This is a genomic window from Trabulsiella odontotermitis (genome assembly GCF_001188485.1).
Classification (GTDB): domain Bacteria; phylum Pseudomonadota; class Gammaproteobacteria; order Enterobacterales; family Enterobacteriaceae; genus Trabulsiella; species Trabulsiella odontotermitis_A.
On record NZ_JNGH01000054.1, the window covers coordinates 1 to 57,671 of the forward strand.

General features: G+C 55.2%; 46 protein-coding genes and 8 pseudogenes (1 of these 54 running past the window's edge). 38 read left to right on the forward strand and 16 right to left on the reverse strand.

Annotation, left to right across the window (positions count from 1 at the left end):
- Positions 1-190: 190 nt before the first annotated feature.
- The 4 genes from metA to aceK all read left to right on the forward strand — a co-directional run bounded on the left by metA (position 191) and on the right by aceK (position 6,130).
- On the forward strand, positions 191-1,120 hold the full coding sequence (metA, locus tag GM30_RS03855; RefSeq protein WP_049847556.1) for a homoserine O-acetyltransferase MetA: 930 nt from the start codon (positions 191-193) through the stop codon (positions 1,118-1,120).
- Positions 1,121-1,390: 270 nt separating this feature from the next.
- Complete coding sequence (gene aceB / locus GM30_RS03860; protein ID WP_049847557.1) at positions 1,391-2,992, forward strand: malate synthase A; 1,602 nt, start codon at positions 1,391-1,393, stop codon at positions 2,990-2,992.
- Between the two features lie 31 nt (positions 2,993-3,023).
- On the forward strand, positions 3,024-4,331 hold the full coding sequence (aceA, locus tag GM30_RS03865) for an isocitrate lyase (protein ID WP_049847558.1): 1,308 nt from the start codon (positions 3,024-3,026) through the stop codon (positions 4,329-4,331).
- Positions 4,332-4,378: 47 nt separating this feature from the next.
- Positions 4,379-6,130 (forward strand): bifunctional isocitrate dehydrogenase kinase/phosphatase, encoded by a 1,752-nt coding sequence (gene aceK, locus GM30_RS03870; RefSeq protein WP_049847559.1) that lies wholly within the window; start codon positions 4,379-4,381, stop codon positions 6,128-6,130.
- Here the strand turns inward: aceK and GM30_RS03875 are convergent.
- The 4 genes and pseudogenes from GM30_RS03875 to iclR all read right to left on the reverse strand — a co-directional run.
- Entirely contained in the window at positions 6,121-7,053 is a 933-nt protein-coding gene (locus GM30_RS03875; RefSeq protein ID WP_049847560.1) for a phosphatidate cytidylyltransferase, read from the reverse strand. The two genes, aceK and GM30_RS03875, sit on opposite strands and share 10 nt — an antisense overlap.
- The gene (locus GM30_RS03880) at positions 7,046-7,687 is read right to left on the reverse strand and encodes a lysophospholipid acyltransferase family protein (protein WP_049847561.1); all 642 of its coding nucleotides are present in this window, start codon (positions 7,685-7,687) and stop codon (positions 7,046-7,048) included. Before GM30_RS03880 ends, GM30_RS03875 begins: the two co-directional genes overlap by 8 nt.
- A complete protein-coding gene (locus GM30_RS03885) occupies positions 7,684-8,346 on the reverse strand; it encodes a CDP-alcohol phosphatidyltransferase family protein (protein WP_049847562.1) in 663 nt (220 codons plus the stop codon). The genes GM30_RS03880 and GM30_RS03885 overlap by 4 nt, the downstream gene beginning before the upstream one ends.
- 63 nt (positions 8,347-8,409) lie before the next feature.
- A pseudogene (gene iclR / locus GM30_RS03890) lies at positions 8,410-9,165 on the reverse strand (glyoxylate bypass operon transcriptional repressor IclR); the annotation flags it as partial.
- Between the two features lie 202 nt (positions 9,166-9,367).
- Between iclR and metH the strand changes: the two are divergent.
- The 4 genes and pseudogenes from metH to rluF all read left to right on the forward strand — a co-directional run bounded on the left by metH (position 9,368) and on the right by rluF (position 16,111).
- On the forward strand, positions 9,368-13,051 hold the full coding sequence (gene metH / locus GM30_RS03895; protein ID WP_049847564.1) for a methionine synthase: 3,684 nt from the start codon (positions 9,368-9,370) through the stop codon (positions 13,049-13,051).
- Positions 13,052-13,186: 135 nt separating this feature from the next.
- Positions 13,187-14,708: pseudogene (locus GM30_RS03900) on the forward strand (Na/Pi cotransporter family protein).
- A gap of 143 nt (positions 14,709-14,851) precedes the next feature.
- Complete coding sequence (locus GM30_RS03905; RefSeq protein ID WP_049847565.1) at positions 14,852-15,190, forward strand: helix-turn-helix domain-containing protein; 339 nt, start codon at positions 14,852-14,854, stop codon at positions 15,188-15,190.
- Positions 15,191-15,241: 51 nt separating this feature from the next.
- Complete coding sequence (gene rluF / locus GM30_RS03910; RefSeq protein ID WP_049847566.1) at positions 15,242-16,111, forward strand: 23S rRNA pseudouridine(2604) synthase RluF; 870 nt, start codon at positions 15,242-15,244, stop codon at positions 16,109-16,111.
- On the opposite strand, the gene GM30_RS03915 is transcribed toward rluF, so the two are convergent.
- Positions 16,112-16,384, reverse strand: a complete 273-nt coding sequence (locus GM30_RS03915; protein ID WP_049847567.1) for a YjbD family protein — start codon at positions 16,382-16,384, stop codon at positions 16,112-16,114.
- A gap of 296 nt (positions 16,385-16,680) precedes the next feature.
- Here GM30_RS03915 and GM30_RS03920 point away from each other — a divergent pair, with 296 nt between their 5' ends.
- The 7 genes from GM30_RS03920 (at position 16,681) to GM30_RS03950 (ending at position 22,312) form a co-directional block, all read left to right on the forward strand.
- Entirely contained in the window at positions 16,681-17,427 is a 747-nt protein-coding gene (locus tag GM30_RS03920) for a GntR family transcriptional regulator (RefSeq protein ID WP_049847568.1), read from the forward strand.
- A gap of 13 nt (positions 17,428-17,440) precedes the next feature.
- On the forward strand, positions 17,441-17,914 hold the full coding sequence (locus GM30_RS03925) for a PTS sugar transporter subunit IIA (RefSeq protein WP_049847569.1): 474 nt from the start codon (positions 17,441-17,443) through the stop codon (positions 17,912-17,914).
- On the forward strand, positions 17,911-18,198 hold the full coding sequence (locus GM30_RS03930; RefSeq protein ID WP_049847570.1) for a PTS sugar transporter subunit IIB: 288 nt from the start codon (positions 17,911-17,913) through the stop codon (positions 18,196-18,198). Before GM30_RS03925 ends, GM30_RS03930 begins: the two co-directional genes overlap by 4 nt.
- A 75-nt stretch (positions 18,199-18,273) precedes the next feature.
- Positions 18,274-19,632 carry a PTS galactitol transporter subunit IIC gene (locus tag GM30_RS03935; protein WP_049847571.1) on the forward strand — a complete coding sequence of 453 codons (1,359 nt, stop codon included), beginning with the start codon at positions 18,274-18,276 and terminating at the stop codon, positions 19,630-19,632.
- Positions 19,625-21,109, forward strand: a complete 1,485-nt coding sequence (locus GM30_RS03940) for an FGGY-family carbohydrate kinase (protein ID WP_049847572.1) — start codon at positions 19,625-19,627, stop codon at positions 21,107-21,109. Before GM30_RS03935 ends, GM30_RS03940 begins: the two co-directional genes overlap by 8 nt.
- A 63-nt stretch (positions 21,110-21,172) precedes the next feature.
- Positions 21,173-22,033, forward strand: coding sequence for a class II aldolase (locus GM30_RS03945; RefSeq protein WP_049847573.1), 861 nt, complete (start codon positions 21,173-21,175; stop codon positions 22,031-22,033).
- 9 nt (positions 22,034-22,042) lie between these two features.
- On the forward strand, positions 22,043-22,312 hold the full coding sequence (locus GM30_RS03950) for an HPr family phosphocarrier protein (RefSeq protein WP_049847574.1): 270 nt from the start codon (positions 22,043-22,045) through the stop codon (positions 22,310-22,312).
- A 90-nt stretch (positions 22,313-22,402) separates the two neighbouring features.
- Here GM30_RS03950 and panS read toward each other — a convergent pair whose 3' ends face one another.
- Both panS and lysC read right to left on the reverse strand, forming a co-directional pair.
- Positions 22,403-23,353 carry a ketopantoate/pantoate/pantothenate transporter PanS gene (panS, locus tag GM30_RS03955; RefSeq protein WP_049847575.1) on the reverse strand — a complete coding sequence of 317 codons (951 nt, stop codon included), beginning with the start codon at positions 23,351-23,353 and terminating at the stop codon, positions 22,403-22,405.
- A 92-nt stretch (positions 23,354-23,445) separates the two neighbouring features.
- A complete protein-coding gene (gene lysC, locus GM30_RS03960) occupies positions 23,446-24,795 on the reverse strand; it encodes a lysine-sensitive aspartokinase 3 (protein WP_049847576.1) in 1,350 nt (449 codons plus the stop codon).
- 293 nt (positions 24,796-25,088) lie between these two features.
- Between lysC and pgi the strand changes: the two are divergent.
- The 6 genes and pseudogenes from pgi to psiE all read left to right on the forward strand — a co-directional run bounded on the left by pgi (position 25,089) and on the right by psiE (position 31,122).
- Positions 25,089-26,697: pseudogene (gene pgi, locus GM30_RS03965) on the forward strand (glucose-6-phosphate isomerase).
- Positions 26,698-27,063: 366 nt separating this feature from the next.
- On the forward strand, positions 27,064-27,306 hold the full coding sequence (yjbE, locus tag GM30_RS03970; RefSeq protein ID WP_038158418.1) for an exopolysaccharide production protein YjbE: 243 nt from the start codon (positions 27,064-27,066) through the stop codon (positions 27,304-27,306).
- A gap of 63 nt (positions 27,307-27,369) precedes the next feature.
- Entirely contained in the window at positions 27,370-28,008 is a 639-nt protein-coding gene (locus GM30_RS03975) for a YjbF family lipoprotein (RefSeq protein ID WP_049847577.1), read from the forward strand.
- On the forward strand, positions 28,005-28,745 hold the full coding sequence (locus GM30_RS03980) for a capsule biosynthesis GfcC family protein (protein ID WP_049847578.1): 741 nt from the start codon (positions 28,005-28,007) through the stop codon (positions 28,743-28,745). Before GM30_RS03975 ends, GM30_RS03980 begins: the two co-directional genes overlap by 4 nt.
- Positions 28,745-30,595, forward strand: coding sequence for a YjbH domain-containing protein (locus tag GM30_RS03985; RefSeq protein WP_049847579.1), 1,851 nt, complete (start codon positions 28,745-28,747; stop codon positions 30,593-30,595). Before GM30_RS03980 ends, GM30_RS03985 begins: the two co-directional genes overlap by 1 nt.
- A gap of 116 nt (positions 30,596-30,711) precedes the next feature.
- Positions 30,712-31,122, forward strand: a complete 411-nt coding sequence (psiE, locus tag GM30_RS03990) for a phosphate-starvation-inducible protein PsiE (RefSeq protein ID WP_049847580.1) — start codon at positions 30,712-30,714, stop codon at positions 31,120-31,122.
- Positions 31,123-31,209: 87 nt separating this feature from the next.
- On the opposite strand, the pseudogene GM30_RS03995 reads toward psiE, so the two are convergent.
- From GM30_RS03995 to malE, 3 genes and pseudogenes are all read right to left on the reverse strand, one after another.
- Positions 31,210-31,834 (reverse strand): annotated as a pseudogene (locus tag GM30_RS03995) (ABC transporter permease).
- A gap of 13 nt (positions 31,835-31,847) precedes the next feature.
- Entirely contained in the window at positions 31,848-33,392 is a 1,545-nt protein-coding gene (gene malF, locus GM30_RS04000; protein ID WP_049847581.1) for a maltose ABC transporter permease MalF, read from the reverse strand.
- 59 nt (positions 33,393-33,451) lie between these two features.
- The gene (gene malE, locus GM30_RS04005; protein ID WP_049847582.1) at positions 33,452-34,648 is read right to left on the reverse strand and encodes a maltose/maltodextrin ABC transporter substrate-binding protein MalE; all 1,197 of its coding nucleotides are present in this window, start codon (positions 34,646-34,648) and stop codon (positions 33,452-33,454) included.
- Between the two features lie 370 nt (positions 34,649-35,018).
- Between malE and ugpC the strand changes: the two are divergent.
- The 5 genes and pseudogenes from ugpC (at position 35,019) to ubiA (ending at position 40,005) form a co-directional block, all read left to right on the forward strand.
- Positions 35,019-36,069, forward strand: a pseudogene (ugpC, locus tag GM30_RS04010) (sn-glycerol-3-phosphate ABC transporter ATP-binding protein UgpC).
- A gap of 44 nt (positions 36,070-36,113) precedes the next feature.
- Entirely contained in the window at positions 36,114-37,451 is a 1,338-nt protein-coding gene (locus tag GM30_RS04015) for a maltoporin (protein ID WP_155483916.1), read from the forward strand.
- Positions 37,452-37,560: 109 nt separating this feature from the next.
- Positions 37,561-38,493, forward strand: a complete 933-nt coding sequence (gene malM / locus GM30_RS04020) for a maltose operon protein MalM (RefSeq protein WP_049847583.1) — start codon at positions 37,561-37,563, stop codon at positions 38,491-38,493.
- A 186-nt stretch (positions 38,494-38,679) separates the two neighbouring features.
- Positions 38,680-39,157: pseudogene (gene ubiC, locus GM30_RS04025) on the forward strand (chorismate lyase).
- 12 nt (positions 39,158-39,169) lie between these two features.
- Positions 39,170-40,005 (forward strand): annotated as a pseudogene (gene ubiA, locus GM30_RS25970) (4-hydroxybenzoate octaprenyltransferase).
- 39 nt (positions 40,006-40,044) lie between these two features.
- Here the strand turns inward: ubiA and plsB are convergent.
- A pseudogene (gene plsB, locus GM30_RS04035) lies at positions 40,045-42,440 on the reverse strand (glycerol-3-phosphate 1-O-acyltransferase PlsB).
- Positions 42,441-42,617: 177 nt separating this feature from the next.
- Here plsB and GM30_RS04040 point away from each other — a divergent pair.
- The 4 genes from GM30_RS04040 to GM30_RS27005 all read left to right on the forward strand — a co-directional run bounded on the left by GM30_RS04040 (position 42,618) and on the right by GM30_RS27005 (position 45,466).
- A complete protein-coding gene (locus tag GM30_RS04040; protein ID WP_049847584.1) occupies positions 42,618-42,986 on the forward strand; it encodes a diacylglycerol kinase in 369 nt (122 codons plus the stop codon).
- Positions 42,987-43,095: 109 nt separating this feature from the next.
- Positions 43,096-43,704, forward strand: a complete 609-nt coding sequence (lexA, locus tag GM30_RS04045; protein WP_049847585.1) for a transcriptional repressor LexA — start codon at positions 43,096-43,098, stop codon at positions 43,702-43,704.
- A gap of 69 nt (positions 43,705-43,773) precedes the next feature.
- On the forward strand, positions 43,774-45,093 hold the full coding sequence (dinF, locus tag GM30_RS04050; protein ID WP_049847586.1) for an MATE family efflux transporter DinF: 1,320 nt from the start codon (positions 43,774-43,776) through the stop codon (positions 45,091-45,093).
- A 121-nt stretch (positions 45,094-45,214) separates the two neighbouring features.
- Positions 45,215-45,466, forward strand: a complete 252-nt coding sequence (locus GM30_RS27005; protein ID WP_049847587.1) for a CsbD family protein — start codon at positions 45,215-45,217, stop codon at positions 45,464-45,466.
- Here the strand turns inward: GM30_RS27005 and zur are convergent.
- Positions 45,463-45,978 carry a zinc uptake transcriptional repressor Zur gene (zur, locus tag GM30_RS04060; protein WP_049847588.1) on the reverse strand — a complete coding sequence of 172 codons (516 nt, stop codon included), beginning with the start codon at positions 45,976-45,978 and terminating at the stop codon, positions 45,463-45,465. The genes GM30_RS27005 and zur overlap by 4 nt on opposite strands.
- 315 nt (positions 45,979-46,293) lie before the next feature.
- On the opposite strand from zur, the gene GM30_RS04065 reads away from it, so the two are divergent.
- The 3 genes from GM30_RS04065 (at position 46,294) to pspG (ending at position 49,006) form a co-directional block, all read left to right on the forward strand.
- Entirely contained in the window at positions 46,294-47,541 is a 1,248-nt protein-coding gene (locus tag GM30_RS04065) for a conjugal transfer protein TraF (RefSeq protein ID WP_049847589.1), read from the forward strand.
- A gap of 81 nt (positions 47,542-47,622) precedes the next feature.
- The gene (dusA, locus tag GM30_RS04070; RefSeq protein WP_049847590.1) at positions 47,623-48,621 is read left to right on the forward strand and encodes a tRNA dihydrouridine(20/20a) synthase DusA; all 999 of its coding nucleotides are present in this window, start codon (positions 47,623-47,625) and stop codon (positions 48,619-48,621) included.
- 142 nt (positions 48,622-48,763) lie between these two features.
- The gene (gene pspG / locus GM30_RS04075) at positions 48,764-49,006 is read left to right on the forward strand and encodes an envelope stress response protein PspG (protein WP_049847601.1); all 243 of its coding nucleotides are present in this window, start codon (positions 48,764-48,766) and stop codon (positions 49,004-49,006) included.
- 164 nt (positions 49,007-49,170) lie between these two features.
- On the opposite strand, the gene GM30_RS04080 is transcribed toward pspG, so the two are convergent.
- The gene (locus tag GM30_RS04080; protein WP_049847591.1) at positions 49,171-50,154 is read right to left on the reverse strand and encodes a quinone oxidoreductase; all 984 of its coding nucleotides are present in this window, start codon (positions 50,152-50,154) and stop codon (positions 49,171-49,173) included.
- A gap of 63 nt (positions 50,155-50,217) precedes the next feature.
- Between GM30_RS04080 and dnaB the strand changes: the two genes are divergently transcribed.
- The 5 genes from dnaB (at position 50,218) to GM30_RS04105 (ending at position 55,291) form a co-directional block, all read left to right on the forward strand.
- Positions 50,218-51,633 carry a replicative DNA helicase gene (gene dnaB, locus GM30_RS04085; RefSeq protein ID WP_049847592.1) on the forward strand — a complete coding sequence of 472 codons (1,416 nt, stop codon included), beginning with the start codon at positions 50,218-50,220 and terminating at the stop codon, positions 51,631-51,633.
- A 16-nt stretch (positions 51,634-51,649) separates the two neighbouring features.
- On the forward strand, positions 51,650-52,561 hold the full coding sequence (alr, locus tag GM30_RS04090) for an alanine racemase (protein WP_049847593.1): 912 nt from the start codon (positions 51,650-51,652) through the stop codon (positions 52,559-52,561).
- A gap of 134 nt (positions 52,562-52,695) precedes the next feature.
- Positions 52,696-53,889 carry an aromatic amino acid transaminase gene (gene tyrB / locus GM30_RS04095; protein ID WP_049847594.1) on the forward strand — a complete coding sequence of 398 codons (1,194 nt, stop codon included), beginning with the start codon at positions 52,696-52,698 and terminating at the stop codon, positions 53,887-53,889.
- A gap of 163 nt (positions 53,890-54,052) precedes the next feature.
- A complete protein-coding gene (aphA, locus tag GM30_RS04100; RefSeq protein WP_049847595.1) occupies positions 54,053-54,766 on the forward strand; it encodes an acid phosphatase AphA in 714 nt (237 codons plus the stop codon).
- Between the two features lie 168 nt (positions 54,767-54,934).
- Positions 54,935-55,291 (forward strand): MmcQ/YjbR family DNA-binding protein, encoded by a 357-nt coding sequence (locus GM30_RS04105; protein ID WP_038158366.1) that lies wholly within the window; start codon positions 54,935-54,937, stop codon positions 55,289-55,291.
- 14 nt (positions 55,292-55,305) lie between these two features.
- Here GM30_RS04105 and GM30_RS04110 read toward each other — a convergent pair whose 3' ends face one another.
- The 3 genes from GM30_RS04110 to uvrA form a co-directional block, all read right to left on the reverse strand.
- The gene (locus GM30_RS04110) at positions 55,306-55,644 is read right to left on the reverse strand and encodes a hypothetical protein (protein ID WP_049847596.1); all 339 of its coding nucleotides are present in this window, start codon (positions 55,642-55,644) and stop codon (positions 55,306-55,308) included.
- Between the two features lie 9 nt (positions 55,645-55,653).
- A complete protein-coding gene (locus tag GM30_RS04115; protein ID WP_238582602.1) occupies positions 55,654-56,010 on the reverse strand; it encodes a hypothetical protein in 357 nt (118 codons plus the stop codon).
- A gap of 185 nt (positions 56,011-56,195) precedes the next feature.
- A protein-coding gene (gene uvrA / locus GM30_RS04120; protein WP_049847598.1) for an excinuclease ABC subunit UvrA crosses the window boundary here: on the reverse strand, positions 56,196-57,671 show its 3' portion. Its footprint extends 1,350 nt past the window's final position; only the last 1,476 of its 2,826 coding nucleotides appear in the window; the start codon falls outside the window, past its right edge; the stop codon is at positions 56,196-56,198.

The following is a 57,671-nucleotide window of genomic DNA, read 5'->3' on the forward strand; positions in this document are numbered from 1 at the left end:
GCCAGGCATTAATTACGTGAAGAGGCCATCCGGAAGGATGGCCTTTTTGCGTTTTTGTGCATCTCAAATTCCCTCGAAATTGAAACTTTCTCACCTTTCGCTTCCAGACTCGACATTCGGGTAAATTCTGGTTATCTTCAGCTATCTGGATGTCTAAACGTTTATACGTATGCTGTGAGGTAACAAGGTTATGCCGATTCGGGTGCAGGACGAGCTACCAGCCGTCAAATTCTTGCGTGATGAAAACGTCTTTGTGATGACAGCATCGCGCGCTACAGGTCAGGAAATTCGCCCGCTGAAGGTGCTGATCCTTAACCTGATGCCAAAGAAGATCGAAACGGAAAACCAGTTCCTACGTTTGCTCTCGAACTCGCCGCTGCAGGTCGACATTCAGCTACTGCGCATCGATGCTCGCGAATCCCGCAATACACCGGCCGAGCATCTGAACAACTTCTACTGCAATTTTGACGACATCTGTCACGAAAACTTTGATGGACTGATCGTCACCGGCGCGCCGCTGGGGCTGGTTGAATTCAATGACGTTGCCTACTGGCCGCAAATCAGACAGGTACTTGAGTGGGCAAAAGATCATGTGACCTCAACGTTGTTTGTCTGTTGGGCCGTACAGGCGGCACTCAATATCCTCTACGGCATTCCCAAGCAAACCCGCACAGAAAAACTTTCCGGCGTTTATGAACATCATATTCTCCATCCTCATGCTTTGCTGACCCGCGGCTTTGATGATGCGTTCCTGGCGCCTCATTCACGCTACGCTGATTTCCCGGCGGCGCTTATTCGTGATTACACCGATCTCGAAATCCTGGCGGAAACGGACGACGGTGATGCCTACCTGTTTGCCAGCAAAGATAAACGCATCGCCTTCGTCACGGGTCACCCCGAATATGATGCTGATACTCTGGCGGGTGAATATTTTCGTGATGTTGAAGCGGGTCTGAATCCGGAAGTGCCCTATAACTATTTCCCGAAAAACGATCCGCAGAATCGTCCTCGCGCCAGCTGGCGAAGCCACGGCAACTTGCTGTTTACCAACTGGCTCAACTATTACGTCTACCAGATCACACCGTACGATCTGCGCCATATGAATCCAACGCTGGATTAATCTCCTGACATTCAGGATCCTAAAGCGTTTCAGCATTCCACCACAGGCACCTACGGGTGCCTTTTTCATTTCTGAAATCCACTTCATTCAGTAAATCAATTTTAAATTCTTTGTTATCAATACGTTGTGATGTTTTTATTTTAAAAATGGAAATTGTTTTTGATTTTGAAATTTAAATGAGTAGTCTTAAATGTGCTGAACGAAAACTGCACAACGATCGTTCGTTCACGTTGGGGGAATTTTAAAGGATCGACAACGAGGAGCTGCGACATGAATCAACAGGCAACAACCATCGATGAACTGGCGTTTAGTCAGCGACGTGGCGAGCAGGAAGAGCAAATCCTGACGCCGGAAGCCGTAGAGTTTCTGACCGAACTGGTGACGCGTTTCACGGCTAAACGCAATGCATTGCTGGCAGCCCGCGTCAAACAACAGCAGGAGATCGATGCCGGCGTGCTGCCTGATTTTATTTCGGAAACCAATTCCATTCGAGAAAGCGAGTGGACGATTCGCGGCATCCCGGATGATTTACTGGATCGTCGCGTCGAAATCACCGGCCCGGTCGAGCGCAAAATGGTCATTAACGCACTGAATGCAAATGTAAAAGTGTTCATGGCTGATTTTGAGGATTCGCTGGCGCCGAACTGGGAGAAAGTGATCGACGGGCAAATCAATCTGCGCGATGCGGTTAACGGCACCATCAGTTACACCAATGAAAACGGCAAAATTTATCAGCTGAAGCCCGACCCGGCAGTGCTGATCTGTCGCGTGCGCGGCCTGCATTTGCCCGAAAAACACGTTACCTGGCGCGGTGAAGCCATTCCGGGAAGCCTGTTTGATTTCGCGCTCTACTTCTTTCACAACTACAAAGCGCTGTTAGCCAAAGGCAGTGGTCCCTATTTTTACCTGCCGAAGACTCAGGCCTGGCAGGAAGCGGCCTGGTGGAGCGAGGTGTTCTGCTACACGGAAGATCGTTTCGATCTGCCACGCGGCACGATCAAAGCAACGCTGTTGATCGAAACGCTGCCCGCCGTGTTCCAGATGGACGAGATCCTGCACGCGCTGCGCGACCATATCGTTGGTCTGAACTGTGGCCGCTGGGATTACATCTTTAGTTATATCAAAACATTGAAGAATCACCCGGATCGCGTTCTGCCGGATCGTCAGGTTGTCACCATGGACAAACCGTTCCTGAGCGCCTACTCGCGTCTGCTGATCAAAACCTGTCACCGTCGCGGCGCATTTGCGATGGGCGGGATGGCGGCGTTCATTCCCAGCAAAGATGAAGAGCGCAACGCGCAGGTGCTGAAGAAAGTCAGAGCGGACAAAGAGCTGGAAGCGAAAAATGGCCACGATGGCACATGGGTTGCTCACCCGGGTCTGGCCGATACCGTCATGGACGTTTTCGACAGCATGCTGGGCGACAACCCGAACCAGCTCTTCGTGACGCGGGAAACGGATGCGCCGATTACCGCAGAACAGCTGCTGGCGCCCTGCGACGGTGAGCGCACGGAAGAGGGGATGCGCACCAATATTCGCGTCGCCGTACAGTACATCGAAGCCTGGATTTCCGGCAACGGCTGCGTGCCGATCTACGGCCTGATGGAAGACGCCGCCACCGCCGAGATCTCCCGTACGTCCATCTGGCAGTGGATCCACCACGAGAAGACGCTCAGTAACGGCAAACCCGTCACAAAATCCCTGTTCCGTCAGATGCTGCAAGAAGAGATGCGTGTCATTCAGGAAGAACTGGGCGAGGAGCGCTACAGCGGCGGCCGCTTTGAGGACGCTGCGCGCCTGATGGAAGAGATCACCACCTCTGACGAACTTATCGATTTCCTTACGCTGCCGGGCTACCGCCTGTTGCCATAACTCACCACATAACGACATGGAGCATTTGCATATGAAAACTCGTACCCAACAGATCGAAGAGTTACAAAAAGAATGGACACAACAAGCGCGCTGGGAAGGCATTCGTCGCCCTTACAGCGCGGACGAAGTGGTGAAATTACGCGGCTCAGTCAACCCGGAATGCACGCTGGCGCAACTGGGCGCAGCAAAAATGTGGCGTCTGCTGCATGGTGATGCGAAAAAAGGCTACATCAACAGCCTCGGCGCGCTGACCGGTGGCCAGGCGCTGCAGCAGGCTAAAGCGGGTATCGAAGCGATTTATCTGTCTGGCTGGCAGGTCGCGGCGGATGCGAACCTCGCGTCCAGCATGTACCCGGATCAGTCGCTATACCCGGCGAACTCGGTTCCTGCCGTGGTTGAGCGCATCAATAATACTTTCCGCCGCGCGGATCAGATCCAGTGGGCCGCCGGTATCGAACCAAACGATCCGCGTTTTATTGACTATTTCCTGCCGATCGTGGCCGACGCGGAAGCGGGTTTCGGCGGCGTGCTGAATGCCTTTGAACTGATGAAATCGATGATCGAAGCCGGTGCGGCGGCGGTTCACTTTGAAGATCAGCTGGCATCGGTGAAAAAATGCGGACACATGGGCGGCAAAGTGCTGGTCCCGACGCAGGAAGCGATCCAGAAACTGGTAGCCGCGCGTCTGGCTGCCGACGTCATGGGGGTTCCGACGCTGCTGGTTGCCCGCACCGATGCTGATGCTGCGGATCTGATCACCTCTGACTGCGATCCATATGACAGCAAATTCATCACTGGCGAGCGCACCAGCGAAGGCTTCTTCCGCACCCATGCTGGCATTGAACAGGCGATCAGTCGCGGCCTGGCGTATGCCCCGTATGCGGATCTGGTATGGTGCGAAACCTCCAAACCGGACCTCGATCAGGCGCGTCGTTTTGCGGAAGCCATCCACGCGAAATATCCGGGCAAACTGCTGGCCTACAACTGTTCACCGTCGTTTAACTGGAAGAAAAACCTCGACGATAACACCATCGCCAGCTTCCAGCAGCAACTGTCGGATATGGGTTACAAATTCCAGTTCATTACCCTCGCGGGTATTCACAGCATGTGGTACAGCATGTTCGATCTGGCGCACGCCTACGCACAGGGCGAGGGCATGAAGCACTATGTCGAAAAAGTCCAGCAGCCGGAATTCGCGGCGGGCAGCGAAGGCTATACCTTCGTGTCTCACCAGCAGGAAGTCGGCACCGGCTATTTCGACAAGGTCACCACCATCATTCAGGGCGGCGCATCGTCAGTCACCGCGCTGACGGGCTCCACCGAAGAAGATCAGTTCTGATAATCTTTCCCCTCTCCTACGGAGAGGGGCTACCGTGAGGGAAAACGATGCAGCGTGGCCTGGAATTATTGATTGCTCAAACCATACTTCAGGGCTTCGATGCGCAGTATGGCCGCTTTCTGGAAGTCACTTCCGGCGCGCAGCAGCGTTTCGAGCAGGCCGACTGGCACGCCGTGCAACAGGCCATGAAGCAGCGCATCCATCTTTACGATCATCATGTCGGTCTGGTGGTGGAACAACTGCGCTGCATCACCGGTGGCAGGAGTACGGACGCGGACTTCTTACTGGCAGTAAAAGAGCATTATACGCGTCTGTTGCCTGATTACCCCCGCTTCGAGATTGCCGAGAGTTTCTTTAATTCGGTCTATTGTCGTTTGTTTGATCACCGCTCGCTGACTCCGGATCGGCTCTTTATTTTCAGCTCCCAGCCCGAACGCCGTTTTCGCACGATCCCACGTCCGCTGGCGAAGGATTTCTATCCCGATCGCGGTTGGGGAACCTTGCTTACCAACGTTCTGTCCGATTTACCGCTGCGGCTGCCGTGGCAAAACAAATCGCGGGATGTGGAGTACATCATCGCGCATCTGACCGAAACGTTCGGGGCGCAGACGCTGCAACAGAGCTATCTGCAGGTGGCGAATGAGCTGTTTTATCGCAACAAAGCGGCCTGGTTGGTCGGAAAACTCTACACCCCGACGGCAACGTTGCCGCTGTTGCTGCCCATTCACCGCAGTGATGACGGCGAGCTGTTTGTCGATACCTGCCTGACGACCAGCGCCGAGGCCAGCATCGTGTTCGGTTTCGCCCGCTCCTATTTCATGGTTTACGCGCCGCTGCCTGCTGCACTGGTGGAATGGTTACGCGAGATCCTGCCCGGGAAAACCACGGCGGAGTTGTATATGGCGATTGGCTGCCAGAAACATGCGAAAACCGAAAGCTACCGTGAATATCTCAACTACATTCACGCCGCGGCGGATGAAAAATTCACCGAAGCGCCGGGCATTCGCGGCATGGTGATGCTGGTGTTTACGCTGCCGGGGTTTGACCGTGTCTTCAAGGTCATTAAAGACCGTTTTGCCCCGCAGAAAGAGGTGACGGCGGCGCACGTCCGCGCCTGCTATCAGCTGGTCAAAGAGCATGATCGCGTCGGGCGCATGGCCGACACCCAGGAGTTCGAAAACTTCGTACTGGAAAAGCAGCAAATTGACCCGGCGCTGATGTCGCTGCTGCTGACGGAAGCGCCGGAAAAAATCACCGATCTCGGCGACCGCATCAGCATCAGCCATCTTTATATCGAACGGCGAATGGTGCCGCTGAATATCTGGCTCGAACAGGTGGAAGGCCAGCCGTTGCGCGATGTCATTGAAGAATACGGCAACGCCATCCGTCAGCTTGCCGCCGCCAATATTTTCCCCGGCGATATGCTGTTCAAAAACTTTGGTGTCACGCGCCACGGGCGTGTGGTGTTCTACGATTACGACGAAATTTGCTACATGACGGAAGTGAATTTCCGCGATATTCCGCCGCCGCGCTATCCCGAAGATGAGCTTTCCGGCGAGCCGTGGTACAGCGTCTCACCGGGCGATGTGTTCCCGGAAGAGTTTCGCCACTGGCTGTGCGCCGACCCGCGCATCGGGCCGTTGTTTGAAGAGATGCACGCCGATCTGTTCCGTGCCGACTACTGGCGTGGCCTGCAAACGCGCATCAAAAACGGCCACGTTGAGGACGTCTATGCTTACCGCAGGCGGCAGCGTTTCAGCGTCCGCTACGGTAAGCAACCGCAGATCAATCAGGCGTAAAAATAACGCACCACATGAAAGAACACCGGCGCGGCAAAGCACAGGGAATCGATGCGATCCATCATCCCGCCGTGCCCTTCCAGCATCGCGCCGAAATCTTTCACGCCACGGTCACGTTTAATCGCAGACATACACAGGCCCCCGGCAAAACCGAGCAGGGTGATCAGCAGCGAGATAAAAAACGCTTCCACGACGTTGAAAGGCGTCACCCAGAACAGGGCTGCGCCAACGAGGCTGGCGCTCAGGATGCCGCCCACGAACCCTTCCACGGTTTTATTCGGACTGAGTTTCGGTACGATGGCGCGCTTACCCCACAGTTTGCCGAAGACGTACTGCAGCACGTCGGAAATCTGCACGACAATCATCATGAACAGCACCAGCTTGATATTTTCTCCTTCAAAGCCGGGAATGGAGAGCATCAGCAGCGCAGGCGCATGGCTGACGCAATAGACGGCAATCATCAGGCTCCACTGAATTTTGGCGCTACGCTCGAGAAACTGCCGGGTGTCGCTGGCGAGGGCAATGCGGGCTGGAATGAAGAGAAAGGCATAAACCGGAATAAACACGACAAATAAGTTGTACCACTGGATCCCGACCAGCAGATATTGCAGCGGCAGAATGACGAAAAAGCACCAGAACAGCGCTTCGTGATCCCCGCGGCGGGTGGGCGTCAGCGTGACGCATTCACGCAGGGCGAAGAACGACATCAGGGCAAACAGGACGACGGAACCGAGGGGGCCAATCAGTAGCGCAATGACCGAAATAGTACACATCACCCACCAGGCCCGGATGCGGGCGTTGAGATTGGTAATCGTGGCATTTTGCTTTTTTCTCGCCAGCAGATAGCCAATCAGGCTCGCGATCACCAGCAGGGTGAATAACCCCGTCAGCAGGAGCATCAATTCATGATCGGTCTTAATCATGGGAAAGCGCCTCCAGCGCGACTTTAGCACGGTCCAGGAATTCCGCCTTAGTTTCATCCTCTGCAGGGCCGCAGAGCGGGGAGCCAAACGTCGCGCTGCAAATAATGGGAACAACCAGCTTCGAGCCTTTCGGCAGCACGCGATTGAGGTTCTCCAGCCAGACCGGCACTAACTGCGCGTCCGGATAGCGCTGCATCAAATGATAAAGTCCGCTTTTGAATTCACCCAACGCCTCACCGTTGCCGCGCGTGCCTTCGGGAAAGAAAATCAGCGACTCCCGTTTTTCCAGCACCTCGATTAACGGTTCCAGCGGGTTTTCGCCGGACGCCGGTTTGCTGCTCTTGCCGTTACGCGCGATCAGCACCGCTCCGAAGATGCGCGAAGAGAGATAACGACGCAGGCGGCTTTTCTGCCAGTAATCGGCGGCGGCTACCGGGTGAACCTTATCCCGCATCGTGGCGGGCATACTGGCCCAGATCACCAGTCCGTCAAGATGGCTGCTGTGGTTGGCGAAATAGATTGTCGGCTGTTCGGCTTGCGGAACGGATTGCCAGCGGGCCTTAATGCCTGTCAGCAAACGGCACAGGCTGACCAGAAAAGCGCGCACCAGCGTTTTATCAGGAGTGAAACTCATGATGGCTCTCCTGTATTCAAGTCGCGAATAATTTTCCGCGTACGGTCGATGCAGGTGATGATTGTCCCCACCAGAATGACGATCAGCACGGCGAATCCGATCTGCTGCCCCCACTGCGGAACCACCGCAGCGACCAGCGCGCCTGCGGTTAGCAGCGCCATGCGATGCTGTTTCGCCATCGGGCCGCTGAAGCGCTGTGTCAGCCCACAGGTGCCGCCCAGCAGACGGACATAGGCCGTGGCGATGGCGAACAGCGCACAGGCCCAGCCCAGCACGACACCGGAAGAGAAGTGAATAAGTCCGTAGCCCATGCCGAGCAATAGCAGGGTGTCGGAGACCCTGTCGGGAAGTTCGTTATAGACCGCGCCCGCCGGGCTGCGTAAACCGCCTTCTACGGCCACCATGCCATCCAGCAGGTTACAGATTAATCTTCCCTGAATGCCTGCGGCAGCGACAACGAGCAACACGCGCTGCAGAAGCGTGTTATCGCTGCGCCAGACCAGCAAAAAGCACAGCGCGGCGATGGCAGCGAAAAGAATACTGAAGAGGGAGATGCCGTTGGGCGTACAGCCTTTACGGCGAAGATAGCGGGCGGCGGATGCGGCCCAGCGCGTCTCGCGCGCCCGGATGGGGCGGCGATCCTGGATGTCCTTTTCCATAGAGTGCTCATTTTCGGGTGTTGTTGAGCACAGAGTATACCGCTACGGCGGGGGGTTAANNGTCACCCGATCGTCGGTCATACGGGAAATTGGTCCGGAAATGGAGATGGCGGCAAACGGTTCGCGGTGTTCATCAAAAATGCAGGCCGCAATGCAGCGCAGACCCAGCGCGTGCTCTTCGTCATCGAATGAGTAGCCGCGCTTACGCGTTTGTGCCAGGTCTTCCTTCAGATGCACCGGCGACACCAGCGTGGCATGGGTATAGGCATGCAGCCCTTTGCGGTGCAGCAATGCGCTGACCTGTTCCTCGCTCAGCTGTGATAAAAAGGCTTTCCCGGCACCCGAGGCGTGCATCGGCAACTTACCGCCAATCGGCGCGGACATGCGCATCAACTGAGTACACTGGACCTGGTCGATGATAATGGCCTGATGATCGCTTTGATCGAGCACCGCGAGGTTCACCGTTTCGCCGGACGTTTCCATCAGCGAGCGCAACATCGGATGCACAATGGCCAGCAGGTTGCGGCTTTGCAAAAAACTGCTGCCGACGATAAACGCGTGAGCGCCTACCGTCCAGTGGCCGAGATCGCCAACCTGGCGAACGAAGCCCAGTTGCTGCATGGTAGTCAGCAGGCGGTGGGTGGTGGAATTAGGCAGTCCGGCCTGTTGCGCCAGCTCGGTCAGCGCCACGCTACCGTGGGATTCCGCAATCCACTCCAGCAATTTCAGACCGCGGGTCAGCGACTGGACTTGTCCAGCAGGCTGAGCGGCGGCAGGGGCGGCTTTTCTGCCGCGTTTGGCGGGAACGGTGGCAACCATAGCGGACTCCTTTTTCTGTATCGTGGAAATCATTTTCGTTTTATTCAGTAATAATGCAACCAATATCCTTACTCATCGGATGAGTTCTGTGAGGTAAATGAACTTGTCTCATGTTAAGGCCATGTGACTTTTCCGCACTGACGGTTTATGCCAGTATGGACTGCTGGCCTGTCGGCCTGGTTGATCGTTGTCGGGAGCACGTGTGAGCAACAAAGTTGAACAGCTGCATCAGCAGTTAAAAGAACGCATTCTGGTTCTGGACGGGGGCATGGGCACCATGATCCAGAGCTATCGTCTCGAAGAGCAGGATTTCCGCGGTGAACGTTTTGCCGACTGGCCCTGCGATCTGAAAGGTAACAATGACCTGCTGGCGATCACCCAACCGGAAACGATCGCCGCTATCCACTACGCGTACTTCGAAGCGGGTGCGGATATCATTGAAACCAATACGTTTAACTCGACGACTATCGCGATGGCGGATTACCAGATGGAATCCCTGTCGGCGGAAATCAACCTCGAAGCGGCAAAGCTGGCGCGCGCCTGCGCCGATGAATGGACCGCGCGCACGCCGGAAAAACCGCGCTACGTGGCGGGCGTGCTCGGCCCGACCAACCGCACGGCCTCTATTTCTCCAGACGTCAACGACCCGGCTTTCCGTAATATCACGTTTGATCAGCTGGTGGCGGCCTACCGTGAATCCACCCGCGCGCTGGTGGAAGGCGGCGCAGACCTGATTCTGATCGAAACTATCTTCGATACGCTCAACGCCAAAGCCGCAGTCTATGCGGTAAAAGAAGAGTTCGAGGCGCTGGGCGTTGATCTGCCGATCATGATTTCCGGCACCATCACCGATGCCTCAGGGCGTACGCTTTCCGGCCAGACGACCGAAGCGTTCTACAACTCCCTGCGCCATGCCGATGCGCTGACCTTTGGTTTGAACTGCGCATTAGGCCCGGACGAGCTGCGTCAGTACGTGCAGGAGTTGTCGCGCATTGCTGAATGCTACGTCACCGCGCACCCGAACGCCGGGCTGCCAAACGCCTTTGGTGAGTACGATCTTGACGCTGACACCATGGCAACGCAGATCCGCGAATGGGCAGAAGCTGGGTTCCTCAACATCGTCGGCGGCTGTTGCGGCACCACGCCGGAACACATCGCCGCCATGAGCCGCGCGGTGGAAGGTTTACCGCCGCGCCAGTTGCCGGAACTGCCGGTGGCCTGCCGTCTGTCCGGTCTCGAACCGCTGAATATTGGCGACGACAGCCTGTTTGTGAACGTCGGCGAGCGTACCAACGTCACCGGCTCGGCGAAATTTAAGCGCCTGATTAAAGAAGAGAAATACAGCGAAGCGCTGGACGTGGCGCGTCAGCAGGTAGACAGCGGCGCGCAGATCATCGACATCAACATGGATGAAGGGATGCTCGACGCCGAAGCGGCGATGGTGCGTTTCCTCAACCTGATTGCCGGTGAGCCGGATATCGCCCGCGTGCCGATCATGATCGACTCCTCTAAATGGGAGGTGATCGAAAAAGGGCTGAAATGTATTCAGGGTAAAGGCATCGTCAACTCCATCTCGATGAAAGAGGGCGTTGAGGCGTTTATCCATCATGCGAAAAAAGTGCGCCGCTACGGTGCGGCCGTGGTGGTCATGGCGTTTGATGAAGTCGGCCAGGCCGATACCCGCGAACGTAAAATTGAGATCTGTCGTCGTGCCTACAAAATCCTGACCGAAGAGGTGGGTTTCCCGCCAGAAGACATCATTTTCGACCCCAATATCTTCGCGGTCGCCACTGGCATTGAAGAGCACAACAACTACGCGCAGGACTTTATCGGCGCCTGCGAAGACATCAAACGCGAGCTGCCGCATGCGCTGATCTCTGGCGGCGTCTCCAACGTCTCTTTCTCGTTTCGCGGCAACGACCCGGTGCGCGAAGCCATTCACGCGGTGTTCCTCTATTACGCCATTCGCAACGGTATGGACATGGGCATCGTCAATGCAGGACAGCTGGCGATTTATGACGATCTGCCTGCCGAGTTGCGCGATGCCGTCGAGGACGTGATCCTCAACCGTCGCGACGACAGCACCGAGCGCATGCTGGAACTGGCGGAAAAATATCGCGGCAGCAAAGCCGACGATGGCGCGAACGGCCAGCAGGCGGAATGGCGTTCGTGGGACGTGAAAAAACGTCTCGAATATTCGCTGGTGAAAGGCATCACCGAGTTTATCGAACAGGACACCGAAGAGGCGCGCCAGCAGGCGGACCGCCCGATAGAAGTGATTGAAGGCCCATTGATGGACGGCATGAACGTCGTCGGGGATCTGTTCGGCGAGGGCAAAATGTTCCTGCCGCAGGTGGTGAAATCCGCCCGCGTGATGAAACAGGCGGTGGCGTACCTTGAGCCGTTTATCGAAGCCAGCAAAGAGAAGGGCTCGAGTAACGGCAAAATGGTCATTGCTACCGTGAAGGGCGACGTGCATGACATCGGCAAAAACATCGTCGGCGTGGTGTTGCAGTGCAACAACTATGAAATCGTCGATCTCGGCGTGATGGTGCCAGCGGATAAAATCCTCAAAACCGCCCGCGAGGTGAACGCCGATCTGATCGGGCTTTCCGGCCTTATCACTCCGTCGCTGGACGAAATGGTCAACGTGGCGAAGGAGATGGAGCGTCAGGGCTTCACCATTCCGCTGCTGATTGGCGGTGCGACGACCTCCAAAGCGCACACGGCGGTGAAGATCGAACAGAACTACAGCGGCCCGACGGTATACGTGCAGAACGCCTCGCGCACCGTTGGCGTGGTGTCGTCGTTACTCTCCGCCACCCAGCATGATGATTTTGTTGCCCGCACCCGCAAAGAGTATGAAACGGTGCGCATCCAGCACGCGCGCAAGAAACCACGCACGCCGCCGGTGACGCTGGACGCGGCGCGGGAAAACGATCTGGCGTTTGACTGGCGCAACTATACGCCGCCGGTGGCGCATCGCCTCGGCGTGCAGGCGGTTTCTGCCAGCATTGAAACCCTGCGTAATTACATCGACTGGACGCCGTTCTTTATGACCTGGTCGCTGGCGGGCAAATACCCGCGCATTCTGGAAGACGAGGTGGTGGGCGAAGAGGCCAAACGTCTGTTTAAAGACGCTAACGACATGCTCGACCAGCTTAGCGAGCAAAAAACGCTGAACCCGCGCGGAGTGGTGGGGTTGTTCCCGGCCAACCGCGTTGGTGATGACATCGAAATCTATCGTGATGAAACCCGGACGCATGTGCTGACGGTAAGCCATCACCTGCGCCAGCAGACGGAAAAAACCGGTTTTGCCAACTACTGCCTGGCGGATTTCGTCGCGCCGAAACTGTCCGGCAAAGCCGACTACATCGGCGCGTTCGCCGTGACCGGCGGGCTGGAAGAAGATGCACTGGCGGAGGCGTATGCAGCGCAGCATGATGATTACAATAAGATCATGGTGAAAGCGATCGCTGACCGTCTGGCGGAGGCGTTCGCAGAATACCTTCACGAACGGGTGCGCAAAGTCTACTGGGGCTACGCGGCGAATGAGAACCTCAGCAACGACGATCTGATCCGCGAAAACTACCAGGGCATTCGCCCGGCGCCTGGCTACCCGGCCTGCCCGGAGCACACCGAAAAAGGCACCATCTGGCAGTTGCTGGACGTCGAAACGCATACTGGCATGAAGCTCACCGAATCGTTCGCCATGTGGCCGGGCGCGTCGGTGTCGGGCTGGTACTTCAGCCATCCTGACAGCAAATACTTTGCCGTGGCGCAGATCCAGCGCGATCAGGTGGAGGATTATGCCCGTCGTAAAGGGATGAGCCTGGCAGAGGCTGAGCGCTGGTTAGCGCCGCACCTCGGTTACGACGCCGACTGATTCACAAAACTGTCATTTTTCTTTACAACAAACAGGGCGCTCTTCAGGCGCCTTGTCTCTTTATTGGTGGTAAAACCTTATACTAGAGAAAGGCCAGCCGCCTCAGGATAATAAAGATAAGGAGAAACTGCATCCGTGTTGACGTTGTTACACCTGCTTTCCGCTGTTTCCTTGCTGGTGTGGGGCACTCATATTGTTCGCACCGGCGTGATGCGTGTTTTTGGCGCGCGCTTGCGCACGGTGCTGAGCAATAGCGTAGAAAAGAAACCGCTCGCTTTCTGCGCGGGGATCGGTGTCACCGCGCTGGTGCAGAGCAGTAACGCCACCACGATGCTGGTTACGTCATTCGTGGCGCAGGATCTGGTGGCACTCACCCCTGCGCTGGTGATTGTGCTGGGCGCGGATGTGGGGACCGCGCTGATGGCGCGCGTGCTGACCTTCGATCTCTCCTGGCTGTCGCCGCTGCTGATTTTCATCGGCGTCATTTTCTTCCTCGGGCGTAAACAGACCCGCGCCGGGCAACTGGGACGCGTGGGGATTGGTCTCGGCCTGATCCTGCTGGCGCTGGAGCTTATCGTTCAGGCGGTACATCCGATCACCGAAGCGAGTGGCGTACAGGTGATTTTTGCCTCGCTGACCGGCGACATCATGCTGGATGCGCTGATTGGCGCGGTGTTCGCGCTGGTGAGTTACTCCAGCCTCGCCGCCGTGTTGTTGACCGCCACGCTCTCTGCTGCTGGGATCATCGCCTTCCCGGTGGCGCTCTGCCTGGTGATTGGTGCTAACCTCGGCTCCGGTCTGCTGGCGATGCTCAACAACAGCGCCGCCAATGCCGCCGCCCGCCGTGTGGCGCTGGGCAGTTTGCTCTTCAAGCTGGTGGGTAGCCTGATTATCCTGCCGTTTGTTCACCCGCTCGCCACAATGCTGCAAGAGCTACCGCTGGCCGAATCCGAGCTGGTGANCGCGTCTGAAACCGAAACACCTCGACACCACCGCGCTGGATACGCCTGCGCTGGCACTGGCCAATGCCGCGCGCGAAACCCTGCGTATGGGCGATGCCATGGAGCTGATGCTGGGGGGCCTGCACAACGTCATGCACGGCGAACCGCGTGAAGAGAAAGCGCTGCGCAAGTTGGCGGATGACATCAACGTGCTGTACACCGCCATCAAACTCTACCTGGCGCGGATGCCGAAAGAGGAACTGGCGGAAGAGGAATCCCGCCGCTGGGCAGAAATCATTGAGATGTCGCTGAACCTGGAGCAGGCCTCGGACATCGTCGAGCGCATGGGCAGCGAGATTGCCGACAAGTCGTTGGCCGCCCGCCGCGCCTTCTCGATTGAAGGGTTGAAAGAACTGGATGCGCTGTACGAGCAGTTACTCAGCAACCTACAACTGGCGATGTCGGTATTCTTCTCCGGCGACGTGCCCAGCGCCCGCCGTCTGCGCCGTAACAAACACCGTTTCCGTATTCTGAACCGCCGCTACTCACATGCTCACGTTGATCGGTTGCATCAGCAAAACGTGCAAAGCATCGAAACCAGTTCCCTGCACCTGGGTTTGCTTGGCGATATGAAGCGTCTGAACTCGCTGTTCTGTTCAGTGGCTTACAGCGTGATGGAGCAACCGGACGAAGACGACGAGCGGGATGATTATTAAACATCGGTGTTTCCCCATGCCCTGTGCTTTTATTACAGCCACGAAAGCCGATCAGCACTGATTTGCCGGATTTCACTTAATCACTGAAAGCACATCGCAAAGGCTCGTTTTCAGGCCGTACTTGATGCGCGAAGGAGTCAAAAATGAAAAAAAACGTTGATTGCAACATTCGCCATGTGACCACAGCGGAGACCAATATCTTCGCCGAGCTGGGTTTTGAAGAGAGTGAAGCGAAACGGCTGCAAGAAAGCGCCGAAAAAGAGGTGGAGTTACTGCTTGCTATCAAACGGCAACTGATGCAGGAAATTTCCACCTGGATTGCTGAAAATAAACTACGTCAGGCTGAGGTCGCGGTAAAACTCAATGTCACTCGTCCACGTGTCTCTGATGTGGTTAATCTCAAAACCAGTAAATTTACGCTCGACACGCTGGTGATGATGCTGAGCAAACTTGGCAAACCCGTCTCTGTAACCGTCGGCTAATCTTTTTACCGGTGCCAAGGTAAGGTATATTTCGCCTTTACAGGAGAAACTATGCTGCCAACCCAATCAACCCGATTAAACAAATACATTAGCGAAAGTGGAATTTGCTCACGTCGCGAGGCTGACCGCTATATCGAACAGGGGAACGTGTTTATCAACGGTAAACGCGCCACCATTGGCGATCAGGTCGTGGCGGGCGATGTGGTGAAAGTGAATGGTCAACTCATCGAACCGAGAAACGAAGAAGACCTGGTGTTTATCGCGTTGAACAAACCGGTTGGCATTGTGAGTACCACGGAAGACGGCGAACGGGATAACATCGTCGATTTCGTCAACCACAGCAGCCGTATTTTCCCGATTGGTCGCCTGGATAAAGACTCTCAAGGGCTGATCTTTCTGACCAACCACGGCGATCTGGTCAATAAAATTCTGCGTGCCGGTAACGACCACGAAAAAGAGTATCTGGTGACGGTGAACAAGCCGGTCACCGACGAGTTTATTCGCGGCATGGGCGCGGGCGTGCCGCCAAAGAAGTGCAAGGTTAAAAAGGAAGCGCCGTTTGTTTTTCGCATCACCCTCGTTCAGGGGCTGAACCGGCAAATCCGCCGCATGTGCGAATATTTTGGTTTTGAAGTGACGAAACTCGAACGTACGCGGATCATGAACGTCAGCCTTACCGGCATTCCGCAGGGCGAGTGGCGCGACCTGACCGACGATGAGCTGATCGAACTGTTTAAGCTCATCGAAGATTCGTCGTCAGAAGCGAAGCCGAAAACAAAGGCTAAAGCCAAACCGAAAACGCCGGCAGGGATGGCGAAAAAACCGGTGAGTAGTGGCGGGAAAACGATGGCTAAAACGCCTGCCGACATGGCCAACCGTAAGCGCTTTACCTCTCCAGGGCGGAAAAAGAAAGGGCGCTAATTAGCGCCTTCCACGGGTAGAGGTATTTGCCGACCAGGAAAAAGTCGCGTTCTCATCCGGTTTATACGCCTGCTTTTTCTTCAACTGGCGGGCTTTTTTAGCGTTGGCTTCACGCTGCGCCATCAGTTTGTCGATGTACTCTTTCTTAAGATGGTTGGTTTCAGCGTTGGTCAGCAGGCGACCATGCGCAATTCGCGCACGATCGAGCAGCGTTTTCAGCTCGCGCTGCTCGCTTTCCGTCATCTCTTTTTGAGTAATGCGGGGGAGTGCCATACCGATGCCCTCAGTCAGCCAGATAATTTAGTGTACGGCAATCCATGGTGGACTCATAGCGATGTCATCAACATATTGCGTGATGTCAGTCGGTAATGCCCTGATTAATCTATTCAGAAATGTTCCTGCCTTGCCTGCGGGAGGAGACATTGTGAGACAGATCACAGAAAAATGATCCTGTTTTGAACCCCAAAAATGTGACTCCCTCCCATCCCTCTTTTCCTGTGTTTCCTTATTATAAACTCGAAGTTGTACATGATTGTCTATAGACAACTCTAAATGTTCAGGTGCGCACCATGAAAACATTGAGGAAAAGTTCGCAAACTCCGCTTTATCAGCAGGTGGTGGAGTGGATAAGGGAAAGTATTTATAGCGGTGAACTCGTCGATGATGATCGGATCCCATCCGAATTTCAGATAATGGATATGCTTGAGGTCAGTCGCGGCACAGTTAAAAAAGCGGTAGACCAGCTGGTCAGGGAAGGTGTTCTGGTACAGGTACAGGGCAAAGGCACTTTCGTGAAGAAGGAAAACGTTGCCTACCCATTAGGTGAAGGATTGCTGTCTTTTGCTGAAGCACTAGCCAGCCAGAAAATAAACTTCACCACCAGTGTCATTACTTCCCGGCTGGAACCTGCCAACCGCCATGTGGCAGAGAAGCTGGGCATCAAACCAGGACAGGATGTGTTATTCCTTGAGCGTCTGCGTTCTATTGGTGATGAAAAAGTCATGTTGATTGAAAACCGTATCAATATTGACCTTTGCCCGGGCATTATGGATATAGATTTTACAAAGGAAAACTTATTCCCAACGATAGAAAGACTGTCTAATAAAAAAATAAGTTTTTCTGAGAGCCGTTACGCAGCTCGATTAATTGGTAATGAGCGAGGACATTATCTTGATATTGGTGAAGATGCGCCGGTTTTGCATCTTGAACAACTGGTCTTTTTCTCCAGAGGATTAGCGGTTGAGTTTGGTAATGTCTGGTTAAAAGGTAATAAATATTATCTTGGCACCATTTTGCAGCGCCGGGATGCTAACTAGCAAAGAGGAAATTATGCAGGACATTAATTTTCGACGTCATTATGTCAGACATCTTCCCAGGGGTGTCAGTCAGAATGAAATTATCAGGTCACTTGCCAGTCCGTTAATCAACGATGGCATGGTCGAACCTGATTTTGCGGACCACGTCATTGCCCGTGAAGAGAATTTTCCAACGGGTTTACCGGTGGAACCTATTGGGGTCGCTATCCCACATACTGATCATAAACATGTCAGGAAGAATGCGATCTGCGTGGGGATTTTGGCTGAGCCGGTTAGCTTTGAAGAAATGGGCGGTGAACCTGAACCTGTGCCCGTCCGGGTGGTTTTCATGCTTGCCCTCGGTGAGAGTAATAAACAGCTCAATGTGTTGGGTTGGGTCATGGATGTCATTCAGGATGGTGAGTTTATGCAGCGAATGCTCGTCATGAATGATGATGAAATTTATCAGTCTATTTACACACGCTTATCTGAAAGAGGTGAACTATGAGTCAAATGATATTATTTGTCTGTGCTACAGGCATTGCAACCTCCACGGCAGTGACAGAAAAAGTTATGGAGTATTGCAAAGAGCATGGACTCAACGTTAATTATTCTCAGACTAACGTGGCGTCACTACCTAACAATACTGATGGTGCAGCGCTGGTTGTTTCCACTACCAAAGTCCCCTATGAACTTGATATCCCAGTAGTCAATGGATTGCCAATTATTACAGGTGTAGGTGAAGAAAAAGTACTCGAGAGGATAGTTTCTATTCTTAAAGGTCAATCCTAATTTTATAAATATAAACTCAAAAACGTGTCCAGGCGCTAACGCGAGGTCTGGTTACGTCTGAAAAAGAGGTCTGATATGAATGATATAGCGCATTCCCTCTATACCGTTGTGCAGTATATCCTGGGCTTTGGTCCAACGGTTTTATTGCCACTGGTTCTTTTTTTCCTGGCATTGTTTTTTAAAGTTAAACCCGCAAAAGCACTTCGTTCATCATTAATTGTAGGTATTGGCTTTGTCGGTATTTATGCCATTTTTGACATCCTTACCAGTAATGTCGGCCCGGCCGCGCAGGCGATGGTTGAAAGAACCGGCATCAGTCTGCCTGTTGTGGATTTGGGGTGGCCGCCGCTGGCGGCGATTACATGGGGTTCTCCGGTCGCACCTTTTGTCATTCCGTTAACGATACTGATTAACGTCGCCATGCTGGCGCTGAACAGAACCCGGACTGTGGACGTGGACATGTGGAACTACTGGCACTTTGCGCTGGCAGGTACCCTGGTTTACTACAGCACCGGTAGCTTTGTCCTGGGACTCTCCGCTGCCGCACTGGCCGCTATCGTGGTCCTCAAACTGGCGGACTGGTCGGCTCCTTTGGTGGCGAAATACTTTGGTCTGGAAGGTATTTCACTTCCTACCTTGTCATCTGTGGTTTTCTTTCCGATCGGACTGCTGTTTGACAGAACCATTGACAAGATCCCGGGCCTGAACCGTATCCACATTGATCCGGAAAATGTGCAAAGAAAGCTGGGCATCTTTGGCGAACCGATGATGGTCGGAACTATTCTTGGTGTTCTGCTGGGTATTATTGCAGGTTACGACTTTAAACATATTCTGCTTCTTGGGATCAGCATCGGTGGTGTGATGTTCATTCTGCCCCGCATGGTGCGGATCCTGATGGAAGGCTTGCTGCCCTTGTCTGAAGCTATCAAAAAATACCTGAATACCAAATACCCTGATCGTGATGATCTTTATATCGGGCTGGATATTGCGGTGGCGGTAGGTAACCCGGCAATTATCTCCACAGCCCTTATTCTGACACCGGTCTCTGTTTTTATTGCATTTCTTCTTCCGGGCAATAAGGTTCTCCCGCTGGGTGACCTCGCGAACCTGGCAGTAATGGCATCAATGATTGTTCTGGCATGTCGTGGCAACATTTTCCGGGCTGTGATTACTGCAATTCCGGTGATTGTCGCCGACTTATGGATTGCGACGAAAATCGCGCCATTTATTACCAGTATGGCGAAAGACGTCAACTTCAAAATGGCTGAAGGATCCAGTGGTCAGGTATCAAGTTTCCTCGATGGGGGTAACCCTTTCCGTTTCTGGCTTCTTGAGATATTCAACGGAAATATCATCGCGATCGGCCTGATCCCGATTATTGCCCTGGTCATTTACGGCGTCTTTCGTCTGACAAAAGGAACGGTCTATGCCTGATTACCACGCAGCGCTTGTCATCGATATTGGTACCACCAACTGCAAAGTCAGCTGTTATTCCTGTCATGACGCGTCAGTTCTGGAAGTACGTAAATTTCCGACGCCAAAAAAGGAATCGGAGAACGGGGATGTTGATTTTGATATCGATACGCTGTGGCAGGCATTGCGGCGAGTGCTGGCTGAACTGATTTCTTTTTCCCCGTTTCCGGTGACAGATATCAGTATCACAAGTTTTGGTGAGTCTGGCGTGTTCGTGGATGAGAAAGGGACCATTCTCACCCCAATGCTGGCCTGGTATGACCGGCGTGGCGAATCTTATCTCACATCGCTAAGCGAGACAGAGAATGAGGAATTGTACGCAATTACAGGGTTACCGGTTCACAGTAATTACTCGGCATTCAAAATGCGCTGGTTGCTTGATAACTATGCGTTGCACGACCAAAAAAATATCTGTTGGTTACACGCACCAGAAGTACTGTTGTGGCGGTTGACAGGCGAGAAGCGGACAGATATTTCGCTGGCAAGCAGAACGCTGTGCCTGGACGTTTCCCAGCGGACATGGTCCCGCAGAGCGACGGCGATACTCGGCATTCCTTTCGAGGTACTGGCACCGCTGACTCGTCCGGGTGAAGTGGCCGGATGGGTAACGCCTGAACTCAGAAATGAACTGGGATTGACTCATAAGGTTAACGTCACCCTGGCTGGTCACGATCACATGGTAGGTGCCCGTGCGTTGCAAATGCGACCGGGCGATGTGCTTAACTCTACAGGAACGACAGAAGGTATTTTGCTTCTGAATACTCAACCGACTCTGAATGCGCAGGCCAGGCGGGATAAGCTGGCAAACGGATGCTATTCCGACGGTGAGTTTTTCACGCTCTTTGCCTCCTTACCTGTCGGAGGTTATGCGCTCGAATGGGTGCAGAAAACGTTTCGTTTAAACGCGGAAGACATCAGTGTCGGCCTGGAAAAAGTCATGGAGAACTATCTGCAATCATCCTGGTCAGCAGACCATGTGCCGATATTTATCCCTCACTTACGGGGGGCGGGTTCGCCAAACAAAAATCGTCATTCTCGTGGTCTGTTATTCGGTCTGACTGATGCTCTGGATACGGAGACGCTGCTTGAAAGTGTATTTATCGGCCTGGTTATGGAATTCGCTCACTGTTACGACTGCTTTACTATTCCGGCCGACAGCATATTGAAAGTCATTGGTCCTGCAGTAAAAAACCCGTTCTGGTTGCAATTGAAGGCTGACATTCTTCAATGCCCGGTAGAAGCAATTACTTTCGATGAAACAGTCTCCGTTGGAGCACTTTTGATGGCCTGTCCGGATGTCGTATTACCCTCACCCCCTGTTGTTGAATGGTATCTGCCTGACACAGGACGGTCGGTGAAATTAAAAGAATATCAACAAAAATGGCAGGCGTTTTATCGCTTTAAATTATTGCAGGAGGGAATTATTAAAGACGAATAGCAGTTGAGAATTCATTAATTCGACAATTTATTTATCTTCATCGCCAAGATATGAGGAGTTAATATGCCTTTAGTTAACGGTAGGATCTTGCTCGACTGTATTCGGGAAAAACGTGTGCTGGCAGGCGCATTTAATACCACTAACCTGGAAACCACTATTTCTATTCTGAACGCAATAGAACGTTCCGGATTACCTAATTTCATTCAGATTGCGCCCACTAACGCGCAGCTTTCTGGTTATGATTACATTTATGAAATAGTGAAGCGCTATGCCAATAAAATGGATGTTCCGGTCAGTCTGCATCTGGATCACGGAAAAACATTAGATGATGTCAAACAGGCTGTCAGAGCCGGATTTACTTCGGTAATGATTGATGGAGCGGCATTACCCTTCGAAGAAAACATCGCTTTTACCCGTGAAGCCGTGGATTTCTGTAAATCATTTGGGGTTCCTGTCGAAGCTGAACTGGGCGCAATTCTTGGTAAGGAAGATGACCATGTCAGCGAAGCTGACTGCAAAACCGAGCCTGAGAAAGTTCAGCGTTTCGTTGAAGAAACAGGCTGTGACATGCTGGCCGTATCGATCGGTAATGTGCACGGTCTGGAGGATGTTCCGCGCATTGATATCCCGTTGTTGCAACGTATTGCCTCTGTCAGCTCAGTCCCTTTGGTTATTCATGGGGGTTCAGGCATTGACGCGGATATTCTGCGAAGCTTTGTTAATTACAAAGTCGCCAAAGTTAATATTGCCAGCGATTTACGCAAGGCTTTTATTACAACAGTCGGAAAAGCATGGGTAAATAATAACAACGAGGCTAATCTCGCTCGCGTCATGGCGAATGCGAAACAGGCGGTTGAAGATGATGTTTATTCTAAAATTCTGATGATGAATAAAACACATCCCGCATTGCGTAAAGCATCTTAAGGAGGCGACATGATCCGGCAAAAAGTACGTGTTGTTAACAGCACGGGTTTGCATGCCCGCCCGGCGGCAACGCTGGCTAAGATTGTCAAAAAATACCAGTCATCACTGACGCTGGTTAATAATGACAAAGAAATACCCATCAAGGGAATGATGAGTATCCTTGGCGCAGGCGTAAAGGGAAATACGATGGTTGATTTAATCTGTGACGGGCAGGACGAACTGGCCTTTATGACCGAATTAAAAAGTGCCTTTGCGAATGGTTTTGGTGAGCCGTCGTAGATAAATAAAAAGAGGCGATACAGAGGGTCATAGAAGCTTTCTGTATCGCTTATTTTTAACGGAGGTAAAAACCATTAAAGATGCAGCACCTTAATGTTCAGCACCGGTGTTAGCCGTCTTAACGGGCTTTTCATCAACCGGCTTACCGGACCAGTACCCCGCCAGCAGGGAACCTGACAGGTTATGCCAGACGGAGAACAGCGCGCCGGGAAGGGCGGCGAGTGGGCCGAAGTAGATTTTGCCGAGCGCGGCGGCAAGCCCGGAGTTCTGCATGCCGACTTCAATCGCCAGCGTACGGCAGGTGGATTCATCAAAGCCAAACAGACGTCCACCCCAGTAACCGCCCAGCAGACCGATGCTGTTATGCAGGATAACGGCAACGATCACCACCAGGCCTACCGACGCGATATGCGATGCGGAACCCGCGACCACGGCGCTGATAATCGCCAGAATACACACCATTGAAAAGGCTGGCAGATACGGCTCCACCGCTTTTACCACGCGCGGCAGCAGATGATGCACCACCAGCCCCAGCGCGATCGGAATCACCACGATTTGCAGAATGCTGAGCAGCATCCCCATCACGTCCACCTGGATGTGGGCGTCAACGTACAGGCGCGTCAACAGCGGGGTGGCGACCACCCCCACCAGCGTTGATACCGACGAAATCGTCACCGACAGCGCTACGTCGCCTTTCGCCAGATAGATCATGACGTTTGACGCGGTGCCACTGGCCACGCTACCCACAAGCACCATGCCTGCGGACAACTCCGGCGGCATACGGAACACCAGCGCCAGCAACCAAGCGGCGAGCGGCATGACCAGGTAGTGCAGGAAAATCCCCGCGGCGACCGGTGCCGGGCGCGACAGCACGCGTTTAAAATCATCGACTTTCAGGTGTACGCCCATACCAAACATAATCAGCATCAGCAGCGTAGTGACCCAGGGGCCAATCGGGGTAAAGGTAGAGGGCGTGTAATACGCAATAACAGAAAGCAGCAGCGCCCATAACGGGAACAGCCTGGTGATAAAACCTAACATAATGTATTCCTTGCGATAGTGTTGTGTTGTGCTTTTATAAAAAAGCCGGGTTCGAGCCCGGCCATAGTTATTGTTTATCGCGTGGTGGAATTTTATTCAAACAAATTATGGTGAAGTTTCTGCACCACCTTTTCCGATTCGCCACCAGGCACCAGGAAGCACAGGTTGTAGCTGGAAGCACCGTAGCAAATCATGCGGATGTTGAACGGCTCCAGCACGCCAAACACCTCTTTGCCGACGCCGCAGGCGCGGGAAAGGTGGTTGCCAATCAGCGCCACCAGCGCCAGCCCTTCTTCGACTTCAACGCGGCACAAGGAGGAGAGTTCCGTCAGCAGCGCCTGGGTCAGCAGCGTATCGCCGGTCGAGGTTGAGCCGGTGGTGTCCAGCGTCAGCGCGATACTCACCTCTGAGGTGGTGATGAGATCGACCGAAATATTGTGACGCGCCAGAATGCCGAACACCTCCGCCAGGAAGCCGCGGGAGTGCAGCATATTCAGGCTGTGCAGCGTCACCAGCGTCTGGTTACGGCGCAGCGCCAGCGCGCGGAACAGCGGCGGATTCTCGGTTTTATTGCATACCATCGTGCCGCCCGCTTTTGGATCTTTGCTTGAACCGACGAATACCGGAATTTCGCTGCGCACGGCGGGCAGTAGCGTCGCCGGATGCAGCACTTTTGCGCCAAAGGTGGCCATTTCGGCGGCTTCCTCAAAGGCGATTTCATCAATGCGTCTTGCGTCCGGCACGATGCGCGGGTCGGTGGTGTAAATGCCCGGCACGTCGGTCCAGATATCCACACGTTTTGCGTTCAACGCTTCCGCCAGCAGCGCGGCGGTGTAGTCGCTGCCGCCGCGACCCAGCGTGGTGGTGCGGCCTTTGGCTTCGCTGCCGATAAAGCCCTGAGTGATGACCATATCTTCTTCCAGACGTGGTGCGAGCTGCAGGGTGCAAAGCTCTGACAGCGCAGCGATATCCGGCTCAGCACGACCAAAGCGATCGTTGGTGCGCATCACTTTACGCACGTCAAACCACTGCGCCTGAACCCCGCGCTCACGCAGAATCTCTACAAACAGCAAGGTGGACATCAGTTCGCCGTGGCTGACCAGTTCATCGGTCAGCGCATTGGACGTCGCCAGCGATGCGGCTTCCGCCAGCGTCGTGATATTTTCCAGCAGGCGCTCAATTTCTTCGCGGATCACATTTGGATTCTGCAGGCGATCGAGAATAGCGAACTGGATTTGACGAATGGCATCGAGTCTGGCGAAACGCTCAGTGGCTTCCAGGCCTTCTGCCAGTGCCACCAGCAGGTTGGTAATGCCCGCCGAGGCGGAGAGTACCACCAGCCGGGTAGTTGGATCGGTGAGTACGACGTCCGCGCTGCGATTCATCGCGTCGAAGTCAGCCACGCTGGTACCGCCAAATTTGGCGACGACTAAATCTGTCATAACAACCTCGTGTCAGGGAATGAAAAGAGTGACCTTGGCACAAGAGCAGAACATTAATCGAACCAGGCGCAGGTACCGTATTCATAAATAAAATGTGAGGCCGGGCGCTGTCAACGCTTAGGTTATGCGGATTTTTTATACTGCGCCGGAATCAAGAAATCTCGCTTATAAAAGTGTGATTACGCATCGTTTTTTAGCCGCTTTTGCCCTCTTCCTGAAAAACCATCACAATTTTTATCCGCAGGCGCTACAATCGACCCAGGTCACAATTTTCAAATCAGACGAGTATTGCTATGAAAAATATCAATCCCACGCAGACTTCAGCCTGGCAGGCACTACAGAAACACTACGAGGAGATGAAGGACGTCACTATCGCGGAATTATTCGCGAAAGACAGCGATCGTTTCTCGGCATTTTCCGCGACCTTTGACGATTTGATGCTGGTGGACTTCTCCAAAAACCGCATCACGGCTGAGACCCTGGCAAAACTGCAGGATCTGGCGAAAGAGACCGATCTGGCAGGCGCCATCAAGTCCATGTTCTCGGGCGAAAAAATCAACCGTACCGAAGACCGTGCCGTGCTGCACGTTGCGCTGCGCAACCGTAGCAATACCCCGATTGTGGTGGATGGCAAGGACGTAATGCCGGAAGTGAACGCGGTGCTGGAAAAGATGAAAAGCTTCTCGGAAGCCATCATCTCCGGTAGCTGGAAAGGCTACACCGGCAAGCCGATCACCGACGTGGTGNACCGAAGCGCTGCGCCCGTACAAAAATCATCTCAACATGCACTTCGTCTCTAACGTCGATGGCACCCACATCGCCGAAGTGCTGAAAAAAGTGAACCCGGAAACCACGCTGTTCCTGGTCGCCTCTAAAACCTTCACCACCCAGGAAACGATGACCAACGCCCACAGCGCACGCGACTGGTTCCTGAACACTGCTGGCGATCAAAAACACGTGGCGAAACACTTTGCTGCGCTGTCCACCAACGCCAACGCCGTCGGTGAGTTCGGCATTGATACCGCTAATATGTTCGAGTTCTGGGACTGGGTCGGCGGTCGTTATTCCCTGTGGTCGGCGATTGGTCTGTCGATCATCCTGTCCGTGGGCTTCGATAATTTTGTGGAACTGCTCTCCGGCGCACACGCGATGGACAAGCACTTCTCCACCACGGCACCAGAGAAAAACCTGCCGGTGCTGCTGGCGCTGATCGGTATCTGGTACAACAACTTCTTTGGTGCGGAAACCGAAGCCATTCTGCCGTACGACCAGTACATGCATCGCTTTGCGGCTTACTTCCAGCAGGGCAACATGGAATCCAACGGTAAGTACGTCGACCGTAACGGCAACAAAGTGGATCACCAGACCGGGCCTATCATCTGGGGTGAGCCAGGCACCAACGGTCAGCATGCGTTCTACCAGCTGATTCACCAGGGCACCAAAATGGTGCCGTGCGACTTTATCGCGCCATCCATCTCCCACAACCCGCTGTCCGATCACCATCCGAAGCTGCTGTCTAACTTCTTCGCCCAGACTGAAGCGCTGGCGTTCGGTAAATCCCGTGACGTGGTTGAACAGGAATACCGCGATCAGGGTAAAGATCCGGCAACGCTGGAACACGTGGTGCCGTTTAAAGTGTTCGAAGGCAACCGCCCGACCAACTCCATCCTGCTACGTGAAATCACCCCGTACAGCCTGGGTGCGCTGATTGCGCTGTATGAGCACAAAATCTTTACCCAGGGCGTGATCCTGAACATCTATACCTTCGATCAGTGGGGCGTTGAGCTTGGCAAACAGCTGGCGAACCGCATCCTGCCGGAGCTGAAAGATGATAAAGCCATCAGCAGCCACGACAGCTCCACTAACGGTCTGATTAACCGTTATAAGCAATGGCGTGGGTAATTAATATTGAATAATTAATGCCGGCGAAATGCCGGCATTTTTTTATCGGATAATTCTTGTTGTCCATTACGTAGCGCAAATTTCTTATCTGAGTTTTATCTGAAAAGGCTATTTAACCTGTTAATCACTGCGGGTTATTTTAGGATTTTACGGAGAATGGGATGTACAAAAACATATTATAATTTGTTGAATTTTATTGTATTTATTAATTTGAATTTGCCGCTTTGATTCCTTTTCATCCATAAATCCGAAAACCGTCCCGCTATTTTCCCCTGCGCTAATTCGCCTGCTTTAGTTGTGTATACTCGATCCCGTCTGAATTTCTTTTCAGGCATATCTCCATTCATTCAATGAAGGGAAGTAGTTATGAAGAAAATCCTGTATGGCATTTTTGCCATATCCGCGCTTGCGGCGACCTCTGCTTATGCAGCACCTGTGGAAGTGGGTGAGGCGGCAGGGTCGGCAGCGACGTCTGTGTCTGCGGGCAGTTCGACCGCAACCAGCGCCAGCACCGTAAGTTCGGCCGTGGGTGTCGCCCTGGCGGCGACCGGTGGTGGTGATGGCTCCAACACGGGAACCACGACCACAACAACCACCAGTACCCAGTAACAGCGGGTGCTTTAACCATAACCACACTTCGGTGTGGTTATTTTGCCCCTTCGGAGAAGAGTCGTGAAGCGACCCATTATTATCCTTCTTTGCCTGCTGCTTCAGGCATGTTCAGCCAGTACTAAAGGACTGGGACAATCCCTCTGGGACAGCCTGTTCGGCACACCCGGTGTTCAACTCACCGACGATGACATCCAGAACATGCCGTACGCCAGCCAGTATATGCAGCTCAACGGCGGTCCTCAGCTGTTTGTGGTGCTCGCTTTCTCAGAAAACGGGCAGCAGAAATGGGTGACACAGGATCAGGCCACCCTCGTGACCCGGCACGGCCGCATCATTAAAACGCAACTGGGCGGCGACAACCTGCTGGAGGTGAACAACCTGCAGGCCGATCCGCTGGCTAAACCTAATCAGATTGTCGATGGTGCGAGCTGGACGCGCACGATGGGCTGGACTGAGCATAAGCAGGTGCGCTACGCCACCGCGCGTTCGTCATTCCGCTGGGAGGGCACGGATACCCTGACGTTAGCGGGGGAAGAGACGCAGGTACGCGTGCTGGAAGAGACGGTCAGCACCGATCAGGCCCGCTGGCGCAACCGCTACTGGGTCGATGACGAGGGGCAAATTCGCCAGTCTGAGCAGTACCTTGGGGCGGACTATTTCCCGGTGAAAACCACCCTGATTAAGGCGGCAAAATCATGAAAAAACTCGCTATTGCCGTTTTGACCGTCGCGGCCATTGCACCGTTAACCACCTTCGCCGCCGGAAACATTGACGTCTATATCAACGGCGCGACGCAGCCGAAAAAACTCACCGACGCCGAACGGCTGGCGGATCTGGTCGCACAGCCGCGGCTGGCAGACAGCTGGTGGCCAGGGGCGGTGATCAGCGAACGTCAGTCCACCGTTGCCGCGAAACAGCAGCATCAGACGCTGCTCGCCCGGCTGACAACGCTCGCCGCGGAAGAGGGCGGTGATGACGGCGCGGCCATTAACGCGCTGCGCCAGCAGTTGCAGGGCATCAACGTGACGGGGCGCCAGTTGGTGAATCTCGATCCAGACGTGGTGCGGGTGAAACCGGGCGCCAACCCGCCGCTACAGGGCGATTACACCCTGTGGGTGGGCCATCAGCCTTCCACGGTGCGCCTGTTCGGTTTACTCAGTCGCCCGGGCACGCAGCCGTTCACACCAGAGCGTGATGTGGCGAGCTATCTCGACGATCAGAGCCTGCTCAGCGGCGCTGACCGCAGCTACGCCTGGGTGATTTACCCTGACGGGCGAACGCAAAAAGCGCCGGTGGCGTACTGGAACAAACGCCACGTTGAACTGATGCCGGGAAGCGTTATTTTTGTCGGCTTTGCCGATTCCCTGTGGACGAAGAAAAACGACGAACTGAATGCCGATATTCTTCACTCACTCACACAGCGGATACCTGAATAATGAAAACAAGATTTCTCTTTAGCCTGCTGGCGTTGGGTGTGAGCGCCGCCTGCCATGCAGAAACCTATCCGGCGCCGATAGGGCCGTCCCAGTCCGACTTTGGCGGCGTGGGGCTGCTGCAGACGCCCACCGCGCGTATGGCGCGGGAAGGGGAACTGAGCATCAACTATCGCGATAACGATCAGTATCGCTACTACTCCGGTTCGGTACAGTTGTTCCCCTGGCTGGAAACCACGCTGCGCTATACCGACGTACGTACCCGCGAGTACAGCAGCGTAGATGCGTTCTCGGGCGATCAGACCTACAAAGACAAAGCGTTCGATCTCAAGCTGCGGCTATGGGAAGAGAGCTACTGGCTGCCGCAGGTGGCGGTGGGCGCGCGGGATATCGGCGGTACCGGCCTGTTTGATGCGGAATACATCGTCGCCAACAAAGCCTGGGGGCCGTTCGATTTCTCGCTGGGTCTCGGCTGGGGCTATCTTGGCACCAGCGGCAACGTGAAAAACCCGCTCTGTTCCTACAGCGATAAATTCTGCTATCGCGATAACAGCTACCGCCAGGCGGGTTCGGTGGACGGCAGCCAGATGTTCCACGGGCCGACCTCGCTGTTTGGCGGCGTTGAATACCAGACGCCATGGCAGCCGCTGCGTCTGAAGCTGGAGTACGAAGGCAACGATTACAGCCAGGAATTCGCCGGTAAAATCGANNATCCGCAGATTCAGGTGAAAGGCGACACGCTGTACGTCACCGGCGAGCAGGTGAAATACCGCGACTCGCGTGAAGGCATTGAGCGTGCCAACCGTATCATCATGAACGATCTACCGGACGGGATCCGCACCATCCGCATCACCGAAAACCGCCTCAATATGCCGCAGGTGACAACGGAAACTGACGTCGCCAGCCTGCGTAACCATCTGGCGGGCGAGCCGTTAGGTCATGAAACGCCGCTGGCGCAAAAACGCATCGAACCGGTGGTGCCGGAGAAAACGGAGCAGGGCTGGTATATCGACAAGTCACGTTTCAATGTGCATATCGACCCGGTGCTGAACCAGTCCATCGGCGGCCCGGAAAGCTTCTACATGTATCAGTTGGGCGTGATGGGCACCGCAGACTGGTGGGTGACTGATCACCTGATCACCACCGGCAGCCTGTTTGCTAACGTTGCCAACAACTACGACAAGTTCAACTACACCAATCCGCCGCGGGACACACACCTGCCGCGCGTCAGAACCCATGTGCGTGAATATGTGGAAAACGATATTTACGTCAACAACCTGCAGGCCAACTATCTTCAGTATTTCGGCAACGGGTTCTACGGCCAGGTGTACGGCGGTTATCTGGAGACTATGTTCGGCGGCGCGGGCGCTGAAGTGCTTTATCGTCCGGTCGACAGCAACTGGGCGCTTGGTATTGATGCGAACTATGTGAAGCAGCGTGACTGGCGCAGCGCGCAGGACATGATGAAATTCACCGACTACAGCGCTAAAACCGGTCACCTTACGGCATACTGGACGCCGCCGTTTGCCCAGGATGTGCTGATCAAAGCCAGCGTCGGTCAGTATCTGGCTGGTGATAAGGGCGGTACGCTGGAAGTGGCGAAACACTTCGACAGCGGCGTGGTGGTCGGCGCTTACGCCACCCTCACCAACGTGTCGCCGGAAGAGTACGGCGAAGGGGATTTCACCAAAGGCGTGTACGTGTCTGTGCCGCTGGATATCTTCTCGTCCGGCCCGACTCGCAGCCGCGCAGCGATAGGCTGGACGCCGCTGACGCGTGACGGTGGTCAGAAACTGGGACGTAAGTTCCAGCTGTATGACATGACCAGCGATCGCAGCATTAACTTCCGTTGATGCTTTATTGCCGGGCGGCGCTGCGTTTGCCCGGCAATAAGCATAAATAAAAAATATAGATCTCTGTCACATTTTTGCGTTATACAGGAGACTCGCCCCGCGACAGAGGTGCTGTTATGACGTCACTCACTCGCCCCCGTGTTGAGTTCATCTCCACCATTCTCCAGACCGTGTTGAATCTGGGTCTGTTGACCCTTGGGTTGATTCTGGTCGTTTTCCTCGGCAAAGAGACGCTGCATCTGGCAGATGTCCTGCTCGCTCCTGAGCAAACCAGCAAGTACGCGCTGGTGGAAGGGCTGGTGGTCTACTTTCTCTACTTTGAGTTTATCGCCCTGATTGTGAAGTACTTTCAGTCGGGCTTTCACTTTCCGCTGCGCTATTTCATCTACATTGGGATCACCGCTATCGTGCGGTTGATCATTGTCGATCACAAATCCCCGCTGGATGTGCTGATCTATTCGGCGGCGATCCTGCTTTTGGTGATCACGCTATGGCTTTGTAACTCTAAGCGGCTGAAACGCGAATAAAAAAAGGGCGGCCCGAAGGCCGCCTGAACAGTCACAATTATTCGCAATGAACAGCATTTGAGGGTTGCAGTGGCATAACAATGAAACTTAACCTTTCACGCCGCCGGACGTCAGTCCGCTCACCAGCCAGCGCTGCGCCAGCAGGAACACGAGAGTGATAGGGATCGCGGACAGCACCGCCGCCGCGGCAAAATCGCCCCACAGGTAATTTTGCGGATTCAGGTATTGCTGCATTCCTACCGCCAGCGTGTAGCTGTTAACATCACGCAGCAGCAGCGAGGCGACCGGTACTTCGGTGATCGCGGCGATAAACGACAGAATAAACACCACCGCCAGAATCGGTACCGACAGCGGCAGCAGCACCACGNNGGCGTATAGCGCCACCAGCGACAGCACCGCCGGGAACATCTGGAAAATCAGCATCCCTTTCAGCAGCGTCGCTTTACCCGGGAAACGCATACGGGCAAAAGCGTAGGCGCAGGTAGTGGAGAGCGCCACGATGCCAATGGCGGTGATCCCGGCGATTTTCACCGAGTTCCACAGCCACAGCAGCACCGGGAACGGCGGCGGCGTAACGNNCGAAGTTGCCTTCGCGCAGGGAAATCGCGACCACCATCAGCAGCGGAAACATGATCGCCGCGATGAAAACAAGCAGCAGCAGGTGCGTGATAAAGAGGCGCAGCTTCTGAGATTTCGGTTGTACCATTGCCATCGTCTGTCCCTCCTTAGTCAAATTTCATGCGGGTGGCTTTCAGGTTCACAATCGCCAGCGCGCCCACCAGCAGGAAGATGATCGTGGCGATCGCCGCCGCGAGTCCGAAGTCCTGCCCGCCGCCGCCTTCAAAGGCGATGCGGTAGGTGTAGCTCNNCAGCAGGTCGGTATAACCCGCCGGGGTGGTGGTGCCGAGGCGATCCGGTCCGCCGTTGGTCAGCAACTGGATCAGTACGAAGTTGTTAAAGTTGAAGGCGAAGCTGGCGATCATCAGCGGCGTCAGCGGTTTGATCAGCAGCGGCAACGTGATCCTGAAGAAGTTCTGGAACGGACCCGCGCCGTCCATCGCCGAGGCTTCGTACAGATCGTCCGGGATCGCCTTCAGCAGCCCCATGCAGAGGATCATCATGTACGGATAGCCGAGCCAGGTGTTGACGATGATAATCATCGCGCGGGCGGTGGTCGGGTCGCTGAACCACGCCGGTCGGATGCCAAACAGCGTGCTCAGCATCATGTTGATTTCACCAAAGCTCTGGTTGAACAACCCTTTGAAAATCAAAATAGATATGAACGACGGCACCGCGTAGGGCAAAATCAGCAGCACGCGGTAAATCGCTTTGCCTTTCAGCGACTCCCACTGCACCACGCAGGCCAGCACCATGCCGACGGCCACGGTCAGCAGTACAGTCAGCACTGAAAACACCACCGTCCAGACGAAAATCGCCAGGAACGGCTTTTGAATCCCCTCGTCGTTGAAGACGCGGGTGAAGTTATCCCAGCCAATGGTCACGGTATAACCGGGGCTGAGTTTTTCGTCGCCCCAACTGCCATCAGCGTTAATGGACTGATAGAAACCGGCGCTGTTGTTCGGACGATATTTTGTGCCGCTCTGATTGTTGGTCAGCACCTCATCACTGCCCAGCGAGTACAGCGGGCGCGTGCCGGAGAACTGCCGCAGCGAACTCATCACCACTTTGCTCTCATCCGGCAGGAACGCGGTCAGCTGGTTCAGCGCCTGACGATTCTGGGTGATGACGCGCAGGTTAGCCCGCTCGCCTTCCGGCAACGCATCCGTTTCCTTGAGGGTGAGCTTCTGCTCGCCGCCCAGGGTAAAGGTGTCGGAGAGATAGTTTTTCCCGCTTTCCCCATCGGTCAGCGCCAGCTTCCACGCGTTCCCTTCAGGATATAAACCAAAGTTGAAGGCTTTCCCGGCCTGGTACGAGCGGTCCATCAGCACCTGCTGCGCACGTTCAAACGTCAGTTGGTTGGTGCTGCTGTAGTTGGTGAAGGCGATGGCGATGGTGCAGATCAGCGGAAACAGCACAAACAGGCCCATCCCGGCGACGCCAGGGTACACATAGCGCCAGGCATAGGCTTTGCGATGAGCGAAAATATACAGGCCAACTGAGCTTAAAATCAGCGTCATGATGGCGAACAGGTACTCTCCCTGGGCGTACATTAAAACAACAAGGTAACCCACCAGCAGGCCGAGCACGCCTATGACTAACCACTTCAGGGCGTCGCTTTGCCACCAGTGCTTCTTTTTAATGACATCCATGGGGTTCTTCCTCTACAACGGTGGAAACTTATCGTCAGGTGGCGCTGCGCTTACCTGACCTACGGATCGTGCCGTAGTCGTAGGGCGGGTAAGCGCACGCGCCNATCTACAGTCTGACGACCGCTGGCTGCGTTGATCACCGCCGTGCGGGTGGCGTACCAGAAGGCGGCCATCTGCGGGATGTTCGGCATGATTTCGCCTTTCTGGGCGTTATCCATCGTCGCTGCAATGCGCGGATCTTTCGCTAAAGTATCCTGGAAGGATTTCAGCGCCACAGCGCCCAGCGGTTTGTCCTTGTTCACCGCGTCCAGACCCTGATCGGTCAGCAAATAATTTTCAAGGAACTCTTTCGCCAGCTCTTTGTTCGGGCTTGCAGCGTTGATCCCGGCGCTCAGTACGCCAACGAACGGTTTAGACGGTTTGCCTTTGAACGTCGGCAGCAGGGTGACGCCGTAGTTGATCTTGCTCTTGTCGATGTTGGACCAGGCCCACGGACCGTTGATGGTCATCGCGGTTTCGCCTTTGTTGAATGCCGCTTCCGCAATGGAGTAATCGGTATCGGCGTTCATGTGTTTGTTCTTGATAAGATCAACCAGGAAGGTCAGACCCGCTTTCGCGCCCGGGCTGTCGACGCCGACATCTTTCACGTCATATTTGCCGTTTTCATACTTAAAGGCGTAACCGCCATCTGCGGCGATCAGCGGCCAGGTGAAGTACGGTTCCTGCAGGTTGAACATCAGTGCGGACTTCCCTTTCGCTTTCAGTTCTTTATCCAGCGCCGGGATCTCTTCCCAGCTTTTCGGCGGGTTCGGCACGAGATCTTTGTTATAGATAAGCGACAGGGCTTCGACAGCGATCGGATAGGCGATCAGCTTGCCGTTGTAGCGAACGGCGTCCCAGGTAAAGGGATAGAGCTTGTCCTGGAAGGCTTTATCCGGCGAGACTTCCGCCAGCAGGCCTGACTGTGCATAGCCGCCAAAACGGTCGTGCGCCCAGAAAATAATGTCCGGACCATCGCCCGTCGCCGCAACCTGCGGGAATTTCTCTTCCAGCTTGTCCGGGTGCTCAACGGTCACTTTAATGCCCGTGTCTTTTTCGAATTTTTGACCAACCTCGGCAAGGCCGTTGTAGCCTTTGTCGCCGTTAATCCAGATGACCAGCTTTCCTTCTTCAATCTTGGCGAGGGCAGAGGCGGAGAACATCATCGTGGTCAATGCGGACAGCGCGAGGATGCGAGCGCCAGTTTTGATTTTCATATATCCCGTCCTTTTTGGTGTGTGCTCGTGGATACACTTCAGTGGCTTAACGACGATGAGTTTCCTTATTTAGCAACCCCTTTCCATCCTCCCTTTGTCTACGCCCCGCCCCCGGTTTGTGTGATCTGTGTTACATAAAATGGAGTTATGAGTGTCAGCGCACATAAAAACGCCCCCATTTTTGTAACGACCATCACAAAATTCCTCAGCGCCCACCGTCCCCGGTGGCAGAGCCTGCCCTCTCATCCTCCCGCCTCCTCCCCCATAAAAAACCCGGGGGGTGGAGGATTCACGCCCTTAATCAATGGCGCATAGTCAGCCCAACTTGAATGTGTCTGTTGGTGACAGGTTGTAACGAAGGGAGAAGGGCATGGCGAGCGTACAGCTGCGAAATGTAACGAAAGCCTGGGGCGAAGTGGTGGTGTCAAAAAACATCAACCTCGACATTCACGAAGGGGAATTCGTGGTGTTCGTCGGTCCGTCAGGCTGTGGTAAATCGACGCTGCTGAGAATGATCGCGGGACTCGAAACGATTACCAGTGGGGATCTGCTGATTGGCGATACCCGAATGAATGATGTTCCCCCTGCCGAGCGCGGCGTGGGGATGGTTTTCCAGTCCTATGCGCTGTATCCCCACCTTTCCGTCGCGGAAAACATGTCGTTTGGTCTCAAGCTGGCGGGTGCCAAAAAAGACGTGATTCAACAGCGGGTGACACAGGTGGCCGAAGTGCTGCAACTGGCGCATCTGCTGGATCGCAAACCAAAAGCGCTCTCCGGCGGTCAGCGGCAGCGCGTGGCGATTGGCCGCACGTTGGTGGCCGAGCCGAACGTGTTCCTGCTTGATGAGCCGCTGTCGAACCTGGACGCGGCGCTGCGCGTGCAGATGCGCATTGAGATTTCCCGTCTGCACAAGCGACTGGGACGCACGATGATTTACGTCACCCACGATCAGGTCGAAGCGATGACGCTCGCCGACACCATCGTCGTGCTGGATGCCGGGCGCGTTGCCCAGGTGGGTAAGCCGCTCGAACTGTATCACTACCCGGCAGATCGTTTCGTCGCCGGGTTTATCGGCTCCCCCCANGCCGAACCGCCAGCGCGTCTGGCTGCCGGTGGACAGCGCGAACGTACAGGTGGGCGCCAACATGTCGTTGGGCATTCGTCCGGAGCACCTGTTACCCAGCGATATCGCGGACGTCACGCTGGAAGGCGACGTTCAGGTCGTCGAACAACTTGGTCACGAAACACAGATTCATATCCAGATCCCCGCCATCCGACAGAACCTGGTCTACCGCCAGTCTGACGTGGTGTTGGTAGAAGAGGGAGCCACATTCGCCATTGGTTTGCCGCCAGAGCGTTGTCATCTGTTCCGTGAGGATGGCACAGCTTGTCGTCGGCTGCACAAAGAGCCTGGCGTTTAAATCCCATAAAAATCAAGAGAAAAGCAATGATCTCAGGAGATAGAATGATGATTACTCTGCGCAAACTTCCACAGGTAGTTGCCGTCGCAGCAGGCGTTATGTCTGTTCAGGCAATGGCCGTTGATTTCCACGGGTACGCCCGTTCTGGCATTGGCTGGACCGGCAGCGGCGGCGAACAGCAATGTTTCCAGGCGACCGGTGCTCAAAGTAAGTATCGTCTCGGTAACGAATGTGAAACCTACGCCGAGCTGAAACTGGGACAGGAAGTCTGGAAAGAAGGCGATAAGAGCTTCTACTTCGATACTAACGTGGCCTACTCCGTTGCTCAGCAGAACGACTGGGAAGCCACCGATCCGGCGTTTCGTGAAGCAAACGTTCAGGGTAAAAACCTGATCGACTGGCTGCCTGGCTCCACCATCTGGGCCGGTAAGCGCTTCTACCAGCGTCATGACGTTCACATGATCGACTTCTACTACTGGGATATCTCTGGCCCGGGTGCCGGTCTGGAAAACATCGACGTTGGCTTCGGTAAACTCTCTCTGGCGGCAACCCGTTCTTCTGAAGCGGGCGGTTCTTCCTCTTTCGCCAGCAACAGCATTTATGACTACACCACCCGTACCGCGAATGACGTCTTCGACGTGCGTTTAGCGCAGATGGAAATCAACCCGGGCGGCACGCTGGAACTCGGCGTGGACTATGGTCGTGCGAACGAGCGTGACGGTTACTACCTGGTGGACGGCGCATCGAAAGATGGCTGGATGTTCACCGCTGAGCACACTCAGAGCATGCTGAAAGGCTACAACAAGTTTGTTCTGCAGTACGCCACCGACTCCATGACCTCGCAGGGCAAAGGTCTGTCACAAGGTTCCAGTATTGGCACCAGCGACAACATCAACTATGCCATGAACAACAACGGCAGCCTGTGGCGCGTGTTGGATCACGGGGCGATCTCCCTCGGCGACAGCTGGGACCTGATGTACGTTGGTATGTATCAGGACATCGACCTCGACAGCAACAACGGCACCAAGTGGTGGACCGTCGGCGTGCGCCCGATGTACAAGTGGACGCCAATCATGAGCACCCTGCTTGAAGTCGGCTACGACAACGTCAAATCCCAGGAAACTGGCGATACCAACAATCAGTACAAAATTACCCTGGCGCAACAGTGGCAGGCAGGCGACAGCATCTGGTCTCGTCCGGCTATCCGTCTGTTCGCAACCTACGCCAAGTGGGATGAAAAATGGGGCTATGCACCGGCCGGTAATGGCACGATCGCGGGTTACACCCCGGGTCAGGCCTATGCTGACACTGCTGCACGCACCTTTAGCCGTGGCGACAACGACGAGTGGTCCTTCGGCGCCCAGATGGAAATCTGGTGGTAATTTGAGTTAACCCGATGTAATGACCTGAAGAGGGGCGCAAGCCCCTCTCTCCTTAGGTTCAGCGCGCCATTGCCTGGCTACCGACTGGACCCTGTTTGAGGGAATAACGATGAAAATGAAAAAAAGTCTCGTCGCACTGAGTCTCTGTGCAGGTTTACTGGCAAGCGCACCCACAGTGACGTTCGCCGATGTGAATATTGTGCCGCAGAATACCTCTGCCGCACCGGCTATCCCCACCGACGCGCTCCAGCAACTGACCTGGACGCCGGTTGATCAATCCAAAACGCAATCGACCCAGCTTTCAACGGGCGGCCAGCAGCTTAACGTGCCTGGCATCAGCGGCCCGGTCGCCGCGTACAGCGTACCGGCCAATATCGGTGAGCTCTATCTGACGCTCAGTAGTGAAGTAGATAAAAGAACGCAGGTATTTGCGCCAAACGTGCTGATTCTCGATCAGAACATGACGCCTTCCGCCTATTTCCCGAGCAGCTATTTTACTTATCAGGAGCCGGGCGTGATGAGCGCCGATCGTCTGGAAGGCGAAATGCGCCTGACGCCAGCGCTCGGTCAGCAGAAAATTTACGTGCTGGTCTTCACCACGCCGCAGGATCTCCAGCAAACCACCACGCTGCTTGACCCGGCAAAAGCCTATGCGAAAGGCACCGGCAATGCCGTACCTGATATTCCGGATCCGATTGCCCGCCATGTAACTGACGGCACGGTGAAGCTGAAAGTGAAAACCTCGTCCGGCTCCAGCGTGCTGGTCGGTCCGCTGTTTGGCGCCTCTAAACCAGGCCCGGTGACGGTCGGCAATACGGCAGCACCGGCGTATGCCGCGCCGGTTGCGGCGGCTCCGGCTGCGCCTGCGAAACCGAGCGCGCCAGTGCTCAATGACACGGAAGCCTATTTCAACAACGCCATTAAGCAGGCGGTTGCCAAAGGTGATGTGGATAAAGCCCTGAAACTCCTGGACGAAGCTGAACGCCTCGGCTCGACATCTGCTCGTTCCACCTTTATCAGCAGTGTAAAAGGCAAGGGGTAACCGTTTCCCCGCAATGCTGATGTTTAGGCGAAGCCTTTCGGTGCGTCCACCCCGGGCGCACCTTTTTTGTTCTTCAGGTTCGTTACGTGCCTGTTACGCTAATGATCGTATATTGACGTTTCCCCGCCCCCGAAATCCGTTTTCTGCGTTACAATGCCACAAAGTTATGTATTGGAGACGTCAGGCATGACACATCCGGCACTCACGCAGCTGCGTGAGCTACGCTATTACGACGCAATTCCCTCTCTGGATCCGCAACTGCTGGACTGGCTGCTGCTGGAAGATTCCATGACCAAACGTTTTGAGCAGCAGGGCAAAACCATCACCGTGACTATGATCCGCGAAGGCTTTGTGACGCGCGATGCCATCGACGAAGAGCAGGCGCTGTTACCCGACGAGCCGCGCTACTGGCTGCGGGGAATCCTGTTATGTNNCGGGGCGCACCGTGGTGCCTGAATCCACGCTAACCGGTCCGGAGCTGGCATTGCAGCAGCTCGGCAACGTGCCGCTGGGTCGCTATTTGTTCACGTCGTCGTCCCTGACCCGGGATTTTATTGAAATCGGTCGCTATGCAGAGCTGTGGGGGCGTCGTTCCCGCCTTCGCCTGAGCGGGAAGCCGCTGTTGCTGACAGAGTTGTTTTTGCCTGCATCACCGCTGTATTAAGAGGTACAAAAAATGGAGTGGAGTCTTACGCAGAACAAGCTTTTGGCGTTTCATCGCCTGATGCGTACCGACAAACCGATTGGCGCGCTGTTGCTGCTCTGGCCGACGCTGTGGGCGTTGTGGCTGGGGGGGCCCGGGCGGTGTCTGGCTGATGCGCGCGGCGGGTTGCGTGGTGAACGACTATGCCGATCGTAAATTCGACGGCCACGTTAAACGCACGGCGCACCGTCCGCTGCCGAGCGGCGACGTCACCGAAAAAGAGGCGCGTACGCTGTTTGTCGTGCTGGTCGTGCTCTCCTTTTTGCTGGTGTTGACGCTCAACACCATGACCATTCTGCTCTCCGTGGCGGCGCTGGCGCTGGCCTGGGTTTATCCCTTTATGAAGCGCTACACGCATCTGCCGCAGGTGGTGCTGGGCGCGGCGTTTGGCTGGTCGATCCCGATGGCGTTCGCGGCGGTCAGCGAATCGCTGCCCCTGAGCTGCTGGTTGATGTTCCTCGCCAATATCCTGTGGGCGGNNGGCTTACGATACGCAGTATGCGATGGTCGATCGCGATGACGATCTGAAAATTGGCATTAAATCGACGGCGATTCTGTTCGGGCAATACGACAAGCTGATCATCGGTATTTTGCAGGTTGCGGTGCTGGCGCTGATGGTCGCCATCGGCATAATGAACCACCTCGGCTGGGCGTTTTACTGGTCGGTGGCGGTGGCCGGCGCGCTGTTTGTCTATCAGCAGAAGCTGATTAAAAACCGCGAGCGCGATGCCTGTTTCAAAGCGTTTATGAACAATAACTACGTCGGACTGGTGCTGTTTCTCGGGCTGGCGATGAGCTTTATGGCATAAAAAAGCCCTCTCCAGGGAGAGGGCTCTGTTCTGGGACGTTTACGCGTCCTGGCTGACGCTTTCAATCGTCAGACGAACATCTGACGTAATCAAATCTGCCAGAATCTGGTACACCTTCAGCGTCTCTTCCGGCTCGGCGTCACCTGTGTCGCTGATGTAGCCTTCATCACGCAACGTCAACACCAGCGTTGTAAATACCGCCTTGTCGAAGAACTCCGGCGCGTTAATGCCGTGCAGTACTGACAGACGTTGCGCCACGGTGCGGCTCTCTTTCTCCAGCGTACTGCGGTTAATGGCCGGGTTCGCGCTCAGCAGCCAGAAAGTAATGGCATAGCGCTGCAGCGTTTCGCGCGCGCCTGCCGCCAGCAGTTGCAGTGTGCGGGAGTGCGACGGATTAATAAAGATCTCGCCATCGTGCTGCGAAATCAGCTCCTGACGCTGCATTTCTGCCATCAGCGCATCAATCACGCCCGCCAGTTCTTCTTTTTCCCAGCGCAGGAATAGCTCGGCTTTCAGCAACGGATAGAGCATTTCCACATGGCTCAGCATATCGTCACGGGAGATGTGGCGATGCTGGGTGACGATCGCCGCCAGCAGTGACGGAATCATCAGCATATGAGTGATATTGTTGCGGTAATACGTCATCAGCACCGCCTGCTCGCGCGGCAGAATGATGATATCGCCGATGGTGTCTTTCTCGACTTCGAACTTGTTCATTTGCAACGCGTGGTCGATCAGCGCGCTGGCGGATACGGACGGCACGGTGGAATCCGGGGAATACGGCACATTGCGCATCAGCTCGAGGTAGCACTCCAGTTGCTGCGTTAACTGCTCTCTGGTCAGAGAACGCTGGCGGGAGGCCAGCAGCGCCGTACAGCACAGGTTCATGGCGTTCGCCGCACCAGCGTTGTTGATGCGCACCATCAGATCGGCGGCGATGTCATTCACCGTCGGCGTCAGCCAGGCCGGACGCACTGCTTCGATGGGATCGATCGCCTCGCGCCAGTTCGGCACATGGTGATTCAGGTAGGTCATTAGCGGCAACGGCTCGCCAAAGTTCACATAACCCTGGCCAAGATTACGCAGCTTGCTTAGCCCGCGCACCATCTGCGGCAGACTCTCTTTCTCTTTGGTCGCGCCGCGCAGCTCTTTCGCGTAGGTGCCCACTTCCATCACATGTTCGTAACCGATGTAGATCGGCACCAGGGTGATCGGACGGGTGCCGCCGCGCAGCATCGCCTGAATGGTCATCGACAGCGTGCCGGTTTTCGGATCCAGCAAACGGCCGGTGCGCGAACGCCCGCCTTCCACAAAGTATTCAACGGAATAACCGCGGCTGAACAGCTCGCCCAGATATTCGCGGAATACGGTGGAGTAGAGCTTGTTGCCCTTGAAGGTACGACGGATGAAGAACGCGCCGAGCCGACGGAAAATCGGTCCGGCGGGCCAGAAGTTCAGGTTGATCCCCGCCGCGATGTGCGGCGGCACCAGCCCCTGGTGATAAAGCANCATGTGGCTGCGGTGGCAGGGCACATAGACGATTTCGTGGCCGTCGTGCGCCAACTGGCGTACACGCTCGGCGTTATGCACGTTAATCCCCTGATACAACCGGTTCCAGGTAAACCCAAGGATGCGGTCGGTCAGGCGAATCATCTCATAGGAGAAGTTGGCGGCAATCTCTTCCATCAGCGCGATGGCGTTTTGCTGCGCTTTCTCATGGGAGATTTTTTTGCTGCGCGCTTCGTCTTCCACCGCCCGGGCGATAGCTTTTGAGGCCAGCAGCTTGTTGAACAGATCCTGACGCGCCGGCAGTCGCGGGCCTACCGCCGCCAGACGCTGACGGGCAAAGTGCATTCGCGCCACCCGCGCCAGTTTCTGGGCGNTTTATCCGTACCGTGCTCGGTGGCCATCCAGCGCATCGAGACGGAAGGGGAGAAACGCACAAAGCTGTCGCGGCCAAGCCAGGTGACGGCGAAAAATTTTTGAATGCCGTTCAGCATCCGCAGCGGCGGGTTTTCCTCGCCTTTATCACGCCCCGGCGAACGACCAAACATCACCGACACGGGAACCATCTGCACGTCGAGATCCGGATTGCTGCGATGCAGATCCAGATAGTTATGGAACAGTTTGATGGACTCTTCTTTGGGCGCGTAATAGGTGAAGACGCGCGGCCCGCCGTGGATAAACACGTAGCGTGGCAGCACGGTGCCGTCGATTTCGAGCGGCTCCAGCGGATCGGGTAAATCATGCGCCAGACATTGGGCGCGCAAGGTCAGCAAGTCTGCCTTAGAGTTGTAAGGCAAAACGTACATAATAGGGCGCGACGTATCGAGCCCTAACTCCTGAGCAGGTTCTGCCGGAATCGACTTGCTTTTTACCAGTACACTTAATGGTAAATTCAGTAATTTGTAGTAAATTCGTGGCCAGCCGGACATAAACGATGTAAAGCCTCTGGTTAATGATGCAAATGCGCGGCAAGAATAACAGAAAGCGTACAGAATATCTGTGGTAAGCCGTCATACTTCATGCCGCAGCGGTTCAGGCCGAAGCGTGAATTATTCCGGTTAATACCCGTACTTGTCATTGACGCACATAACAAAAGGTTCTTTTTGATGGCTAATAATACCACCGGGTTAACCCGAATCATCAACGCGGCGGGATATTCCTGGAAAGGAATACGCGCGGCGTGGGTCAACGAAGCCGCGTTTCGTCAGGAAGGTGTCGCCGCCATCGTTGCGATTATCATTGCCTGCTGGCTGGATGTCGATGCCATCACGCGGGTGTTGCTGATTGGCTCCGTCCTGTTGGTGATGATAGTGGAAATCATCAACAGCGCGCTGGAAGCCGTGGTGGACCGCATCGGGACGGAACGCCATGAACTCTCTGGCCGCGCGAAGGATATGGGCTCGGCGGCGGTGCTGTTTGCGATTATTATCGCGCTGATGACCTGGGTCACGCTGTTATGGTCGCATTTTCGATAACGCTTCCAGAATTGACGAAGACACTGGTTTTTTATGCTTTTTGTGGTTTCAAAATGGGCGTTAACTGTATATACTCACAGCATAACTGTATATACACCCAGGGGGCGGAATGAAAGCGTTAACGACCAGGCAGCAAGAGGTGTTTGATCTCATTCGGGATCACATCAGCCAGACGGGCATGCCACCGACGCGTGCGGAAATCGCTCAGCGCTTGGGGTTCCGTTCCCCGAATGCCGCTGAAGAACACCTGAAAGCGCTGGCGCGTAAGGGCGTTATTGAGATCGTTTCAGGCGCCTCTCGCGGTATCCGCCTGCTGGTTGAAGAAGAAGAAGGGTTGCCGCTGATTGGCCGTGTTGCCGCGGGCGAACCGCTGCTGGCGCAGCAGCACATTGAAGGTCATTATCAGGTTGACCCGGCTATGTTCAAACCGAGTGCGGATTTCCTGCTGCGCGTCAGCGGTATGTCCATGAAAGACATCGGTATTATTGATGGCGACCTGTTAGCTGTCCATAAAACGCAGGATGTCCGCAACGGCCAGGTGGTTGTCGCGCGCATTGATGACGAAGTGACCGTTAAGCGCCTGAAAAAACAGGGCAACACGGTTGAGCTGTTGCCAGAAAACAGCGAGTTTTCCCCTATCGTGGTGGATCTGCGCAACCAGAGCTTTACCATTGAAGGGCTGGCCGTCGGCGTCATTCGCAACGGCGAGTGGTTGTAACCTCCCTTTCCGTACTGCGGCGCAATGCGTGCCGCAGTGTGCGCATCGTTTTACCTCAGGCATTTCCCCATGCAATTTTTCAACGCAGCCGATAAGGCGTTGTGGCGTCTGGCGCTGCCGATGATTTTCTCCAATATCACCGTGCCTTTGCTTGGGCTGGTGGATACCGCCGTGATTGGTCATCTCGACAGTGCCGTCTACCTCGGTGGCGTTGCCGTTGGGGCGACCGCGACCAGCTTCCTGTTTATGCTGTTGCTGTTTCTGCGTATGAGCACTACGGGGCTCACCGCGCAGGCGTTTGGCGCAAAAGATCCGCTGGCGCTGGCGAGAGCGCTGGTGCAGCCGTTATTGATGGCGCTCGGAGCCGGGGTGCTAATCGTGCTGCTGCGTGGGCCGATCATTGATCTCGCGTTGCACATCGTTGGCGGCAGCGATGCCGTGCTGGAGCAGGCGCGACGGTTTCTGGCGATCCGCTGGCTGAGCGCCCCCGCGTCGCTGGCGAATCTGGTGCTGCTGGGGTGGCTGCTGGGCGTTCAGTATGCCCGCGCGCCGGTGATCCTGCTGGTGGTCGGCAATATCCTGAATATCGTTCTCGATCTCTGGCTGGTGATGGGCCTTCACCTGAACGTGCAGGGGGCGGCGCTGGCGACGGCAATTGCTGAATATGCCACGTTCATCATTGGCCTGTTGATGGCACGTCGGGTTCTGGCGCTGCGCGGTGTTTCGCTGGCGTTGTTGAAACAGGCGTGGCGCGGCAATTTCCGTCGGCTGCTGGCGCTCAATCGCGACATCATGCTGCGTTCCCTGCTGTTACAACTATGCTTCGGCGCGATTACCGTTTTCGGTGCCCGTCTGGGCGGCGATATCGTAGCGGTCAACGCCGTGCTCATGACCATGCTGACCTTTACCGCCTATGCGCTGGATGGCTTCGCCTATGCTGTCGAAGCGCATTCCGGGCAGGCTTACGGCGCGAGAGACGGCAGCCAACTGCTGCACGTCTGGCGCGCGGCGTGTCGTCAGTCCGGGCTGGTGGCGCTGGCATTTGCGCTGGTTTACCTGGCGGCGGGAGAACAAATTGTCGCTATGCTCACGTCTCTGCCGTCGCTGCAACAGCTGGCCGATCGCTACGTCATCTGGCAGGTTATTTTGCCGGTGATCGGTGTCTGGTGTTACCTGCTGGACGGCATGTTCATCGGCGCGACCCGCGGGGCGGAGATGCGTAACAGTATGGCCGTCGCGGCGGCCGGATTTGCCTTAACGCTACTGACGGTGCCGACGCTGGGCAATCATGGTTTGTGGCTGTCGCTGGCCGTCTTCCTGGCGTTGCGCGGGCTGTCGCTGGCGTGGATCTGGCGACGTCACTGGCAACACAACACATGGTTTGCCTGATGGTTAAATATTCTGAATATCGAACCGGGTTCAGTAGTCTCGTCTAAACTTGTTATTACGTTCAGCAGAAAGCGAAGGGCTGACGAGATTTTTTTAACAACCGAACGATGAGGATTTGATGATGAATAAAGACGAAATCGGCGGTAACTGGAAACAACTGAAAGGCAAAGCGAAAGAGCAGTGGGGTAAACTCACTGACGATGACTTCACGGTAATCGAAGGTCGCCGTGACCAGCTGGTCGGGCGTATTCAGGAACGTTATGGCTACGCAAAAGATCNNCCGGAACGACTACCACTGGTAAAACAGTCTCTACCCGAGATACACGGACGTACAACCCTCAGGGCGGCTTTTTGCCGCCCGCTCTGTTTTTAGCGCGGTTTTTTCTTCATCTGAATGGAGTGATCGTGACCGCATTCGCCAGGGTGGCGGCAGGCTTCCACCTCCACACAAGCCGCGCACAGACCATGCGCTTCAATCACGTTATGGCGCAATGCAAACCCCATCCGGGCCGCCAGCGTATGCAGAATATCTTCAACCCCTTCCGCACCTTCTTCTTTGACCACGCCACAGCGATCGCAAATAAACATCGCTGACGTATGCGTGGGCTGATCAAACAGATGGCACAGCACATAACTGTTGGTGGATTCCACTTTATGCACGAAGCCCTGTTCCAGCAAAAACTCCAGCGCCCGGTAGACGGTCGGCGGTTTTGCCTGAGGTTCGGCTTCACGCAGCAGATCCAGAAGATCGTAGGCGCTGATGGCGCCAGGTTGCAGGCTCATCAGGCGTAGCACCTCAAGGCGCTGCGGAGTCAGGCGTACACCGCGTTGCGCACAGGCTTTCTCGGCATGAGCTAACAGCGCTTGCGAAGTCGTCTTGTCCATGATGCATCCTCTGGTTGCGTGGAATTTAATCCCTTACTTTACCATGTAATGGCGGAAACACCGAGATCCGCGCTGATCGTCGGCGACGATCGGTCTGCGTTTTAAAATTCCAGTAATCCGAAACTTTCCAGAAAAGAAAATTCTCATCTATAAATAGTGAGGGACGACACAGATTATAACGAATACAGTGGCTCCCTCTGGGGTTAATCCCGCGTGAAACGCGTTTTTTTCATCGTTATTCACAGCAATAGTTCACCCCTTTTCAGGTGATAACTGGAAAGGGACAGACATTCATCTGCATATAACGAGCATACTGTGAAAAAAAACGTGAAATTTTCGATGTTGCCAGTGGCACTCACTTTCCTGATGGCAAATCAGGCAAGTGCAACGGATTTTGGCGCGGAAACGCGAAACAACGCGATGGGGGGAACGGGCGTCGCCTCATCCCGTTACGGTAGCGCGGTGTTCAACAACCCGGCGCTGCTGGCCAAAGCGCAACCAGACGATGACATCACGTTGGTCTTCCCGTCGATTGGCGCGCAGATCAGCGATAAAGACAACCTGCGCGATAAAATCGATGATATCAGCGACGATGTAGACAACTATCGCGATACCCTGGATAACCTGAATCTGACCGATCTCTTTATTCCCGGCTCGCCCGGGTATCGTCAGGTCTCCTCTGCGGCGGGCTCGCTTGCCGATCAACTGGAATCCCTGAAAGGGAAAACCGCCAGCGCGAAAGCCGCAGGCGGGATTGCGGTGAGCATTCCTAACGACACGCTGTCTGTTGCCTTTGTGGCGAAAGCCAACGCCCGCGCGCGGGTCAGTTCGTATATCGATCAGGGTGATATCGATCAACTGAGAGCGATTCAGGCGGTGCCCGCCACGGCGCTGACGGTGGATCCTGATAATCTCAAATCCACTGGCTTTGGTCGTGCGGCGATTGTTTCCGACTATGGCGTGGCTGTGGCACGGCAGTTTGATATTGGCGGCGTGCCGGTCTCGGTGGGCATTACGCCGAAGCTGCAAAAAACCTGGCTCTACAACTACACGGTGTCGATCTACAGCTACAACAGCGGCGATCTCAAAAACAGCCGTTACCGTAATGACGACACCGGGTTTAACGTCGACGCCGGGCTGGCTGCTGATTTTGGCGAAAACTGGACCGTCGGCTTAAGCGGTCAGAACCTGATGTCGCGCGATATCGACACTAAAGAGGTGGGCGGCGTGCGCGATACGTACCAGATTAGCCCGCTGGTGACGGCCGGCGTCGCGTGGCACAACGATTTGGTGACGCTTACCGCGGATGGCGATCTGACAGAAACGAAAGGTTTCAAAAGCGAAGAAGATTCGCAGTACGTCGGCGTCGGTGCGGAAGTGCAGCCGCTGAGCTGGCTGGCGGTACGCGCTGGTTATCGTGCGGATGTGAAAAGTAACGACAGCAATGTCTTCACCGCCGGTGTTGGTTTTGCGCCGTTCAACCGCGTGCATCTTGATCTGATGGGCCTGTATGGCGAAGACGAAACCTGGGGTGCCGGGGCGCAGTTGAGCATGACATTCTGATGTTAGCCGGAGGTTCACGCCTCCGGTTTATCTTTATGCTATAGTAGCGCCCCTTTTTACCCGGATGCTTAATAATTCGCCATGCTGCAAGAGACCTCGTCATCTGTTTTCCCTGCTCACCGTTTCTCCATCGCGCCCATGCTGGACTGGACAGACAGACATTGCCGATATTTTCTGCGTCTGCTGTCACGCCACACGCTGCTGTACACGGAGATGGTCACCACGGGGGCGATAATTCATGGTAAAGGCGATTATCTGGCCTACAGCGACGAAGAACATCCGGTCGCGTTACAGCTCGGCGGCAGCGATCCGGCGCAGCTGGCGCATTGCGCAAAACTCGCTGAAGCGCGTGGTTATGACGAAATCAACCTGAACGTTGGCTGCCCGTCTGATCGTGTTCAGAATGGCATGTTTGGCGCCTGCCTGATGGGCAATGCGCAACGGGTCGCGGACTGTGTGAAGGCGATGCGCGACGTGGTGTCGGTGCCCGTCACGGTTAAAACGCGTATCGGCATCGACGATCAGGACAGCTACGAATTTCTGTGCGATTTCATCAGCACCGTGTCCGGCCGTGGTGAGTGTGATACGTTCATCATTCATGCGCGCAAAGCCTGGCTTTCCGGCCTGAGTCCAAAAGAGAACCGCGAAATCCCGCCGCTGGACTACCCGCGCGTCTGGCAGCTCAAGCGTGATTTCCCGCATCTGACGATGTCGATCAACGGTGGCATAAAAACGCTGGAAGAGGCGAAAATGCATCTACAGCATATGGATGGCGTGATGGTGGGCCGCGAGGCGTACCAGAACCCGGGTATTCTCGCTTCGGTTGACCGGGATATTTTCGGCGCTGACGTGGCTGACGCCGATCCGGTCGCCGTGGTGCGCGCGATGTACCCCTACATCGAACGCGAGCTCAGTAACGGCACCTATCTGGGGCATATCACCCGCCATATGCTCGGCCTGTTCCAGGGTATTCCTGGCGCGCGTCAGTGGCGCCGTTATCTCAGCGAAAATGCTCACAAAGCGGGTGCCGACATTAACGTGCTGGAGCAGGCGTTGCAGCTCGTGGCGAATAAGCGTTAATTTTTCACTATTATTTCGTCAAATTCGCCACGCCCTGAAACGCCTTTCAGGGCGTTTTTCTTTCTATTCAATGCGTTAACTTCTGGCACGTTTCTTGTAATACCCCATGCAGAGCAACAATGACTTTTTGGGAGAGAGCACCATGCTGGAACTGTTATTTGTGATTGGATTTTTCGTCATGCTGCTGATGACGGGGGTATCATTGCTGGGGATCCTGGTGGCTATCGTCGTGGCGACAGCGCTGATGTTCGTTGGCGGTCTGCTGGCGATGATGCTTAAACTGCTGCCCTGGCTGCTGCTGGCGGTTGCGGTGGTGTGGGTGATCCGGCTTATCAAAGAACCGAAAATTCCGCAGTACCGCCGCAATGACCGTTGGCGTTACTGATTGATTGTGCAGGGGATCACAACCTGAGAAGTTTTGCAGAAAAGTACTTAGGTTTTGCGAAATAAATCTGTCACTATCCCGCAGTAACGAATTCATCGAGCTGTACCCTACAAACAGCCGAACAAAAAAGAAAGGGCTTCCACCACGGTGGAAGCCCACATTTTTTATGGAATCAACAGGCTGGAGCCCTGCGTTGCGCGGCTTTCCAGCACCTCATGGGCTTTCTGCGCATCGCGCAATGCGTATTTCTGATTGTCCGCCACGTCCACTTTAATCACGCCGCTGGCGATCAGCGAAAACAGTTCATTGCTGGCTTCTTCCAGCTCTTCACGCGTTGTGATGTAGCCCTGCAAAGACGGACGCGTGGCATACAGCGACCCTTTCTGATTAAGAATGCCGAGGTTAACGCCGGTGACTGCGCCTGACGAGTTACCGAAACTGACCATCAGACCACGGCGCTGCAGGCAATCCAGTGACGCTTCCCACGTATCTTTACCCACCGAGTCATACACCACGCGCACTTTTTTGCCGTCGGTGATCTCCTTCAGCCGCTCAACCACGCTCTCTTCACGATAGTTAATGACCTGCCAGGCACCAGCCTCTTTCGCCCGCTGCGCTTTCTGCGCGCTGCCGACGGTGCCAATCAACTTCGCACCCAGCGCTTTGGCCCACTGGCAGGCAATCAGCCCCACGCCACCGGCCGCCGCGTGGAACAGAAACTGTTCGTCCGGCTTCACTTCATAGGTTTTACGCAGCAGATAAAAAACGGTCAGCCCTTTAAGGAAAGCGGCGGCGGCCTGTTCATAAGAAATGGCAGACGGAAGGAGCGCGGCTTTATCGGCAGGCACGTTGTGTACCGAACTGTAAGCGCCCAGTGCGGACTGCGCATACACTACGCGATCGCCTGCTTTAATATGCGTAACGTTGCGGCCAACTTTGCTGACGATGCCCGCGGCCTCGGTGCCGATACCGCTCGGCAGGGACGGCGGCGGGTAAAGTCCTCCGCGAATATAGGTGTCGATATAGTTAATACCGATGGCCTTGTTTTCCACCTGGATCTCGTTGTCGGCGGGGTCTGCGGGGGTAAACTCGACCGCTTTCAGTACCTCAGGACCACCATGCTGGTGAAATTCGATTCGTGTTGCCATGCTTCCTCCTGAACTCTGTGATAATCTTACGACCCAATATCAGGCTCGGTAACTCCATTCACTATGGCAGGAAATAAACCCTTCAACAAACAACAGACTGAACCCCGCGACCGCGATCCGCAGGTGGCCGGTTTGAAAGTGCCGCCGCACTCGATTGAAGCGGAACAGTCGGTGTTGGGCGGTTTGATGCTGGACAACGAACGCTGGGACGATGTCGCCGAGCGCGTTGTGTCGGATGATTTCTATACCCGCCCGCATCGCCATATTTTTACTGAAATGGCGCGACTGCAGGAAACCGGCAGTCCTATCGATCTGATCACGCTCGCGGAATCGCTGGAGCGCCAGGGTCAGCTCGACAGCGTCGGCGGCTTCGCTTACCTGGCCGAATTATCGAAAAACACACCAAGTGCGGCGAACATCAGCGCGTATGCCGATATCGTGCGCGAACGCGCCGTTGTCCGCGAAATGATCTCCGTTGCCAATGAAATCGCCGAAGCGGGGTTTGATCCGCAGGGCCGCACCAGCGAAGATCTGCTCGACCTCGCCGAATCCCGCGTGTTTAAAATCGCCGAAAGCCGCGCCAATAAAGACGAAGGGCCGAAAAACATCGCCGATGTGCTTGATGCGACGGTGGCGCGTATCGAGAAACTGTTCCAGCAGCCGCACGACGGCGTTACCGGCGTCAACACCGGCTATGACGATCTCAACAAAAAAACCGCCGGTTTGCAGCCGTCGGATCTGATCATCGTGGCGGCGCGTCCGTCGATGGGTAAAACGACATTTGCGATGAACCTCGTCGAAAATGCGGCGATGTTGCAGGACAAACCGGTTCTGATTTTCAGTCTTGAAATGCCCTCAGAACAGATCATGATGCGTTCTCTGGCGTCGCTGTCACGCGTCGATCAGACCCGCATTCGTACCGGGCAACTGGACGATGAAGACTGGGCGCGCATTTCCGGCACGATGGGCATTCTGCTGGAAAAACGAAATATCTATATTGATGACTCTTCCGGCCTGACGCCGACCGAAGTGCGCTCCCGTTCGCGGCGTATCGCCCGCGAGCACGGCGGCCTCGGTCTTATCATGATCGACTACCTGCAACTGATGCGCGTACCGTCGTTATCCGACAACCGCACGCTGGAAATCGCTGAAATCTCGCGTTCGCTGAAAGCACTGGCGAAAGAATTGCAGGTGCCGGTCGTAGCGCTGTCGCAGCTTAACCGCTCGCTGGAACAGCGTGCCGATAAACGTCCGGTCAACTCCGACCTGCGTGAATCGGGCTCCATCGAGCAGGATGCTGACCTTATCATGTTCATCTACCGTGACGAGGTTTATCACGAGAACAGCGACCTGAAAGGCATCGCAGAAATCATTATTGGTAAGCAGCGTAACGGCCCCATCGGCACCGTGCGTCTCACCTTTAACGGTCAGTGGTCGCGTTTTGATAATTATGCGGGCCCACAATACGATGATGAATAATTTCTAAGGAATTCAAATGCAAGCGGCAACTGTTGTCATTAACCGCCGCGCTCTGCGACACAACCTGCAACGTCTGCGTGAACTGGCGCCCGCCAGCAAACTNNAAGGCTTTTTCAACGCCAGCGATCTGCCAGTCATCTCCCAACAGCACCTGCACACCGCAGTTCATAACATGGAACAGCTGGAGGCGCTGGAGCAGGCCGATTTGCCTGAGCCGGTCACCGTGTGGATGAAGCTGGACACCGGCATGCACCGCCTGGGCATCCGCCCGGAGCAGGCCGACGGGTTTTACCAGCGTCTTTGCCAGTGCAAAAACGTCCGCCAGCCGGTGAATATCGTCAGCCATTTCGCCCGCGCCGACGAGCCGGAATGCGGAGCGACTGAACAGCAACTGGATATCTTCAACACCTTTACTGAAGGGAAACCGGGGCAGCGTTCGATTGCCGCCTCAGGCGGAATTTTGCTGTGGCCGCAGTCGCATTTTGACTGGGTGCGTCCCGGCATCATTCTGTACGGCGTTTCCCCGCTGGATCAAAAACCGTGGGGACCGGATTTTGGTTTCCAGCCGGTGATGTCGCTGACCTCCAGCCTGATTGCGGTGCGCGAGCACAAAGCGGGCGAGCCTGTCGGCTATGGCGGGACCTGGGTAAGCGATCGCNNGATGGGCTACGGTGACGGTTACCCGCGCGCGGCGCCATCAGGCACGCCGGTGCTGGTCAATGGCCGCGAGGTGCCGATTGTCGGACGCGTGGCGATGGACATGATTTGCGTCGATTTAGGCCCACAGGCGCAGGATAAGGCCGGCGATCCGGTGGTGATGTGGGGCGCGGGGCTACCCGTTGAGCGCATTGCTGAAACTACAAAAGTGAGCGCTTACGAACTAATCACGCGACTGACCTCCCGGGTCGCGATGCAGTACGAAGAGTAGCGCGTCACGCTGCCTGAAAGGGGCGGGGGCGGCGTTGAGCCCGCTCCCGCTTTCGCCAACATCCCCTCGATCTTCTCTGACTTCCGGTTTATTGTTGTTATTCCCTGCCTTTGTAAAATCCGGAGAAACATCGCGTGTTTCAGAAAGTCGACGCCTATGCAGGCGACCCCATCCTCTCCTTAATGGAGCGTTTTAAAGAAGATCCGCGCAGTGACAAAGTCAATCTCAGCATTGGCCTTTACTACAACGAAGACGGGATTATCCCGCAACTGCAGGCCGTAGCAAAAGCGGAAGCGCAACTGAATGCGCAGCCGCACGGCGCGTCGCTTTATCTGCCGATGGAAGGGCTGAATACTTACCGTAGCAGCATTGCGCCGCTGCTTTTTGGCGCAGACCATCCCGTGCTGAAGCAAAACCGCGTGGCGACCATCCAGTCGCTCGGCGGCTCCGGCGCGCTGAAAATCGGTGCCGATTTCCTGAAACGCTACTTCCCGAATTCTGGCGTCTGGGTCAGCGACCCGACGTGGGAAAACCATGTGGCAATTTTTGAAGGTGCTGGCTTCGAAGTAAGCACTTACCCATGGTTTGACACAGAAACCAACGGCGTTCGCTTCGAGGCGCTGCTGGAAAAACTGAATACGCTGCCGGCGCAAAGTATCGTGCTGCTGCATCCGTGCTGTCATAACCCGACGGGTGCTGATTTGACTCATGCACAATGGGATGCGGTGGTGGAAGTGGCGAAATCCCGCAATCTGATCCCATTCCTCGACATCGCCTATCAGGGCTTTGGCGCGGGAATGGAAGACGATGCGTACGCCATTCGTGCCTTCGCCAGCTCTGGCCTGCCGCTGCTGGTCAGCAACTCGTTCTCGAAGATTTTCTCGCTTTATGGCGAACGCGTAGGCGGACTGTCGGTGGTCTGCGAGGACGCAGAAACCGCCGGGCGCGTGCTGGGGCAACTGAAAGCCACTGTACGTCGCAACTACTCCAGCCCGCCGAGCTTTGGCGCGCAGGTTGTCGCGGCGGTGCTGAGCAACCCGGAACTGAAAGCGTCATGGCTGGCTGAAGTGGAAACGATGCGTACCCGCATTCTGGCGATGCGTCAGGAACTGGTCAACGTGCTGAAAGAGGCGATGCCGGGGCGCAATTTCGACTATCTGCTCAGGCAGCGCGGCATGTTCAGCTACACCGGACTGAGCGCGGCACAGGTGGATCGCCTGCGTGAAGAGTTTGGCGTTTACCTGATCGCCAGTGGTCGCATGTGCGTTGCGGGCCTCAATTCGCGCAATGTTCACCGTGTTGCTGAGGCCTTTTGCGCAGTAATGTAAGTACTTACTAGCAATTTCCTTAAAATGGGGGGATGAGTGTGATCATCCCCCTTTTCTATGACTTTTATTCTTCCGCCAAAACCCCATCAAGCGTAATGTCAGACTGACACCTGATCAAAAATAAAAATCCCGAGCCATCACTTTTGCACACTTAGGGAAAAATATGCGTAATATTACTATGGCGTTTAGCGCCGTTTGTCTGCTATTTGCGCTCAACAACCCGGTTGTTGCCCGCGCGTCGGCACCTTCTCCCGTCAATCCAGGCACTAACGTTGCTCGCCTTGCTGAACAGGCTCCCGTCCACTGGGTTTCGGTGGCACAAATTGAAAACAGTCTGTTGGGCCGCCCGCCGATAGCGGTGGGTTTTGACATTGATGACACCGTGTTGTTTTCCAGTCCTGGCTTCTGGCGGGGGCAAAAAACCTGGTCACCCGGCAGTGACGCGTACCTGAAGAACCCGGCATTCTGGCAAAAAATGAATAACGGCTGGGATGAGTTCAGCATTCCAAAAGAAGTCGCGCGGGCGCTGATCACCATGCACATCAAACGCGGCGACAGCATTTATTTCGTCACGGGCCGCAGTCAGACCCGCACGGAAACCGTCTCGAAAACCCTGCAGGACGATTTTCTTATTCCCGCGGCAAATATGAACCCGGTGATTTTTGCTGGTGACGAGGCGGGGCAAAATACCAAAACAGCGTGGTTGCAGAAAAAGAACATCCGGATGTTCTACGGCGATTCAGATAATGATATCACCGCCGCGCGTGAAGCGGGCGTGCGGGGGATCCGCGTGCTGCGTGCGTCAAACTCGACGTATCGACCGTTACCCATGGCCGGAAAGTTTGGTGAAGAGGTCATCGTCAATTCGGAATACTGACGCCTCGGTAAAACCAGATTATTCAGGCAGTTTTCGTAACGGCAACCTTCGGGTTGCCCTTTTTTTGCCCAGGTCGTGCGGTGAAAGTTTTACCTTTCGTCATCTTGCTGCACACTTAAACAGAACCTCTTAACACAGGAACTGCCTGAGTGGGCACGGAGAACAGAAATGACCATTTCGGAGCTTTTACAATATTGCATGAAGAAACCGGGCGCTGAGCAGAGCGTCCACAGTGACTGGAAGGCCACGCAGATCAAGGTGGCCGACGTGTTGTTTGCCATGGTGAAGGAAGTTGAGGGGCGCCCGGCGACATCATTAAAAACCAGTCCTGAACTTGCCGAACTGCTGCGCCAGCAGCACAGCGACGTGCGGCCGAGCAAGCACCTCAATAAAGCGCACTGGAGTACGGTCTATCTCGACGGCACGCTGCCGGATTCGCAAATCTACTATCTGGTCGATGCCTCGTGGGAACAGGCGCTGACGCTGATCCCGGAAGAGACCCGGAAGAGCATTCTCGGCGAATAACTCCCGATCAATAGCTACAGCGCGGTGACCAGCACTGACAGCGACAGGCTGAGTAGTCGCTCAACAATAGTCTGCATGCGGGATCGCACGGCGATCTGCGCGTTGGTCATTTGTATCGCCAGTTGTGCCTGCATGCCGATGAGCATGGCATTGATGTCTTCCGCTTCCAGCTCGCCACGGGCTTTGTCACGTAACGCCTCCGCCAGCATCTCGCAGGTGTCGCGAATAAACGCGTCGTGGTCCGCCAGACCCTGCTGAAACAGCGTCAGGCACTCGTTTCCAATAATCTCCCCGGCCTGCTGGCGAAATGCCGGACTGGCAAACGCCACTTCCAGATCGTTTAAAATCGACATGATGAACCTCTACTGGCAAACGGAATGTGGACGTAAGCACTCGCCGTGAATGGCCTGCTGGTAAGCCGCGCTCGTCTGGCGGCTGAACAATCTGGCCTGTGCATTGTTGAATGGTCGCTGCTGTTGCTGAAAGCGATCATACTGCACCAGCCAGAGATTGTTCAGCGACTGAAGGTTATCCAGACGCAGCGGATCGCCGAGGTTTTCGGCAAACAGTCGCGCGGCGCGGTATTGCAGATGGTAATCGCGTGCGTCAAGCGCCACGTTGCGGGCATCGAGGGTGGTGGCGTCGTCAATGAATTGCAGATGCAGCGCCTGCAGCATCACTAACTGGCGGTGGGCATCGCCGTTATAGTTTCCCGTCATTGAACAGGCGGTTAACAATAGCAGCGGTAATAAAAAAGCGACTCTGATGATGCGGATAACAGGCATGACCGTGGCTCTGGCGTGAGGGGAATGTCGTCCAGCATAGCGCCACGCTGCGGGTTCAAATGCGCAAAAAAGAGGCAAAGTGTTGCGCCCTGAAGCGAATCAACAGGGCGCAGGCAGGTTTATTTCAGCATCGGTTTCAGGAAGCGCGCAGTGTGTGATTCCTTGCACTCCGCCACCGTTTCTGGCGTACCGGAAACGAGGATTTCCCCGCCGCCGCTGCCGCCTTCCGGCCCCAGATCAACAATCCAGTCCGCCGTTTTAATGACGTCCAGGTTGTGCTCAATCACCACGATGGTATTGCCCTGGTCACGCAACTGATGCAGCACGTCCAGCAGTTGCTGGATATCCGCAAAGTGCAGACCGGTGGTCGGTTCATCGAGAATGTAGAGCGTCTGGCCGGTGCCGCGTTTTGACAGCTCACGCGCCAGCTTCACGCGTTGCGCTTCGCCTCCGGAGAGTGTGGTTGCCGACTGGCCGAGACGAATGTAGGTCAGACCTACGTCCATCAGCGTTTGCAGCTTACGCGCCAGCGCTGGCACTGCGTCAAAGAACTCACGCGCTTCTTCGATGGTCATATCCAGCACTTCGTGAATCGTCTTGCCTTTGTATTTAATTTCCAGCGTTTCGCGGTTATAGCGTTTGCCTTTGCACTGGTCGCACGGCACGTAGATATCCGGCAGGAAGTGCATTTCAACTTTGATCACGCCGTCGCCCTGACAGGCTTCGCAGCGACCGCCGCGGACGTTAAAGCTGAAGCGACCCGGCGTATAGCCGCGTGAGCGTGATTCCGGCACGCCGGCGAACAGTTCACGTACCGGCGTGAATACGCCGGTATAGGTCGCCGGGTTCGAGCGCGGCGTACGGCCAATCGGGCTCTGGTCGATATCAATGACTTTATCAAAATGCTCAAGCCCCTGAACGTCGCGATACGGCGCAGGCTCCGCGATGGTCGCACCGTTCAACTGACGCTGGGCGATCGGGAACAGGGTATCGTTGATCAGCGTTGATTTGCCGGAACCCGAGACGCCGGTGATACAGGTAAACAGGCCGACGGGCAGCGTCAGCGTAACGTCTTTCAGGTTGTTGCCGCGCGCGCCACTCAGCTTCAGTACTTTTTCCGGATCCGCCGGAACGCGTTTTTTCGGCACTTCAATCTGACGTTTGCCGCTCATGAACTGGCCGGTGAGCGATTCCGGTACCGCCATGATAGCGTCGAGCGGCCCTTCAGCCACCACCTGGCCGCCGTGAACACCGGCACCAGGACCGATATCGATGATGTGGTCAGCGGCGCGGATCGCGTCTTCATCGTGCTCAACCACAATCACCGTATTACCGAGATTACGCAGATGAATCAGCGTACCGAGCAGGCGTTCGTTATCGCGCTGATGCAGACCGATTGACGGTTCATCCAGCACGTACATCACGCCAACCAGCCCGGCGCCAATCTGGCTCGCCAGACGAATACGCTGCGCCTCGCCGCCGGACAGTGTTTCCGCCGAGCGGGAAAGTGTCAGGTAGTTCAGGCCAACGTTCACCAGGAACTTCAGGCGATCGCCAATCTCTTTCAGCACCTTTTCGGCAATTTGCGCACGCTG

Coding starts and splice junctions, on each gene's coding strand:
- metA (WP_049847556.1), top strand. CDS start 191: ATGCCGATTCGGGTGCAGGACGAGCTACCAGCCGTCAAATTCTTGCGT.
- aceB (WP_049847557.1), top strand. CDS start 1,391: ATGAATCAACAGGCAACAACCATCGATGAACTGGCGTTTAGTCAGCGA.
- aceA (WP_049847558.1), top strand. CDS start 3,024: ATGAAAACTCGTACCCAACAGATCGAAGAGTTACAAAAAGAATGGACA.
- aceK (WP_049847559.1), top strand. CDS start 4,379: ATGCAGCGTGGCCTGGAATTATTGATTGCTCAAACCATACTTCAGGGC.
- GM30_RS03875 (WP_049847560.1), bottom strand. CDS start 7,053: ATGATTAAGACCGATCATGAATTGATGCTCCTGCTGACGGGGTTATTC.
- GM30_RS03880 (WP_049847561.1), bottom strand. CDS start 7,687: ATGAGTTTCACTCCTGATAAAACGCTGGTGCGCGCTTTTCTGGTCAGC.
- GM30_RS03885 (WP_049847562.1), bottom strand. CDS start 8,346: ATGGAAAAGGACATCCAGGATCGCCGCCCCATCCGGGCGCGCGAGACG.
- GM30_RS03905 (WP_049847565.1), top strand. CDS start 14,852: ATGAAAAAAAACGTTGATTGCAACATTCGCCATGTGACCACAGCGGAG.
- rluF (WP_049847566.1), top strand. CDS start 15,242: ATGCTGCCAACCCAATCAACCCGATTAAACAAATACATTAGCGAAAGT.
- GM30_RS03915 (WP_049847567.1), bottom strand. CDS start 16,384: ATGGCACTCCCCCGCATTACTCAAAAAGAGATGACGGAAAGCGAGCAG.
- GM30_RS03920 (WP_049847568.1), top strand. CDS start 16,681: ATGAAAACATTGAGGAAAAGTTCGCAAACTCCGCTTTATCAGCAGGTG.
- GM30_RS03925 (WP_049847569.1), top strand. CDS start 17,441: ATGCAGGACATTAATTTTCGACGTCATTATGTCAGACATCTTCCCAGG.
- GM30_RS03930 (WP_049847570.1), top strand. CDS start 17,911: ATGAGTCAAATGATATTATTTGTCTGTGCTACAGGCATTGCAACCTCC.
- GM30_RS03935 (WP_049847571.1), top strand. CDS start 18,274: ATGAATGATATAGCGCATTCCCTCTATACCGTTGTGCAGTATATCCTG.
- GM30_RS03940 (WP_049847572.1), top strand. CDS start 19,625: ATGCCTGATTACCACGCAGCGCTTGTCATCGATATTGGTACCACCAAC.
- GM30_RS03945 (WP_049847573.1), top strand. CDS start 21,173: ATGCCTTTAGTTAACGGTAGGATCTTGCTCGACTGTATTCGGGAAAAA.
- GM30_RS03950 (WP_049847574.1), top strand. CDS start 22,043: ATGATCCGGCAAAAAGTACGTGTTGTTAACAGCACGGGTTTGCATGCC.
- panS (WP_049847575.1), bottom strand. CDS start 23,353: ATGTTAGGTTTTATCACCAGGCTGTTCCCGTTATGGGCGCTGCTGCTT.
- lysC (WP_049847576.1), bottom strand. CDS start 24,795: ATGACAGATTTAGTCGTCGCCAAATTTGGCGGTACCAGCGTGGCTGAC.
- yjbE (WP_038158418.1), top strand. CDS start 27,064: ATGAAGAAAATCCTGTATGGCATTTTTGCCATATCCGCGCTTGCGGCG.
- GM30_RS03980 (WP_049847578.1), top strand. CDS start 28,005: ATGAAAAAACTCGCTATTGCCGTTTTGACCGTCGCGGCCATTGCACCG.
- psiE (WP_049847580.1), top strand. CDS start 30,712: ATGACGTCACTCACTCGCCCCCGTGTTGAGTTCATCTCCACCATTCTC.
- GM30_RS04015 (WP_155483916.1), top strand. CDS start 36,114: ATGATGATTACTCTGCGCAAACTTCCACAGGTAGTTGCCGTCGCAGCA.
- malM (WP_049847583.1), top strand. CDS start 37,561: ATGAAAATGAAAAAAAGTCTCGTCGCACTGAGTCTCTGTGCAGGTTTA.
- GM30_RS04040 (WP_049847584.1), top strand. CDS start 42,618: ATGGCTAATAATACCACCGGGTTAACCCGAATCATCAACGCGGCGGGA.
- lexA (WP_049847585.1), top strand. CDS start 43,096: ATGAAAGCGTTAACGACCAGGCAGCAAGAGGTGTTTGATCTCATTCGG.
- dinF (WP_049847586.1), top strand. CDS start 43,774: ATGCAATTTTTCAACGCAGCCGATAAGGCGTTGTGGCGTCTGGCGCTG.
- zur (WP_049847588.1), bottom strand. CDS start 45,978: ATGGACAAGACGACTTCGCAAGCGCTGTTAGCTCATGCCGAGAAAGCC.
- dusA (WP_049847590.1), top strand. CDS start 47,623: ATGCTGCAAGAGACCTCGTCATCTGTTTTCCCTGCTCACCGTTTCTCC.
- pspG (WP_049847601.1), top strand. CDS start 48,764: ATGCTGGAACTGTTATTTGTGATTGGATTTTTCGTCATGCTGCTGATG.
- GM30_RS04080 (WP_049847591.1), bottom strand. CDS start 50,154: ATGGCAACACGAATCGAATTTCACCAGCATGGTGGTCCTGAGGTACTG.
- dnaB (WP_049847592.1), top strand. CDS start 50,218: ATGGCAGGAAATAAACCCTTCAACAAACAACAGACTGAACCCCGCGAC.
- aphA (WP_049847595.1), top strand. CDS start 54,053: ATGCGTAATATTACTATGGCGTTTAGCGCCGTTTGTCTGCTATTTGCG.
- GM30_RS04105 (WP_038158366.1), top strand. CDS start 54,935: ATGACCATTTCGGAGCTTTTACAATATTGCATGAAGAAACCGGGCGCT.
- GM30_RS04110 (WP_049847596.1), bottom strand. CDS start 55,644: ATGTCGATTTTAAACGATCTGGAAGTGGCGTTTGCCAGTCCGGCATTT.
- GM30_RS04115 (WP_238582602.1), bottom strand. CDS start 56,010: ATGACGGGAAACTATAACGGCGATGCCCACCGCCAGTTAGTGATGCTG.